We start from the raw sequence: 43,659 nt of genomic DNA, 5'->3' as shown, positions 1-43,659 counted from the left end.
TGTCCACCTCTTTTTAAGTGGACACCACATGCCAAAGCTCAATCAATTGCAGAAGGTGCGGAGAAATTCGCGCTTACCTCGTACCCAACGACTGAGTTCTCAGCGTGGGCATTTGCCAATGCAGCAAACAGCATAGGCAGAGTTGCAGTCCCAATGTTTATTATGATGAGTGGCGCCCTAATCATCGGCAGAGCCATTCCCGACTGGGGAAGCTTTTTCAAGCATCGATCTCTAGTATTTTTGAGACCTTATCTTTTCGGAACCATCTTCTACATAGTGATAGGTCCGACGATAGGGACGTCATGGCCTTCTCCATCACAGGCCGTATACCAGATCATGTCGGGCACGGCGGCGTACCATCTGTATTTTCTGCCAATCCTTTTCATCATGTATGTGATCGCGCCCTTACTGGAAAAGGCTGATCAGATCAAAACGTCGAACCTAGTTGGAGTGACGGCTGCTTTATTTGCTCTCGCTACGATCGAGAGGCACGTCGCGCCGGCAATCCCCGGAATTGGCTATTTCTCACTCGGCCTGGCACCTTCCTACGTTCCGTATTTCATTGCCGGTTACCTTCTACACAAAAGGTGGCGTATGCCGCTCGGCATTGCAGCAGCTGGCCTGTCGATTTCCACGCTACTCACATTCACGCTAGCGTGGAAATACTCAATGCCACAGTCGGCGTACCCCTACAGCCCCGATACGTTTTTGCAGTACACATCCTTCAATGTCATCGCTCAATCGTTGTTCGCCTTCGGTCTTATGAACGCATGGAAAGCGAACTCTCTGGAACGATATAGATCCGAGATAGTATTATTGTCTAATGCTACTCTCGGTATCTACGTGCTTCACTTGGCGTTTGTGGAGTGGATACACGGTGCTTTTCGAAAGCTAGGGGCAACAGTCTCAACCAGTGAGCTAATAATCGCCCCACTTGCCATATTTATCGTCAGTCTTTTTATCACGTTTGGCTTGAGACGTGTGAAACTGATGCGGGGCTTCGTCTAAAGGCAGGGCGCTCCATCAATACGGCCATGCCTCACCTGTCCGAGAAAAATTCAAGAGATCATGTATCCGCTAAACCTCTGATATTCTCGCTCCCCAAACGTGCTTCCAGATTTGGCGTAAACAGCCACCCAGTCGCCCTTTTCAACAGGCACTGTGAATGTCAGTGTAAGGTCTTGGAAAGCCGTACCAACGAACATTGAAGGACCAACTTCGGCGCCGTTTTTCGCAAACCTGATCACTGTGTTCTGAGCCGGGGTGTTGCATCGACCTGTGAAAGTTGCGACCAGATAGCCTTTTCGGTCAGCTGTGAACCTGCCAGTCGTTGCGTCGAAACACCCTAGATCGTTGTATTCTGGAACATCGTAGCCGGAGGCTAAGCTACCTGACGCAATCGAGGTGTTCAACGTCGCCGAAAATCTAGGGGAATGCAATGCGGCAGCGATCGCGCTGGTCAAGGCGCCCTGCCCGCATCTGATGACAAACCCTCCAGAGAGCATTCCCAGGTTCAGATAGTTCGCGATTAGCCTTGCGCCAATCGCACTCGGATGCCCGCCGTCTGGAAAGATCAGAGTGTCGAACGCATCATTCAATACATCTTCCATGTCGTAGACAACGGAAGCGCCGATCGCGTTGCTGCGGATAGCCCGGTTGATAGTCTGTCGGGAAGCATCATAAGTGAACGAGTTGGCAGGCGGTATCGTGCCTACGATCACCGTGAAACCGTCAGAAATAGCAATCGAAACATAACTTGTCAGATCAGCGATGACCTGAGCCGCAGTTCTAGCATTAGCGAGATCATTGATGCCGGCCATCAGAAACAAATAGGACTGACGGCCACCATCGCCGCCAGACAGTGTAGGTCGATGCGGCTTGACGCTGCCTGCGTATCGGGATGAGATGGTTGTATCGATGCGAGCCCCATCGGTCGCAAAGTTGTAGAAGGACCGATACCCATTCGCCCACTCCATCTGGGAAAAGAGCTTTGCGAGGTTTTGGTTGGCTGGGTCGGCCAGACCAAAACCTCGGGTGACACTGTCGCCTTCAAACACGATCGCGCTATCAAACGCCGACCTCTCCTTCGCCATGCCAATACCGCCTGGTGTCACGCCATCGCCAAGAACCACCTGATGCCGATCGTCATCGCTGCCGATCTGCCCTATTTCCGGGGTTGAAGACATCCGTTGTGCAGTCGTTCCATGGATAAGAATGCGAGTGGTGCTCATGCGCCCCATACTCCGTCGTTTGATGTTTCAGTAGCCGCTTCGCCCCAAAGGCCGTCACTAAGGGTGGCAGGGACGCTTGCCGGGAAAAACTGCCAGTCGGAGGGATTGTCGCGCGGCCTAAGGCCGCTGCTTTCCGTGAGCGCGATCCACGTGGCGGCATCTCCTTCCGCGTCATCATCAATGACAATGTCGTTGGGCGAGTAGATATCGCCTGAGAGCCACGCACCTCTCCACGTTATGCCGCGAGCGCCTGTATCGCCGACAGGGCCTCTGTCGCCCTCATCACCTTTGTCACCTTTGTTGCCCTTTTCACCAGCAGGGAGACCAAGGTTGATCGCATAGCTACCATTCGCACCCAAAACGCTCGCGGTTGCTGGCTGTCCGGCGGGACGCGTCGTGACATTTCCTATGCCAAGGGCAGGCGCAGGACCAACCGGCCCGGCGCCGTAGCCATAAGGCCCCGCCCAATCCCCGGAAGCATTGCTTCGCTTCACATACAGCTCGGCTACATCACCATCGAGCGCCAGATAAGCGAACCCCTTCGGTCGCGGATCGAACAGCGACCGATCAGCAAGCGTACCGCTGGCGTCATATTTGAACAGCGTGCCTTTACGCATCTCGTCGAGGAGGTAGGCGACGTTCTCGCTGTTGCGGTCGAGGGTCTTCAGATAGGCCGTGTCGCGTTGGATCCGATATTCATAGGTGCCGGTAGCACCAGGCCACTCAAACTCTGCCGTGATCTGCGTGTTGCTATCGACTGACGCGATCGGCAACGGCATGCCGATCGCCTTCGGAAAGATGTTGCCACCTTCAATCAGCGCCGTCTGCCACGCCGTGCCGGCGCCAGTAACCACAGCAGAGCCGTTCGTCAGGGAGATTGTCCCTGTCGAGTAATAAGAAGTTGCCATTTGGGATGCCTTATTGTGGAGCCATGACCACGTATTTGACGAGGGAGCCGGCGACACCCGATCGAACTGTCAGCGTGAGAGTGCCGGAATTGAGCGCCAGCGTGACGTTGCGAACGGCGTCTGTTCGGTCAGATTCATGCTTGACAATCAGTACCGGCGGGAATGCAAACGATCGACCCAAGTTAACGGTAGCCGTGCCGCCAGACGCGACCACAGCATATCCTTGAGCGACGAACATGAGCGGTCGGTTTTGCTGCTCATGGATCACGCACTGGTCGATGGTCGCGTTTCGAGCGGTAAAGCCCGGCTTTGATAGCCGCATCTTGAACGTGCCATTGTCGTTTCCGATAAAAAGACGTTCCGTCATGCGGGATCTCTGTAAATCACATAGCCCATGCTGGACTGAATAGCGCCCTGCCCGCCGCCGATGTAATAACGAACGAAGAGCTCGCCATCCGATACGCTCTGCTCGTAGTCGTTGGCGTATCGACCATTGACCAGCCGTGCGGGCCACGAGAAGTACGTGATCACATCGCTCGCGTTATCAAGAAGGAAGGTGTCCACCTTCGGGACATAACCCAGCGCAGGGAAGTACACCGTCTGATAATATGTGTACTGGGCGTTGATGGGGCCATCCCTGTTCATGCCGACGATCCCAGATGCATGGATCTCTAGCATCGTGAACCGGCTATCCAGCAGCAGGCTGCGTTGCGGATTATCCAGATCGTCACCCGGCTGACTGACGTACATTCCTGGCGTGCCGAAAAGGTTGCCAATCACGGTTCTCTTCATATCGAAACCGCATAAATTCGAGCCACGATTTCTCCGGAATTCCGTCCATTTGGGTTTTCTACAACCAAAGCCGTGCTGGTCGTATAGCCAGCTCCCGTAAAATCGGTTGCAGGGGCATAATGGAGGGCATGCGGGAACAGCAAGATTTCCGGATTTGCGCCGGTCCATGGCTTCCTGAGCGTTGCAATCAGCAAGCCCGTCGCCATCCAGTTGCTGTCGAACAGCTTGAACTGGTCTGGCAAGGACGGGCTGGCATCATAGCCCGCCTTGCTCATGATGATGCGTCCAGCATTCGCCAGGAATCTAACAGCCATGATTAGCTTGCATCCGAAAATGAGAGAAAGTCGGCAGCGAGGTTGAAGACCGTCCTGCCGCTTGGGCTGATCATGAGAGCCGCGCGAATGGTGCCGATATTCGCAATCTGCAGCTTTAGCTCGCCGTTCTCAAAGACCATGGGCAGCGCTGAACTGACACCGTTGGTGACGATGAACTGATCTGACATCACTGCAAAGCGGCTATTCTGCACACCAAGCTCGGTGTAGAGCTCAAGGAAGAAACCAGTCTCCTTGTAGGCAACACCGGTTGAGCCGCGAATGAGAACAGCGAAGCGCGCATCAACGCCTGATTGATTGGCCGCGACAGCGAATTTGATCAGGCCTTGCGCCGAGATGTCGCCAACCGTCGCGCCGATCTGTGTGATCTGCGCTGCGGCGGCCTCGACCTCATTGGCGACGACAGCAATCTGCTCTTCGAAGAACGCCGACGAGTTGCCGACCGTGACCTCCAGCTTGCGTCGGGCGATTTCCTGCGAAACCGCCTCATGCTGGAAGTTGGTCATCAGCTGCTCGACAAGCGGGCGAACATCGTCCAGACCGGCGAACAGTTTTTCGAAGACATCCAGCACTTCTTTCTGAAGGTTGCCGAGGTAGACTTCGAGATCACCATTCCCGCCATCCAATGAAGTCTGCGTGACGGTAGCCGACAAGGTCGTTGTGCGGATTGGCGCGATCAGCCTGTGTTGGAAAACATACCTGCGTCTTCCGACTATACCTTCCTGAATAAGGGCGAGCGTCACATCTTTTGGCACCGTGCGGTAAAAAACGTTTGTCGGTTCGTTCTCAGGCCACCAGCTGAACTGCACACCCTCTACCGTCACATCGTCGATCGCCGTCCACGACATGCGGAATGCCGGATAGGTGCGCCCGTCCTGCGCTACGGAGAGAACCGGAATAACCGCCCAGTCCTGCAACTCGTTCAGGTATACCGGCTCACCGTTCGGGATTGGAACGGTCGGCGGGATGGTTCCCGCGCCGGCGTAGATGTCTCCCGATCGCTCTTGCAACGCGAGAACAACATTGCGGGGGCCGTCTGTTGTAAGGGCGCGGATAAAACGGCTTTGAACGATGTAGATACGATTGCCGTATCGACCAGAGTTCCAACGAACCCAATCGCCTACACGAATGTCTTGAAAGAATGGGCGAAGCGTGACGTCAGCGGTGGCCTCGTATCGGTTCTCATTGTAATAGATCGACGCGAGCTGGTTTGCCTGCCTCTTGGACGGAACCGTCTCGAAATTCACCTGCATGTCGCGGGTGCGTCGATCGAGAGCCACCTGGCTCACGTTGGTCTGCGTGTCGTAGCCCGCCGGGCTCCACATGTTCGATGGCTCGGGATAGGTGCCGCCTACAGAGTTGACCAACTCGGCCATTGACCGGCGGCGCTGGAAGCGGACATTCTCAGCGATGACCAGATCGTCGTCCGTGAATGTGGCGACGATTGGCTGCTCGGTACCAATAAGAGGCCAAGAGCCATCAACACTGTCGATGACCATGCCCGCACAAGACGCCATCAAGGCGTCGATATTGTCGCCGTGGTCCGCGTCAGCATCGAGCATGATGGAGCAGACATACCGCGGCTCACCGCCTTCGATTTCATCACAAATGCTGGAGGCAATCGCGAACTTGTCGATCGGCAGGTCGGACACATCCATTTCCATGCCGAGAAAAAAGTCAGGCCGGCCGATGCTATCAGCGCCCCACGCGAATCCGCGCCGGTAGTTGTAGTCCATGATGATCGGATTACGGGTGAACTCGTGGGTGCTGTAGTTGCCCCACCGGTGCCCGCCAGATCCACCGACCGTGGAATCCTTTCGAGGATCGTAGAGACGAGCTCCTCGGATCTCGAAGAAGAAGTCGGGAAACTGCGCCAGCTTCTCCTGGTCGTATTCGAGCCGGGCAATCATGTAACACATGCCATGCCCAACGTGCTCGGAGGTCCAGCGGCCTGTTGGATTGGCGTTTGTGATGAGACCCGCATCAGCCTCGGTCTGCGTGCCATTGTAGAAAACGAATGACATACGGCCGGCGAACTCAGCGTGGTTCACAACGTCGTAGGTAGCCGAGAACGCATTTGATGACGTCATGCTGAGCTGCAGCAGCGCGCCGCCTGCCCAGATCCGGCTAAGCCCATCACAGGGATAGTCGGAGAAGGCGAATACCTGCTCAAGACGCTTATTCGACTTGTCATATGTGTTCACGTAGCAGTCGTGACCGGCGATGCCGACTAACCCGCACGCGACCTTCCGGCTCACGTTTTCGCCGTAGTCACGCTCGAACGACGTGCCGGTGACGGACTTCTGGTTCTTTTTCGCCGCGTTCTGTTGGATTTTCTTGGCAATCAGCTGGAAGCCGATACCGATGACGGCTTTGCCGATCGCAACAAACGTGGCGAGGCCGGCGCCAGCAGCCAAGCCGATGGCGGACCCAATGGCGGTAACCGCCGCGGTAATGAAAGGCATTTATCGGACCTGATAGGCTCGCAGGACCGTCGAAACAGGGAAAAACTGAAGGTCGTAGCCAGTCATGACTTCGACGCGTTTTCCGCCATCTTTTTCGACATGACCATAGATTGTCCGGACAGCAAATCCGGCTGAGGTGAACACGCCGCAGGAGACGGCACCGTTGCGGATAATGACGCCGACATCGCCTCGTTGGGCGAGCAGCGGGCTGATAGGCTCACCGAGTGCATCGGCAAGCGCCTCCTCGACCGTCTCCTTGAAACCGGCCTTTCGGAAGACCTTGTAGCCTTCGGCCTCAGTCTTGTAGTTTTGAAGGTGCGGCAGTATGCGCTCGCCCCTCACCGCCTCGATGGCATCCATGGCCATCATCCAACAATCCGAGGTGCCCCACGCACCCGGGCACGCCTGATGGCGCGCCACAACCGCGTTGAGGCGTCTTTCCCAATCTGAATGTCTCATGGATCAACCGCTTTTCAGACTATTGAAGATGTACGATGCGGCCGCGTTGCCGCCGGAAGCGACGGATGCCTTCACGCGGCCCCAGTAGACTTCGACGCGACCAGCTTTGCCGGCGTGCTCGAAAAACTTATCGCCTGGAGCACGGCGCTGCTGATCAGGCGTGGAGCGAACTCGGCCGTTCTTTCGGCTGTAGTCCAGCTGCCGGCCTTCACAGCGCGCAATGATGACGTATCCGTTGTCTGGATCCGCCTCGTGTTCGATGACGTCGAGGTAACCACGAGCTACCGTCTCCACTTGGAGAAGCTCGCATGTATCAGGATGGAAATGCGCATCCATGACGGTAACGCGTCGGTCGCGGTAGTCCTCATCCTCGATGCGCAGCAACACATCGGGCGTCAGACCATATTCGCGTGATTCCGCCAGCGTCAGCGTGAAACTGCCGTCGGCAGTGGTGCCTACTCCTCCGCCGAGGTCAGAGACCTCGATGAGGCCGAACGGCTTGTATTCGACGCCGAGATAGGTGAGCGGATCCGCTCGACCAGCGATGAAACCGTAGGTGCCGGAACCGAATTGAAACCGCAGCATTTGGCGCGTGCTGATGCGGCCCTGATCATACAGGGTCTTGACTGCAGTTGAGAGCATTATGGCATCTCCAGCAAGCTGAATGAAACGATGTAGAGGCCCTCTGTTTCACGCGGCGCCCAGCTGCCCGGAACCGGGCGCATGTGGACCGCTGGTCGCGCAAAGCGGACTACAGTGCCGAAAGCAGAAACAGCGGCAGGCGGAGGAGGCTCAATGGTGATAGATCGTGAAGTGCCTGTGCCGGTGACTTCCGTGATCTTCCCGACATGGTAGCGCCCTGCCCGCTCAAGACCGATGCGGTCGCCGACCACTAGGCTTAGGCCAGCGTCTACGCCATTGACCGACAAAACATTGCCGCCGGTGACGCTGGTCAGGGATCCGGCGACTTCAGCTGGCGCTTGGTTTTGCGAATGGTTCTTCGGGAAGCATACGCGCGGGTGCCGAAATAGCACGCCGCCGCGTATGCCCTCTCGAAGCGACAGCCACCAAGCTTCAAGCTCGGTGAACTGCCAATAATCGAGCGGCGTGGTGACTAGCCGGGCCTCCCAAACAGGATCGCTTATCTGCGTGTAGTTGAACCGCTGTGCGCCGGATGCAGATGTCTTCACCGGATCGCTCAGGATGAAGTCTGCCGTGGCATATCCCACGGCAGGAAGTTCTCGAGGAAAGGTGATTGCCATAGGAATCCTTAGAGGGCGCGGCGACCCTGCGCGTTCTGGACCGTCTTGACGACGGTGGCAGGAAGCTCAGCCTGCAAGCGAGCAAGCTGCCGCTCGACGCGGGCAAGGCCGGCCGAATCTGCGCCGGTGGCATCGATGTTGATCGCGATTGGCGTGGTCACATTTCCGCTGAGGTTGCCGCGTGACAGCGCCGGAGCGGTCGGGACTACCAACGTGGGTGATCCCTTCAAACGCAGCGCCTCGGTGGCCGCCACGCCGCCGTTGCGGGCGACGTCTTGCTTGGAAAAGACCACCTCGTCCTTGTGGACAAGGCCAGCAACGTCATTGGCGCCGCCGGGGCCGGTGTAGCCGCCGGACGAATACCCATTCGCAAGGAAGCTGCCGAATGTCGTATTCGCTTTGAAACCACCGCCGCCGAATAGGCTGCCAAACAGCTGACCGATCAGGCCGCCCGATCCACCTGCTGCGCCATTCACTTTGAATATTGCGTCAAGCACGTCATCAAGCAGAGCGTCACCGATCTTGCTCAGGCCATTGGCGAAGGCCTTCGCTGCCCCCTCACCGTTAATCAGATCGTCGATGAAGCCTCGCGTCGCATTGCGGGCTGTACCGTTCCATTCAACAAGGTTCTGCTGCTGCTCTTGAGCGATCCTAAGAGCCTCGGCTTGCTTGGCATAAGCCGCCGCCTCGGCCTGAATCGTGGCCACCTTCTCTGGCGAAAGCTTGATGCTGTCCAGATCGGTCTGGCCTTTCCTGCGTGCCTCCTCTCGAAGGTCACGTAGCGCCGACTGCTCAAGGTCCAGCGCAGTCCTGCGTTCGACCTGCTGCTGGTTCGACAGCCCAATGAGCTGCATCTCCTGCTGAATGGCGGCTGATCTGTCCCGAAGTGCTTGGATGTCGGCGGTGAAACGATCGGATGCCGTGGCGCGAGTGCTGCCAGTCTTCTTTGCTTTGGGCGGAGCGTCCAGTTCGTAAGTTGGTCGCCGCCCCGGAACAGGGCCAACCTCAGGGGTTATCGTCCCTGTGAAGTTGTCGCCATATTGGATGTTCTCGTCCCACGGCTGCGAGTTTGTCTCGAGTTTACCAGTTTGCGGGTTGTAGCTCCGCCATGTCGTCGTGTCCTGCATTCGCGCAGCGGCGTCGGCCACCTTTAAAACACTATCGGATGCCGACAGCGCCGACATGGACAGACCATCGAAAAACTTTGCGAACTCAGACAAGGCGGGGATGCCAGAGCTGCTAATAGCAGCCGCCAACGCATCCTGAACACGCGTCACTTCCTCAGTCTTGAGCTTTCCTTCATCGGCAGAGGTGGCAAACTGCGCGAACGATGCCTGCAGTCGCTTAATAACCTCATCTTCTTCGCCCGCAGCTCTCAGATCTTGGACAAGTGCAGCGATTGAGACCCTGCTATCGTCAACCTGCTTTTTGACACCCTCAAGCGTCTTTTCGTTTATGAGAGTGACGCCGGCCTTGAGGTCTGCCGCGTCCTGCGCGCGCTTGAGCATGTCAGCATATTCACGCAGGGCAGGAACGGCATCGCCCCACTTATCTGCGACGGACTGGATCAGCTGCGCCTGTTCTTTGAGTTTCTCTGATGCGCTGTTGCTGTCAGACAAAACGCCGGAAAAATATGCTACTGCGGCGGCCGTTGCACCGATCGTGCCGATTGTTATCAACGAAACCGGGTTGAGGATCTGCATAAACGCGCCAGCGACGGCCGGGCCGATTGCCTGGCCACTTGCGCGAATATCATTGAAGACCTGAGCGACCTGCGGACCCTGCTGTAGAGCTACCGTGTACCACGGCATAAACGCCGCAGTCGCAGCGACGTCAAAACCTTGTGCGGCGAGGTTTGAGGTGTTGAAGCCTTGCGAACCATTGCCACGCGCGTTCGGCGTGTCATTGAGAGCAGCGTTGCGACCCTTGATGGCAGCAGTCGCAGAGAGTGCTGCCTGCCGCTCGCGCGAAATAGCTGCGGCCATCTCGTTTGACGAGATCGCGCCAAGCGCGTGAGCCTGCCTGATATCCGCGACCGCTGACTTGTAATTGTTGATGGTGTTGAACAACGGCGAGTAGCGAGCACGTAGGCGCTCAAGCTCTTTGCCTTGTTCTGCCAGCGCACCAGTCCATTCCTTTGCGCCCTGCGTGCCGATGCCAACCATCGCATTAATGCGATTCTGTAGGCTTGACTGGACCGAATTGTCGACCGTACGACCTACATTATCGAACTGCTTTTTTACTGTACCGGCGAGCGTGCCAAGGTCAGACTCGATGCGCTTGATGCTGCGGCGTAGGGTGGCCTGATCAGTCGAAATACTGATAATCAGGTCATCGGTATTGTCATTGGCCATCGCGGCATCCTAAAAAACGGGAAAGCCCGCGTGGTGGCAGGCTGTGGGGAGCAATATGAAGGCTTGGACTTTGATGGTGGTTACCGTGATCGCGGCCGCTCCGGCTAACGCCGCCGAGAGTTACCTGAACCCCTCTCCGAGGATCATCGACAGGTGCGAGAAAGATCTAGCCCGCATTGTCCTCACAGCATCAGAACGTCGTTCAACCGAGATAGCCACGCGGTTCGATGCAATTGCCGTCGTCAATTGCGAGGAGTATGGGCTTGTCAGCACGGCGCAGAAGTCCGCAATCAAAGCCGGCGGCATCCTTCAGCCATATATGGACGCCTACAAAGAGAACCCCGATATTTGGCGGCGGAAGCCCTAGCCATACCGGGCCAGCAATTCCGCCATTTCGTTCTTGCTCGGAGCACCATTGGCTTTCGGCTTTTCTTCGCCGCCCTGCGCGTCATTGTATCCGCGAATTGCCTCAAAGAATTCTGTGAGCGTCGCCGACCAGAAGTCAGCAGGTCGCCAGCCTAACCCGCCAATCCCTAGGCGCATCCATTGGCGCCAAGGGAACGGGTCATCCTTTTCTAAGCCGCCCCCGCCGCGGCTTCCTCGTTTCCCGGCTCTTCCCCATCAAAATGATGAGCAAGGACGGCGAGGAATGCGGTACGGCAAGCGCCGAAGTGCTTCAGCTTGATCTTCTTGATCGCCTCAAGCCACTCGCCTTTGACGGTAAGGATCTCGATGCCGGCGAAAGTTGCCGACGCCTCAACATCCGAAAGCCGGACGAAAAGGTCATTCAGCGACTTACACTGCAGTCGGCTTGAGACGGCCGCAAGTCGGCCTGTCTCAGCAGCCAGAACGAGCGGAACATCGGCCACCCACAGCGGAACTTCGCCACGGGCTTCGTTGACCACAAGCGGGAAAGGCTTCTCCTCTACAGCCATGGATTACGCCTCCGCCGTGTATTCGAGCGGCGCAGCTGCTTCGAACGTCGCAGTGAACTGCAGATCGTTTTCCATGTCGCCGCTGGCCTGGAAGTTGGTCACGAAATACGGGCCTTCGAATGTGCCGAGACCCGGTACAATGACTTGTCCGTTGAAGACCGTCGCGTTGATGACGTGGACCATGAAGGCCTTCATCGCGGCGCTGGATACGAAGGCGCCGGAGCCCTGAAAAGTTCGGCTCACGATGCCCGGTCGGCCGGTCTTCTGAACCGGGCCGCCCGGGTTAGTGCAGCTGGGCTTCGTGGTGTCGACCGAGTTGGCCGAAAGATCGAAACTGCGATCCTTGAGGCCGCAGAGTGGATTGAAGACTTCAGGATCGAGGCCGTTGCTGATCTTGATGAGCAGCAACCTGCCCAGCTGTTCGCCGTCTGCCATAGGTAAACTCCGAAATTGAGGGGGGTGCCGCTACAGCGGCTTGTGGACGGACGCGACCAGTTCAATGACCGAGTGGCTCGTCGCATTGTCGGCGTCGCGAAACGTGCGCGCCTGACGGTGAAGGATGGATACCAGCCGATAGGACGGCAGGATCAGCGGCGCGAGATGAAGACTGTCCTTCACCGCAGCCGCTATGCGTTTGACTTCTGGGAAGCCAACGGCCTGCGACCATGCGTGCAAGGTCAGATAGACCTTCTCGCCGGTGACGCACGAGGCGTCATCCTGAATGGTTTGGGACTCGCCGATCGTAACATATGGGAAGATCGGATTCGCTGGTGGCTGATCATAGACGCGTTTGTTGACCAAGGCAGTAAGCGGCACATCTGCTCGGAGGCGCGTATTGATGGCGCCCTGTAGTTCAAGTTCTGCGGACATCGCTAACCCCTGCGGGCTTCGCGCACCGCCTTATTGACCGCAGCTAGGATCATGCGCCGGATCTTCGGCTTCATGGCCCTGTAGGTCGGGAAAATGTGAGGCTGCGCAACCGAGCCGGGGTGCATGCCTGTCTTGTTGGCCTGCGCCTGCTTCTTGCCCAGCACCGTTCCGCCGCCCTTGGCTGTGCTGTGAGGTGCAGTGCCAAATTCCAAGAAACGCCAGATGAAACGGGCAAAGATGCCTGTTGCCTGTGGATCCTTGGTGGCTGCGATGTTCACGCGCTCCTGCGCCGGACGGCTGGTCAGCAGATCGCCGTCAAGGCTCTCCATATATTCCAATGTCGCGCCAGTCGGTGCTCGCGTGCGGATCTCGTCGGCGAGCATGTCAGCTGCCTTAAGCTTGGCCTCCGCCGTATACTTCTCGACGTTCGGCGCCAGCTGATTGAGCCGACGCATCAGGCTTTCTCGGCCCTTTAGCTGCGCGGACATCATGCGGCTTCGCCTTGCGTGGCCATGATGTCGAGCATCCGGTTCTTTTGATCCATGTCGGCAATCGACGTGATATTGAAGATGCGGCGAGGATCTCGCTTGTCGACTATCCGCCATGCTGTCGTGACCTCGCGAGCAGCAGAGCAACTTGGGATACGAACGACATATGGCTGCACACCTGTCAGCCGCGACGCGATGACTGGCTCACTGCCTTTCAACGGAATAAGCTCGGCTGTGGATTCGAAGACGGTGGCGAAGTCGCCGGCCTGTTCATTGCCATAGCCGTCATCGACCATGGCGCGGCGCTGCAAAAGCACGACCTGCCGGCGGTTGCCAGCGCTCATGTCTGCCATCCCCACATTGACCGAGCGAACTTCACCGCCGATGGCCAGCTGTAGCCGAGGTCGTACCCGATTTTCACATCGAGCAGGAATTGGCCGGCCGCGCCGAGGTGGCGCATCACAAACTTGATCATCTTGGCCTCTTGGGAGTTGGAACAGGCTTGGCAACCGCCCCCGCCGAGGCGGCGCATGCGCGCGTCACCGAATACCGGCCATCCTTGAATGGGCCGCCGGTTGGTCGGTAGACGATCGAGGTGGATGAGGTGGCATGCCAGGTGAACCGCTCGGTAAAGCGGACCCACATTAGGTCGCGTCTTCCTTGAAGGGGCGCCAGATCCGCCACGGTGCGAGCAACATGCGCACTGTCCGCGGCAGAACGGCATCGCCGGTCAACTTCGGGTCAGGTTCCCGAACCTCATACAGGTCGCCAGCGACGAGGAGGATTGCCGCCACGATAGTCGGCGTGACGTTCATGGCGTCAGGCTCGTAACCGTCCTCACCCTCGGCCGGCAGCACGGAATCGGCGCCTACGACAATACGATCGAGGTGCTCGATGACCACTGCCTCGGCGGCAGCGCCGTAAAGCTCGATCTCGGCATCCTCATCATCGTGCAGCACACGCAAGTGCTTCTTGAGTGTCGCGAGATCGATGATGGCCATCAGGCCACCACTGCGGCTGTAGCGGCACTCGTCACGGTGACCTTACCTGACAGGCTTCGCGCCCGCGTCTTCACGACGATAGTCTTGCCGATGTCCTGAGTTCGCGGAACGAACGTGAGCGCAAATGCTCCCGGCACCTCGGCACCGCCGACGATCCACTGGCGGGTAACGTCTGGCGCTGGCGTGCCGGTAAAAGTACCCGCGCCAACAGTCAGCGTCGAACCAACCTTTGCCGTGCCGGTAATGGCCGGCGCGACGGTGTTGGCCGGTGCGACTGGGGTGGCCACTCCGCCGATGTAGCTGGCGAAACGCCGCTTACGTAGCTTCGTTGTCAGCACTGGCCTTTTCCTTCTTCTTCGCCACGCGGGGCAGAGGAGATCGGCTCGGCTGGTTCGGCAGATTCGGGAACGGCTACCGGCTCGGCATCATCTTCGAACTGCACAAGGCCAAGTGCCTTGAGCGCGTTGGCCTCGCCGCGTTCAACCGGAAACGGATCGCTGTCGACGGTCTTCAGGCCGGAGCCGTTGTCGAAAGTGCGCAGCGGCTTTACTTCGATATAGTCAGTCATTATCGCCTCCTAGCGAATGAGGGGCGCCCGAAGACGCCCCAGATCAATTAGGCAGCAGCGACTGCGCCGGTGACGAAGGCTTCGGGGCGATACACGGCCAGAGCCAGACGCTCTTCAGCGCGGATCGTGAACATGTTCTTCTCGAAGTCGTCGACGTTCTCGCTGGACAGCAGAACTTCGATATCCATACGGTCGAAGATCTGGGCAGCGTAGGAGAACGCGCCGGTCAGGAACTGGCCGGAAGCCATAGCCTGCGTGGAGACGACCGGCAGGTTCCAGAGGGTCGGCGTAAGCGAGCCCTGCGGATTGCCGATGATGTAGTTCTCGCCGGCATCCTTGGTCAGCTCGATCTTCGCCCAGTCGATCGGGTTCAGTACGAACGCGGTCGCCGGATATTCTGCGAGAACGACCTGCAAGACGGCGAGACGCAGGCGGTCGATGCCAGTCACGGCCTCTGGAGTGAAGGCCGGCGCAAACGCGGTCGCCTGCGGCACAAGGCCGGCGATGTTCTGGCCGGTACCGGAACCGTTCAGCAGCTGGTTCTCTTCTACGAAGCGCAGGCCGTAGCGAGCGCGGCCGTCGATGTAGCTGCGGAGAGCCGGAGCGTCATCGAGGATCTGGCGGCTGGCCTTGAACAGGTGAGCCAGCGTACGGACAGGTGCCGACGCCATGTCGAACGTGATATCCGAGTAAGGCTTGGCAGTCGTCTCCGCAACCGGCGCCGCAGAATTCGTGTAACCGGTCTCCTTGACGTACTCGACGTTGTTGGAGGCGGTCTGGCCGGGCAGAATGAGATCACGGATCGTCATCTGGCGTTCAGGCAGACCAAAGATGCCGGGTACGCGAGCACCAGGCACCAGCGAGGTGCCGGGCGAACGACCAGCGCCGACGGTGGTATTTGCCGTGGTAATCGCAGCGCGATCGGCCGACACCTTGATCGAAGCGCGACTGGAACCGGTCAGATTGCCAGCCTTGTAGGCATCGGAATCGATAACCAGCTGGCCGAGCGACTTCTGCTCGTCCTCGCCCTGTTCCTTCTCGCGCGCGGCGCGCTTTTCCAGATCGCCAAGGCGCGTGGTGACGTCGCCGAGTTCAGAAAGCGCCTTGTCGGTCTTTTCCTTGAGTTCGGCAGAAACCTCGCCGTTGGCGGAAAGCTTCGAGGTGAAGTCGGTGGCAAGATTGCCGACCTGCTCCTTGATGGAGGCAAGCGAAGTACCGAGCTCGCCGATCTTATCGGCAAGTTGATTGTCAGCCATTGTGGCTCCTTATCGGTTCAAAAGAGGTGTGTTTGCTTCGGCTAGAAGCCGGGTAATGGCTGCCAAAGCAGCAGCATCCGTCTCGACGTCAGGAGCCCCCTGACCATCCTTGAGGTAGAGCCGAGCGGCCCGCTCTGCCTCAGAGCCCGTCAACCCCATCAGTCCCCTGATGCCGTTCTCGAACTCGCGTTTTGTGATTGGCTCGCCGGCTGCCATCTTGGCTGCCAGGATGCTCGCTGATTCAGCGCGCGATGTGTTCGCAGCTTTGATGCGCTTTACTGTCGGCGCGTCGGTTTCCGCACCGAACCTGGCGAGTGTTTCATCCAGTGTGGCAATGCGATCTGCCATTCCTCGATCAATGAGGGCCTCTGCATAGAACACTCTCCCCTGCCCGTAGCCGTCTTCGACCTTGCCGACCGTGGTACCTCGACCTTCTGCGACTGCCGCAACAAACCGATTATACGAACGGTTCACGCCATCCTGCACATGCGCGAGCGTCTCTTTGCTCAGCGGCTCGGTCTCGTTGCCTTCGACTTTGTGCTTGCCGGCGGAGATATATGTCCGCTTGATGCCACGCTGTTCGAGGGCAGCTGAAACGTCGTCGTGCGCAGTGTAGACACCGATCGAGCCAGCGCGGCCGGATGGGGTCACGACAATCTCGTCGGTCGATGCTGCAATCCAATACGCAGCGCTCGCAGCAAGGCTATTCACCTGCGCGATAATTGGCTTCTCGCCGCCGCGGAGTTTTCGGATCTCGGTCGCAAGCTCGTCCGTGCCGGGCACGGTGCCACCCGGACTATCCATGTCGAGGACAACCGCTTTGATGTCGGCATTGGACAGCGCAGAATGCAGCGCCTTCTTGATCCCGGCATACGAAGTGCCGCCGCTCATCGCCGAAAACGTGTCCATTCTGTTTGCGAGCACCCCATAAACCGGGATAATCGCGACATTTCCGCTGGATTCGGCAATTTCCTTGGCTCGAGCGTCATCAATCGACGCAGCAAATTCGGACGAAAACAGCTTCTCACCCTCGGCGCGTGCGACCAATACGTCGGCCAGAACGCCAAGTTTTTCGCGCTGAATCGCCCATGGTTCGGCCAGAAATGCCGAAATCAGGTGTTCAAATTTCATGATATGTCCCTAGGCGGCGCGAGTTTCCGGCTGAGCCGGCGCGTTGTCATTGGCTTCGCCAAGCTTATCGAGCGGAGTCATGGTGCCATTGACGATCGACTGGTTACCACCCGCGACAGGCGCCTTGTTTTCGTAGGCGCGGGCCTCATTCACGGTGTACGTGCCCGACTGGACCATCTTCGACAGGAATTCAGCCCTTGCAGAGCTGTCGCCGCGCAGAATGCCTTCCATGCTGAACTTCACGAACACGGATTTGCGTGTCTTGCTGTCCAACAGGTCTCGATAGATGGCGGACTCGATGCTTTTCACCATCGGCCCAAGGCACGTCTTGGTGAACTGCAGGATCAGCTGCTCGATGCCGCTGCCCCATGTCGTCGTACCATTGGCGGCGTGGCCGATCATGACCGGTGGCACGCCAAAGATGCGGCAAATCTGCTCCACGCTATATTGGCGCGTTTCCAGCATCTGTGCATCTTTTGGGTCGATGGTCAGCTGTTGGTATTTGAGGCCAGCCTCAAGAACGGCGATCTTTCCTGCCCGGTCTGAACCGGCGAACTGCCCGAGAACGTCACCAAGCTGCTTGCGCTGCTCCGGCTTGAGGATCTGGTCAGAAGAGAGAACGCCCGCGACCTGGAAGCCGTTGGCAAACATTTTTCCGGCGACACGCTCGCCTGCCAAAGCATTGCCGATCGCATTGCGAACGACACCGATCGGAGACATTCCGCGGTCGCAGCCAGGCAGCGTTGCTCCACGAACGTGGAACATCCTGTTTTCTGGGATGCGGCGCTTCTTGCCGTCCTCGGTCAACTCGTAATAACGATTGTTGCTTCGATCACGGCACACACTCACGGCCAACGGCGGCAGCGGATTGAGCGCAATCAGCTTATCGCCGTTAAACTTCTTCTCAGCAAAGAAATTGCCGTCGAGGCAGAGGCAAAGTGCCGCCATCGCCCAGAAGTCCGACGCAGTGTCGTCCATGTTGGGCATGTCGTGCAGAAGCTCGTATAGGACCGAGTCCTTGTCGACGGTCACGCCGTCAGCCTTGTAGACAAGACATGGCAGCATAACGACGGCGTTACGGATCAGATTCACGCACGCCCAAACAGCATCTAGCTGAAGCGAGGTCTCGATCGTCACGCACTCGCCTGATGTCGTACCCAGCCCAAAGAAACCGCGCCAAAACTCACCGTCGGTGAGCTTGATGGGCACTCCGCGCCATCTGTCGAAGATGCCCATTAGATCACCATAACCATATTGTTGATGAAGTCGCCGATATCGCCGCCTTCAGCACCCTCGTAGGTGCCGGCCATTGCCGTCGCCATCGTCAGCGATACGGCGCCGTCGATACGTCCTCTGGACTTCTGCTTGTCGAGTTTGCGATTGCCAGCCGGATCCTGTCGGACGGTGGCATTCATCATGCACATCGTCAGTACCGGGTGACCGCCATGGGCTAGCTTCTTGTTGAGCAGAATGCTCTCAAGCTCGCGCAGCGCCGGCGACATGGATGCAAATCCCTGCCCGAACTGCGAGAATATGGCGTCGTCGCCCTCTAGCTGCTCTTCCGCAAAGCCGACCTTTAGCAGCCAAGGCTTGAGGAAGCGCCAGTTGTATCGGTCGAACGCGATCTTGCGGATGTCGAGCGTTTGGGCGAGTTCGTACAGGTGGTAGGCGACAAACTCGTAGTCGACCGTCGGCCCAGGTGGCGCCTCAAGGAAACCCTGCTTGTTCCAGACATCGTACGGCACGCGGTCGGCCTTCGCCTTGTCGCGGAGCGCATCTCCCGGCAGCCAGAATGTCGGTTTGACCTGCCAGACGGTGCCGGCATCGGTCTCCTTCGGTGCCATTAGCACCAGAGCCGTCAAGTCGGACACCTCGGAAAGGTCGAGACCGCCAAACACCGGCAGCCCATCGAAATTATCGACCTCGCCATCGCATGCCCGCCATACGGCGGGAGCAACGAACGGAGCAGATGCATCAATGCGCTGATTAAGGAACAGCCAGCGGAAGCTGGCTTCCTTCGTCGGCATGCGCATCGCTAGCTGAGAGAAGTCCTCGACATCCTTGATCGAACGGAAGACGCCCAGCGCCGGATTGGCAGCGGCCCACCCTGCCCGGTCGTTGAGTTCACTCTCAACCGGAGCGGTGTAAATGTGCGAAACAATGCGCGGATCCTTTGACGTCTCCGCGTCGTCGATCCAGCGGCTGAAAAGGTCGTTGTCGGTCGCGGCTTGCGTCGAAATGGCGAACAGCATCGCCCGGCCCTCGTAGGCGCCCTGCGACGTCTCGATTGCCTCAACGAAATCATCAGTCGGGCCTTTGATCTGGCCGACCTCATCAAGAATGGCGAGGACCGGCGATCCGCCGTGAGCGCTTTTCGCCTCGGCCGAACTGGCCTGATACTCGACGTTTTTGGCAAGGCCGACGATCATCTTCGCGGATGGCACCACGCGGACCAATTTAGACAGCGCCGGGTTCATCAAAGCCATTTTCGAGGCGTAATTGAAGACTTCGGCCGCCTGCTTGCGAGAACGGGCGCCGGAAACGATGCGGCCGTTTTGATAGGCCTCCGGCCCAACGATGTGAGCCAGCAGGAGGCATGCAATCAGGCCGGTCTTGCCGTTCTTACGAGCTATCGAGAGGTAGGCGCGAGAAGTGCCGACGGGGTTGTCGTAGACGGCGAGGATAAACTTCTTCTGGAAGTCGAGCAGCTGAATCGGCTTGCCGAGCAACGTCCCTTCGGGCACGAGGCAGTAGCGTTGAATAAACGCTATCACGCGCTCGCCACGCGTCATCGGCTTCTTTGCCATTCACGGTCAGCCCGGTCGCGCCAGCAGATCGTCCTCTAGGGGATTGTCACCCTCGATATCCTTCGCGGCATCTCGCCGCTTAGCGGCATCCCTCGCCTCGCCCTGAACGGCGCGGGCATGCAGGGCGAGCGAGCGCCGGAAAGAAAGGATTGAGCTGGCGTGCATCTGCACGATTGTTTTTCGAGGATTGGCGACTGGAGTGCCTTTCTCGGTCTTGGCGATGCCGCCCTCGTCGCGGAGCAGCTTTTGTTCGCGCACCAGGTCGGCCATCGTTCTTGCGAGCATGGCGGCAAGTTCAAGCTGGTGGTCGGACCATTCCGACCGAGCGAACTCTGCGACCACGTTTCGGAAGAATGGCTCGTCAGCTTCATCGAGAGGAACATTTGCCGGCGGCAAGATCTCGGTAGTGGCTTTAGCCATGACGCGCACGGCTTCAGCTGCGCTGTCTATGCGCGCCTTCCTCTTTGCCATGTCGGTGATCCTTGCCGGCCAAGCCGATCGAAATCGGCCTAATACTTAACCGTTCGTCAAAGAACGGACACATTAATCACGGACTATTTCACTCTGTAACCAAGAGAGGAATTCCGATGTCAAACGAATGGTCCCAGCCGGTTCGTCTTAATGACGACGGGCTCGTCATCACGATCGCTACGACTGCTCAGGCGCGCACGTTCCTGCAGCACACCAAGCGCAGTCCTAAATGGAATGAAGCGTGGGCAAAGTGCTCTGAGGCAGCTGAAGGTCGGATCGCAAACGACGAGGCGCGCAAAGCACTTCTGAGAGCGGCGCACTGATCTTTGTCGGTTAGATAACGTCAGCCCCTCGCGCGCTTGCGCACGCGGGAGGGAAAAACTGTGTTAGCACTATCGCTGTTGGAGGCCGCCGGTAGTCCAAGCGGCGGGTCCGGACTTCCGACCCACCCCCTCCCCGGCCAAACCCTCCATCTTATCACCAATGCTCGATGCAGTCAAGCATAAAATGCAATAAATCCGAATATATTTTCGATTATTTCTTCGTCATCCAAGCTCAATTGGGTATCCACTCAAGTCATAAGTGACAACTTGTTTGCCTCGCTCCATCATCTGCTTCGCACTGTCGTGGTGATGCTTGCACAATGATTGAAGGTTGTTTGGATCGTGGAATAATTCGAGGTCGCCCTTATGCGGCGTGCGATGGTCAACCACATCTGCAGCCGTGACATCCTCAGTAATCAAACAGAACTCGCAGAGCGGCTGCGTGGCAAGCTGGGCTTGCCGTAAGCGTTTCCATGCGGCTGTATCGTAGAGGTGGCGCCAGGTTGACTTGCCTGTTGACTTGGTTGCGGGGGCCGGATTTGAACCGGCGACCTCCAGCTTATGAGGCTGGCGAGCTACCATGCTGCTCTACCCCGCATTGAAGATGGCTATTCGCCGAACGAATAGGTGATGTCGTCCTCATGGACCAGAGAGCCTACAGGCATGCGAGCCGAATTCAGGCGTGGTCCGTCAAACTACTGCACGAAGGCTGTTTCGCCGGTGATGGTCGATACTGTCATTCGTGGGCCGCCGCTCTTGGCCTCAACCACAGATCCCGGGACGATTTCAGTTGGGGTCTTCGACATGCGATATCCTTTAATTGGCGCGACGCCGCTGGATTTGAACCAACACTGCAAGGTTTTGGAGACCTGCATGCTACCGTTACATCCAGGCGTGCATTGAAGATGGTCTGCGTGGCTGGATTCGAACCAGCGGCTCCCGCAGTCCAAGTGCGGTACTCTGACCAGACTGAGCTACACACAGATGAAATGGAGCCGGCAGCAGGTTTCGAACCCACGACATCCTCGTTACAAAAGAGGCGCTCTACCAACTGAGCTATGCTGGCCAAATGGTGGAGCGTGTCGGAATCGAACCGACCGGCAGCAATCTTGCAAGGATTACCCGCTTACCCAGAGCACGTCCCGAAAACAAAAGCGCCGAGCTCAACCAATCACGGGAGCCCGGCGCAGGATCGCCACGTCGCCGAGAGGAGGCGGCGCCATGGCAATGGGAAGGCCAACCGAATGCCGTGTCCAAGCCGCAAGCATCTCTCGGTAGATGGCCGATTGACTACCAACGAAGCGCGTCCGCAGCGTCGCCCTGTCATTTCAGGGGCCAGACATATCCGCCGCCTCTGCCACGGTACGAAACCCGGTGCAGACGAAGGGATAGAGGATCAAGGGTAGGCTGTAGGTGCCGCCATGGTCCGCAGTGCGGCTCGACATGGCAGGCTGATTTCGATGACAACGCATGGAACTCACGGGGCCGTGAGGCATTGTGATCCGTCACAAGCTCACATTCAAAAAGGACACCGAAATGAACAGCATCGTTTGGCTCGTAGGCGCCGTCGTCATCATTCTCGCCGTTCTCAGCTTCTTCGGTTTGCGCTGATCGGCTGATAGTTACCCAAAGCTCAGAGGCTGCAACGAATGCAGCATGGCGATGGGGCGGCTATGCCGCGTTGCTTTTGGGATGTCTCTCAATCCCTCTCATAAGAGTACGCAGCAACGCGGCACGAAAAGGCACATGGTCATGCAGCTTTTTTGATTTTTTCCGTGTCAGCGAGAAACTGGGCCAATTCCACAAGCGCGGCCTTACCTGCTCTGTCCGCATACCCATCGCTGTATCCGAGACGCATACCGATAGACTTGAGCGTTCCGGATGAAGCTACTTCCTCGATAACCGATGCGGCGCTGCTCTTGCGGTCCTCAGGGGCTTCCCACATCACGGCACCTTCGGAAGAATTGCCAGATGGGCTGGATATTCCACCAAGGAAGCCTGCACCGTCTGCTGGAACCAAAGGGCAGAATGTCACGGCGTTCGGCAATTGGCTGGCCGATACGGATCCGTCCACTCCGAGTGACGCCAATAGAGCGCGGGCATCTTCAACACCAGGCAACGGGTCATACATCGATGCGATAGCCGGTTCGCCAGACATTGGCCGGTGGTAATGGTCTGCCTCCATTGGGGATCGTCTGGTTGGTTTGGTTGCAAGGTAGAAGGCGGGAGAGCGAACCTTCATCGTCTTGTCCTCGGTGCTGCGAGGTCGGTCTGTTGGCTTGAGCTTTTTGCCCTTCTTTGTTTCTCCCCATTCGGTCAGCAGGCCATCTCGAAATTTCAACCTGCCGAGCGTCGAGTGGCAGGATTTTCCGTGGCGCTGATATGTGGTTGGCAGGTCATTGCCTTCAACGTCCTGACTGGCCGAAATCAACTCTCCTACCGTCGGACGAATTTCTTGGCGGGTAGGCTCGACATCGACGAACCAATTGGCCGATTGGCGAGGCAGTGCGCTTGCAAGGGCTGGCGCCAGATCCGGCCGGTTATCCCAGAGCCAACGGAGCGCTGGAAGCGTTCCCCGGTATCTGGCTGGCCTTTCCTTCTTCGGCTTGTTGTCGTTCGCTGCCTTGGGTGGCGTTTCTCCGTATGACGCCAACTGCTCGGCAAGTGATCCGTGTCGTGCCATGTGTTCTCCTCTCGTGGTGGTTAACTGTGCGCAAACGCGATCAGTTAACTTGTCGTTAAATGCCTGCGGGCATTTGTGGCTTCGTCGCCGATATCTGTTTGGAGTTTGCCGTGCGTGTGCCTGGATCTATCGTTCTCTTCGCCGTACCGATCATCGCCATCCTGATGTTCGGAGCATCTCTCGCAATGAGCCGATTAGACGGCGTTGATCAGGTGATGACCGGCTCAATTCACCACATCCCCTGATGGAACCTCTTGGATTGTGATCAGTTGTTATAGACTGACATGTTCAGGAGGATGTTATGGTTGCTTCGTTTCTGATGAGCGGCTTTGTGGTCGTTGTCCTTGCCGGCTTGGGAATCTGGTTCGCCAAAGGCTGGAACGACGACGAACATCCAATTTGCCGAGACCGTGAAGCCAAACGTGAGCAGTGGCGCAACCGGCAGGCTGAGCGCGCCGAATGGCGCGATGCGTCAGGCAACAGCTAGCCAACCTTGCACCAGATCAACTGCTTGGCTGGCGGCCTCCGCTGGCGTGATCGACGAAACCACCACAACGTTGTGGCCGAGCTTGGCGAGAGCCGCATGTCGATCCTTCTGCTGAGTGGACAGCCTGCCTTTGCCGACCTTGTTCTCGATCATGCGGATTTGGCCACCGGCGAGATAGATGCGAAGGTCAGCTTCGCCTGGCGTCATCCCGGCTGCGACTGCCTCCTGCTGGGAGCGAGGTCCACGCTTGGCAGCGTTCTGGTCACTAGCCAACAGGAATTCTTTGCCGTATTCTGGCATGCGACGGAGCGCACGTACCTGAGCCGCCTGTAGCTCCCACTCCCTCGGTGGGGCTGGCTTGGTTGCAATCTTGCCAGTTGCAGAGGTACGGATGATCGTGCGGGCACCGTTGATGCGAACTGTCTGCTGAGAGCGCGACATGTGGACCTCCTGTCTTGATGGAGGATTTATCCGGAGAGCGCGGCCGCCATTCAAGGCGCAGGTTGTATTTTCAAAGGCGCGCCCTGCCCGCCCAGTTCATCTAAAAGTATGTACTGGGCACCGTGCGCGCAGCACACCGCCCTGCACGGTTGCACGTGTAGTGGTATATATAAATATATACCCTACTAAACGTGCACTAACCGGGCAGCGCTGTGCAGGTGTTTCCGCCCACTCGTGCACGGATAATGCACGTTTATGAAAACGTGCTACTGGGCGGTATCAGGGGTTGTGTTGCGTGGGGGATATGGCTGTGAGTCAGCATATGGCGAGCTGGTTCGCGGGGAGCGAGCTGGTTCGCGGGGAGCGAGCTTCAACCCGTACCATGCCGAGATTTAACATTTTATATAGCCGCTTGAATCGGGCGTGTTAAAGAGGGCCATGAAAGAACAAAACAAGACCGCGCTCGTTCTCGACGACGAAATGCTGATCGCACTCGACGTAGAAGCTATGCTTTTAGACTTAGGTTTCGCTCGCGTCGCGGTCGTTTCGAGCGTTAGTCAGGCCTTGGATTATCTGAGTATGGATAAGCCGGACGCTGCTGTCATTGACTTTCACGTGCGCGGCAGAAACTGTGAGCCAGTTGCGGGTGCGCTTCGAAGCTTAGGCGTACCAACTGTCATTCACTCAGGAACGAGTTTCGATCCCGACTATCATGGCACGTTCTTCGCCGACTTCCCATGGTTGGGAAAGCCGTCGTCACGCGAACATCTGGCCAGTGCGCTTGCCGCAGCAATCGATCAGTCGAAATTGACCACTGACTGAAACGGTACGGCTTCGATTATCTCGCCGTTTTCGGAGACAATTTCGAATGTCTCGTTGGCGAGAGGTTGTCCGTGCCAAAGCCCGTCGGACACCATCTCCCGAGCGGCTCGCACTGCTTCTGATCTCGCCTCCGCAGATGATTCAAAATCCGCTTCGAAGACTTCTCCCAACGATCCGTCTGAATTCCGTACCTGAAAGTGGAATTTTGTCATTTGGCACCAGTGACATTCGAGCCGTCTAACGAAATCATGTGGCAAAAGGGCCGAGACGTTTCCGCGCTTGGCCCTCGATGTCGCCTCTATCCGCTCCAGTACATCCGTGGTAGCGGACAAAAGCGACACATAAGAATCTTACTTCTTCATCTTGTCGTAATCGAACTTCGGCGCCGCGGTCAGGGCCTCCTTGTTCGTGTCGACATAGGCTTTCCAGGTGCCGTTGTCGTCAGCGATAGCCATGGACGCCGGATCGATAACGACGTAGCTGCTGCCGAGACCGAGGAAACCGCCAACGCTCGCGATCACGCCGATGACCGACTTGCCATTGCCGATCACAACGTCGGAAATTTCACCGACTTCCTCATTTTCCTTGTTGTAAATGTTCATGCCGACCAGCTTGGAGGTCACGAGATCCGTGTCCTTGATCTCAACATACTTGAGCGGCATGGTTGCTGCCTTACCCATAGTGAGGCCGGGACCAACCATAGTTGCGTCGGCACCAGATGCGGCCGGCTGCTCAGCAGCGGGGGCTGCCGGTGCAGCTGGCTGCTGCGCATAGGCAGCCGTGCCCATCATCGCTACGGTCATGGCGGCGGCAATCATGTTCTTCATGAGTATTTCCTCGTATGCATCTGTTATCACGACGTTTCGTGTCGGCCAGATAACGAGGTCGAGCGATATTGGTTCCCCACAAAATGGCAAAGAAAAATCCCGCCGAAGCGGGGTTCATCTTTACCAAGTCTGTCGGCCATACCAGTCGTCAACGTCTTTCTTGGTCCGGTCTTTTTCATAACCGTAACGCCTTTGGATCTTGCCCTCGAGCTGGTCACGCTGGCCGGCGATGACATCGAGGTCGTCGTCGAAAAGCGCCGCGTTGAGACCGAGGTAGATTGCCAGGTCATGCGTATGGAGCAGTTCTACACGCCATAAAAAAGGCCGGCACGATCGCTCGCCCGGCCTCGTATAGAAATGGTTTCGCTTCTGGCTTAGTAGCTTGCTGCGCGGTCGACGCGCCTGCCAGCACTCTGAGTAGCGTCAACGGTATTTGCAGTGTCCTGCCCCATGCCGCGAATTGTGTTGCCGCACGACGCCAAGGCTGCTGCGACGAAAGTCATCGCGAGCAAAGTGGTCAAAGTTTTCTTCATGGAAATGTCCTCTCTCCGGATGTTCACTATCACCACATAGTGCTCGTTTCCGCGACGGCCATCCCTCTAAGCCGCCCGCACAAACACTGCCGTCTCCCGCCTGATCGGGTCACGCTCCTCCTTCTCGACTAAAGCGCCTTCCTTGATGAGCGCGCGCACAAGACCGCTGACACGCTTCTTCGAGGGCTCGTCCTCCAGGTCCAACCCAAGCGAGAACGCCACGGCTACCCCTACCCAGTTCTTCGCCTTAGGCGACTTCTTGTAGTCGGCGTTGGCGACGGCCGTGACGATCGCCGCCCGCTGCTCGTCGCTGATGCCGCCAGCGACCTCTTCTGCACTGGGCCACCTCCATTCCGTCACCACCGGCGCAAAGTCCTGCGGCTTGGTCATCCCTCGCCCGTTACCCAAAGGCACGCTCGCCAGGTGCCGCCACTCGGCACGATGCGACAGCGGCGTCAGGTTGGACTTGCCATAGGTCGTGTAGAAATAGCCGAACCGCTCAGCAGAAGGCACGCCAGCCTCTGCAGCCTGCTCTTCCGACATCCGATTGAGCACGCGCACCGAGCGAGCCGCGCCGATCAGCGATACAGCGCCTCGTGCGTCTTCGACCGTAGCCTCACGGTCCGCCACCTTTCGCAGGTGATGGACGATGTCGATGCTGCAGTTCGTGTAATCGGCAATCTGCGCCCAGAGTTTAGCGACCTTGTCGATGGCGCCGTTGTCGTTTTCGTTGACGCCGTGGGTCGAGACGAACGGGTCCACGATCATGACATCGATGCCATACCGCTCAATCTGCTCAACCACCGCTTCTACGATCGGCTGCTGGATGCGAACGCCGGCCTTCTTGTCTTCGATGGCGACGACAAGCTCCTGCTCACGGCCGCTGTCGAGAAACAGATGCCCCTCAAGGTCTTCCGGCTTGAGATTGTAATGGATGCAAGCCGCCATGATGCGCCGCTCCAACTCGTCGCGCGGATCTTCGGCGTTGAATATCCACGTCCGCAGGCGCTGTGGCGGCTTAACGCCAAGCAATGCCCTGCCCGAGACCATGGCCAATGATTCTGCGATGCTGGCTGACGTCTTGCCAAGGCCGCCCGGGCTGACAGTGACCGAGACGTACTTCCGGATGAAGTGCGTGCCATAGGCAAACTCGCGCCGGGGCAGCGTGGATGGGTCGATCCACTTGAACGCTGTCGCGACGATGCCGCCAGCGGGCTGCTGAGGCTGGTTGTCGTTAGCCGGCGCTTCGGGCTCGTCCGGGTCCGTGATAGGCTCGCTGATCACGTCCAGCTCGGCCTTGGCTTCAAGTGCCCTCGCCTTCTCCAGCCCGCGCTGAATCATGCGCGTCATGTCGACTAGGCGTGTGTTGTCCTGCTGCGGCTCTGGAATGTGCCGCGGCTGCATGATGCCAGCTTTTAGGCCGTTCTCGATCGTCTTGCAGCAACGCGACCAGTCCCTGCCCCATCCGCGCGCCACGTCCTGCAACAAGGCGCGTGCCTCGGACTCGGACAAAGCACCAGCGCCGACGAACGTGCCAAGCGCGAAAGCGGTGTCGTTGAGCATGTTGTTACGGTTGCCCATTGGCGCGCTTGCAAGGTCAGCAAGCTCTTGGTCGACCGCCGCATCAACATAAGCGTTATTCGTTGAGGACGATGCCGAATAATGGCTGTGCGTCGGGGCGGACTTTGGCAACAGCAGATCCAGCAGCCAGCCAGGCGCGTCCGCAATCTCCCGCGTGTCTCCGACCCAGCTGTACTGCCTACCATTGGACATTGTGCTGCCAGCTGCGAGGACGTAGCCGCCCTCGGACCGGATGTCGACGCCAGCACCGAGAGCGCCGCGGTTGCGAGTGCCCGCGACGTACTTGAAATAGATGTGCAGCCCGCCGTTGGGGCTGGTCACGCGCGCGGTGTCTGGCAACGGGCCGTGCTCCGCTTCCATGTCGTCTAGCCAGTCGAATCCATTGGCGCCGCCTGGTTTGTTGTCGATGTCGAGAACGAAGAAACCTGTTCTCGTACCAGTCGGCAGGCCGACCGCAGCATCCGGCCAGTCTTCCCACCATCTCGCGATGTTACGCGCAAACTGCGTTGCTCCCTTGAAGCCGTTCGTCGTGAAAGGCGTTTTTTCCCCAAGCGTGATGATTTCGCCGGTGGTGCTTTCGGCGTGCTCTTCCGCATGAGAACGGCAAGGGAACACGGGAAGGCCCTGGGCTGCGTATTGTTGCGCTAGTGCAAGCGGAAGCACTTTGTTTCCTTCCATATCTGTGGCATGTGATTTTGCCAGTAAAACCGGGGGCAAAAGTGTCTGAGCAGCCATCGAACAGAACCATTGCTGTAATTGCTGCGCTAGGCACGATAGCCACCGCAGCATTCACTTACAGGTCTTCGGTCTACACAGCTGACGTTGCGGATCAGACGCAAGGCATTGTGACGCAGGTCCAAACTGAGTCTTCAGAAAGGATCGCGCTGATGACAAAGCACAAGGAGGACCGACAAGCAGATATCGAGCTTGTAAAATTGGCCCTCAATATGCTCAGCGGCGGATCCGGTAAGAACACCACGGCGAGCAGGCTTTTTGCTATCGAGATGCTGCAAAAGTATTCGGGTGTGACGATCGACAAGGCTGTCGCTGATAAGTGGGCAGAGGATGGGGACATCAAGTTCGGCTCCATGGCGCAGGCTTTGAGCAACATCGGAACGGACGATATATTCAACCCTCCCAGCGTGGCCGAGATACTCCGTCGACAAGGCACATCTCCCGAAGAATTCAGAAAAATGATGGGCTCTTCCCCACTGCCTGATCCGGATAAAAACTAAAACGGCGCCTCCCCTTTCCGGATTACTTCCCGCAGCTTGTCAGCGCAGCCCTTCCAGATCGCGCCGCAGAACATGAGCACCTGCTCCTCGCTCCATTCAGCAAGGTCACTGCCAAACTCGTCGACCAGCGGCCCAGCGGCTTCCATCCCACCAAGGCGCGCCTCAAGCTCGTAGGGATCGAACCGGCGAACACGCTTGATCTGTTCGAGGATAAGCACGCACTCCTGACAAAGGAACCGTGGCTCCTTCGCATCGCCGATGCCGACGCCCGTGGCAGCGCGGCCGCAGCAGTTGCAGACCGCAGGCGCGCCGCCGACCATTGTTGGTTGGAAGGTCATGCTGCCGCCGCCTTCCTTATCCATGCCAGCACACGCAGCGCCGGATAGCTCTTGATGCGTCGACCGTCTTCCTTCACCTGCAGCAGATACCCACGCGGGAAACCCTGCGGCGGCTTGAAACCGCGCGGCGTGACGAGGTTCACGCAAGCCCTGTTCTCAGGCAGGCCAAACTCAACAGCACCCGCAAGGCTGTCTTTGCAAGCGGCCTCCATCTCGGCCGGGCTCATGCTGCCACCCCGAACAGATCACCTTCCCGATTGTCATTGGCGACGCGTATCACTGGGGCTTGCTCCGATTTGTCCGCTGCGCCGATTGCCCACGCGATACGAGATGACGCAATCGGCATGTATTCTTCCTCGCGCTCGCATCCCACGAACCGAAAACCTTCAAGGACAGCCGCTTTACCCGTCGATCCGGAGCCCATGAAAGGGTCGAGAACTACACCATTGGGCGGCGTGATGAGGCGGCAGAGCCACTGCATAAGGGTGATCGGTTTGACGGTCGGATGTGTATTTGCTCGAGGCTCCGGCTTATATTCGGCATCACGTCGGGTGATGTGTTGGCCCGAGGTGTTTGAAACCATGCCGCCTGTTTTCTTCGGCAGGTGCTCAAGGCCGGCGTCCCGATCGGCCCGACTTGCCTTTGCGCAGTAGAAGAACCGCGCGGCTGAGGTGTCGGCCTCCACGCGAGCCAACGCCTGCCGAGCGGCAGGCATATCGCCAAAGATACCTTTGCTCTTGCGGTCTTTCGACTGACCGTTCAGGTCTCCCTGCTGACCCTTCGCATCTGGGAAAGCAGAGCGTACCTCGTCGCTGCCGTCGTGCAGGATGTTTGCTGGCCAGCGGCCGGCAGGATTACCGCCTCTGGTACCAGGCTTCAATGAGAAGCTAGTGCCACCCACGTCATTGTATCTGCGGTCTGCACTTGCCTCGCCTTCACGGTAGTACGACCACAACTTTCCGGCACCGGCGCTCAACGCTTCTTCCGTCGCAACGCGGCACTTATCAACATTGATCGCACCGACGCCCCACTCCTCAAGGTTTGCCGCCACGGTACCGGCCAGAGGCTTGCGCGCGAGGCAGATTGGTTCCCATGCTGGCTTGAGCGCAGTGCCCCAACCCTCCCAATCACCGGTCTGATTATGTGATTTTGGGAAACCCGATCCATAAACCCAGCCAAGCTGGTCACGTATCTCGAAGCCCGCATCTTCGATGGCTACGGCCATCCGATGATAGGTACGTGTGCCCCCAAAGGCTGCCACATGGCCGCCCGGTTTAAGAACGCGCAACACTTCCACCCAGAACTCATCGCTAAACGCGACTTCACCTGTGTCCCACTGCTTGCCCATGAACCCAGCCGCGCCGCGACCATAAACGTCCTTGGCCGGCGCCGCGCCCGGTTTTCCGAAGCGTTTCTGGATCGACACCAACGCATACGGCGGGTCTGTGACCACACTGTCGATCGAGTTGTCGCCCAAACTGCGCAAGGCGTCGCGGCAGTCGGCCTGATGCAGCACGACTCTTCCGTCGTGCATCGTCGTGCTCGTCATATTCTCTCCTCTGTGGTGAAACCAGCGCGTTGGTTGCGCGCGTCAACTTGTTATGTTATAACTTCGATCTCGATGGAGGAATCGATGAAGAAACCCACCAAGACTGTAGAAGAACTCAAGGCGATGATCCGCCGAGAGGCCGGGCGAGATATGACCGTGACGATCAAAAGCCGGCCTGACGGCGGATGGGTATTTGCGACCGGCCACTGGATGCCTGACGGTGGTTCCGCTGCCCTAGCTCACGCGGCTGGCCACGCCTTAATGGCGAGATACGACATCAAGCCGAATTAGACCGCAGCAGGTTGGAGGCTGCGAGACGAAGGCCTGCTGCACTTGCGCCATGGTGAGAGGCTGCCGTCGCAGCCTTGGCCCTGATGTCCGCACCAACGCGCGGATCATCCTTTGCGACCTCGCTGCACGAAGCTGCTTGCTTGTCGTGCTACTCGGCGGCGAGATAGTAGGCCTCCGCCTTCTTCTGTTTCTCAGCTGCCACCATTGCGATGATGCGGGCAGCTTGAACCGCTGCGCTGCCATGGGCGATCATGATGGTCTTGGTCATACAGCAACCAACTCGCGCAACTTCATCATAGCCGCGGTTTGATTGTCGACGCCGAGCAATTTCCAAACCTGATTGAGGGATCCGGCGCTGACCTGAGCCGCGATGCTGTCGGAGGAGTAACCTTTCGCCCAATGAGGCCGCATAGCCTCCAAGGCTTCGATTTTCGCCTCCGCCTCGCGCAGACGGTCAACCAACAGTGGCTCTCCTGAAAGTTCTTCGACGGCCTTAGCTGCATCCTCCTCGTCGAAGGTAAAAACGTCAGGCATACCTGCAAAAAGCCGCAGGCGCTCGACGCCTGTCAGCGGTCGGGTCCTGTAGTCCATCACCGCGCCACCTTGTCTTCGACGATAGAGAACCCCTCGATCGAACGCACGCCCTTGCGAACCTGCTCCTCTGCCAGAGACAGCGCCATCGCCATGAACTCGCCCGGCGCATGCTCGAACGCCCAGTCCAGCGCCTTGGCATCGTCGGCGATGTTCACGTTCCACACCGACCGCAAACCCAATCCGGTGGTCGCGGCTTTATCCGCACGCTTCGCACCGCGCTCCAGCTTCTTCGCGTCGGCCAGCAGCTCCTCGGCCTCCTCGCGGGCGGAAAGGTTGCCGGACGACGAGCGGATGGCATCCTCGGCAGCCTTTGTAGCCGCCGCTGCCTCGGCAGCTTTCTTTGCTGCCTCGGCGGCCTTTTCATCGGCAACCTTCTTGCGCCATGGAGTCAGCAGCGACTGGCAGGCGTCCTTGCCGAGCACGACCTTGCCCTTGCCTGCCTTGGTGTTGCCAATCAGCGGGTGGAACTTCGCCTGGATCGCAGCGACCTTGTCGTCGAGAGGTTTCTTTTCGGCAACACGCAGCGCCTCAGCGCGTGTACCGCACTCGTGGATGCGGTCGTGCAACTCGGTGATGGCTGTGGCCATCTCATCCGAGTCGATCGGCTCACCGTCGCAAAAGTTTTTGGCCTCATCGAATAGGTCGTCGAGCTCCGTCTTGAGCGCGTCGAACGGGGTTTGGTTGTCATTGGCCGGCTCGTCGTCAAGCGGCGGGCCACCGTTATGGCCGGTGGCAATTGCGAATGGATCGAAGGCTGCGGATTCCGCCTGTCTTCTGTTCATCTGTGTCTCCTCTTGTGGTGATTTGGTTCGCGCTGGTGAGGCGCTTTCATGATGGCGATAACGGCGGTCGCAAATTCCGCCGTCAACCGTCAGAACGGAATATTTCATCTCGCTGGTGGCCGGGGCGCGGTTCATGCACGTCCCCATTGCGCGGCCGCCGCGCGGCGGCTTATCTGGGTAGAGGGCAAGAACCTGGAGCAAGAGTATGAATTTTCGAAAGCATTTCGACGACTGGGGTTGGGCAGTCGCGCTGGGCATCATCGCATTGATTTTTCTCCGCCTGCTTTTCGGCAGAGAACCGTTTTGCGGTCCGGAAGAACACTGCTTTCGGGAGTGGGTGTCTGCAACAGGTAGCTGGGCCGCGATACCTGCGGCCATCATAACGGTGTGGTATCTGTCCAAGCAGGTTTCGACCGCGGAACGACATCACCGCAATCTTATCTTGCTGCAGTCGTCTCACAATTTGCAGGTTGCCATCGCTGTCCGCAACGGGTCCAGAAACATAAGTAAGGCGATATCCCAACTCACAGAGAACGCTTCGACCCTTGGACCGACTTCCTTCCCGAATGTCGCCAAATCTCTGATCACGCAGATTGCCCTGGCCTACCGCGCGGATAGTTGGGATCACTTCGCGAGCTTGACGATAATCCGCAGTCGCCTCAACCTCACCGAAATACGGGCTATAGTTTCGGAGTTGGTCAAAGATGACTTCAGTTCGATCGACCCGCGCACTTTCGATAGCTCACCGCTCGGTGACGCTCTTATGCAAATTGTGGACTTCAATCGATCCATGACGGAAGCCGCTGATAACTTTATCAACCTCGTCAACGACGTGCTTGGGACGAATGCAAGCTCTCATCACTGAAACCCCTCCTAGATCACGCTAAGGATTGCGCTGATTTCCGACTGCACGATCTACCATTTCAAAACGGAATATCCTCCTCATCCATCCACGCCGGGCGCGGTCGGTTGTCATTCGCCGGCGGCTCGTCGTTGTCGTTCGCCGCATAGTTCTCGCCGGCGGCGTGTTCGACCACATCCCAATATTTGCCGCGCGGCTGGACGGTGATCACCGCTGTCTCCTTCAGTTCGCTCTGCCGTTCCAGCCACTCCATCACTTCGCGGGGGAAAGGGCGGTTGCCACCGTGCGCCAGCCAAAAACGATCCGCCTTCGTCTTTGCAAAGCCGGAGTGCTGAGGGCAAACCCACTCGTTGATGGCTGTCATGCCAGACATGAATGTTATCTTTACCGACGGCGGCTTGTCGCCCTTCCCTTCATGGAAGCGGAACGTCCGGCTGGTGACGGTTCGCGATTCCGGTTCGGCCATGGTCATGATCGGCACGTCGGCGGCCGTCGCGGCGATCTTCGGGCTATCATCGATGTCGAACTCAAAACCGCAACAGGAGCAGATGCGAGCCGAGGCGTGCAGCTTCTCACCGCAACCTGGCGAGCCGTTCTTGTCGAAACCGTCCTGCGGGCAAATCTTCATAGGAGCTTCGCCGTCGCCGCTGCCTGGCTCCTTTGGTTCAACCATGTCGACGGGACCGTGCTTGTCGACGAGACCGGCGAAGTCCAGCACAAGGCAGGACGGCTTCGGCCCGGCGGCAATTGCAGCCCGGCGCTCGTCAGGCGTGTCCAACGCCATGCCAGGCGCGTAGAGCACTCGCGTCCCTCGCCCCATCATCTGCAGGTATAGCGATGCGGACAACGTCGGCCGCAGGGCCGCGATGAGATCCACGCCCTTGTGATTAAAGCCGGTGGTCAGCACGCTGTTGTTTGTGAGGGCGCGGATCCGGTAGGCCTTGAAGTCTTCGATGATCCGGCGACGCTCTTCCTTCGGCGTGTCGCCAGTGATCATTTCGCAACTGATGCCGCGTGACCGGATCTCGTCGCGAACGTGCTCAGCATGCTCGACGCCAGAGCAGAAGCAAAGCCAAGACCGTTTGTCCGCGCCCTTCGCGACGATCTCATCAACGGCGGCCTGCGTGACATCCGGCTTGTCGACGGCAGCCTGCATGGCCGACTGCTTATAGTCCGCGCCTAAGCGGCCCACGCCCTTCATGCTGAGCTCAGTGGCAGTATGCTTTGACGATAGCGGCGCGAGATAGCCGTCGCGCACCCCATCGGCGATGCCGTAGGTGTAGACGACCCGGTCGAACATCCGGTCCTCGCCTTCATCTAGTCGGCCGCTATCCAGTCGAAACGGCGTCGCTGTGAGGCCAACGATCTTGAGGTCGGGATTGACTTCCCGCATCATCCGGAAGAACTGGCCGTACTGGGTGTCGCTATTTTTCGGGATCAGATGGCACTCATCGACGAGCACGACATCGATCGGGCGGTCATAAACCTTCTCGCCGTCCACAAGGCGCGCCCCACAAATCAGGTCAGCCTTATTCCAGACTGTCTGGATGCCGGCAAAGATGATCTGGCTTCGCGCGTCGCGACGATTTAGCCCCGCCGAGAATATCCCAGCCGGGGCCTGCTTCCAGACGCCGAGCAGCTCGAGGAAATTCTGCTCGATAAGCTCTGCGACATGTGTCACGACCATGATGCGCATATCCGGCCAGCCTTCTACGAGCTGGCGGATGACTGTCGCCATAACCATGCTTTTGCCGGTACCGGTCGCGAGGTCGATTAGCGGATTGCCGGCCTCCTCGCCCCAGTAGTCGAATAGCGCCTCGACGGCCTCTTCCTGATAATATCGCAGCCCCATCAAGCGGCACTCCGCTGCATCGCTGCACAGAATGCCATCCTGGCCGCTTCCTCGCGCTGGCGGACGCGCTCCTTGCTCACGCCGAGATCGCCGCCGATTACCTTCAGCTCAATGCCCATGGCGCGCCGAAGTAGCAGGTCGCCGTCTTTAATCATGCTGAGCACGCGGATTGCGTCAGAGAAGTCTGCCTCGGCTTCCTGCGTCGCTGGCGTCCGCATCTGCGACACTGTGCGAGCGAATGCATCCGGGTCATTGTCGTTGGCAGGCGTGAGAGATGTTGTCGGCGCCGATCGGCATTGACTGCGGGCGGCGGCTCTCATGCCGCTGTGGGTGTTGAGTAGCTTGTACTGTGCCCAGGTTCTGAACGTTTCAACACGGCAATTGCCGGCACAGCGCAGCATGCGCAGCACCGTCTCGTGTAGAAGCACTTCGCCATCCTCCCGAGTGCCGGCCATATAGTTGGCCTGCTTGCGAAGCTGAGGCAGGTACGCTTCAAGCGCGGCATCGAAGCCGGCCGGCCGTTTCAATGAAGGGCGGTTATCGTTCGCCGGGGTCATGATGGTCTCCTCTGTGGTGGTGTCAGGCTGCGACGTTGGTAGCGCCGTCAGTCCAAAGATCGCCGTTGGTAAGGCGGTAGGTGATGGTCTCAGCCTCTTCATCGACGTCGATCTGTTCGCCGGGCACCAAGGCTGGAATGGTCAGGTGCGTCGGGCATCCCTCTTTTTGTTCATCGAATGAGATCGGCTTCGCCCACCGGGCGCATGACCAGTGGCCATCGCCGCCCATCTCAGGCGTCGAGTGGATACATGACCGGCAGGTCACGCGGGGCCACGCCGACTGTTTGCAGACAGGCTTGTGTTTGCAGAACAAGCATTCGAACCACTCTGGATCCTCGCTGATACGAGACGGCGGCTCTGGCGCGTTGATGATCCGCTCAAGGCGTGCCAGCAGCTGCATGCAAAACTCTGGATCGTAAATGAGCCGCTCGGCGTAAAGCGTATCGTCATCCTTGCAGCTGACGAGATACAGGCATCGTGACAGGCCGAAAGCGTGCATGCCCAGCTGACACTGGCCGTAGTGGAGCGGTTTCGCCTTCTCGCAGCCATCCTTAACGATCAGCTTCATGCCCTTCGTGTTGCTCGACTTGAACTCCAGCAAGTGCTCGGTCTTCGGCGCTTCGACTATGCCTATGGCCTTGCCGTCGCACTTGCCACGGACATGGCTTCCAACCAGGCGAATCCGATCCTGCTGGCCATAGACGTCAACGCCGATCGCTTCGAGGTCGGCCACGAGGCGGTCTTCCTCAATGTTACCAGTGGCGAAAAGGCGCAGCTGCCGGCCGTGATGCTTTTCCAACGGCGATGCCCAGCGAAACGCATACCAAAGCTGTCGATCGCAAGGTGCGTTTGCCTCGCCGACCGAGATGCCGAGGCTGTCCCAAGAGTTCGCGGCAGCCTCATAGGCGGCGTATATGGCGCGAACTGTTGATGATTCAGATTTGGGTAGTGGGGCCATTATGCCCCACCCCCACTTGAGAACAACGGCGTTGAAGCAAGTGCCGATTGAAAGCCGCGCTGATCTGTAGTGCGGACGTATGTCGTCCACACTTCCTCGCCATCGCGCGTGACCGGATGCATCTCCGCCACACTGAAATCGACGTCGTCCATCTCGTCGGCGTCGAGCGAGAAATCATCCCGATCAACTTTTGCCTCGAAAATGGCTTCTGCCTCAGCAAGCGATTCTGCGTCAATGACTTCCGTTGTGCGGCCTTGGAACCGGTAATCGACCATGAACCTCGCCATCGGCTAAACCCGCATGGGCATCAAGACGCCGTCCCAGCCATCAAGCCCACCGGTGATGATCGCGGGTGAGCCGCCGTCTGCAGCGTTGATTGTGACCGGTCCGGCGGGCAGCACATTGAACAGGTCACGGACGTACTGGCTGTTGAAGCCGATGACGAAAGGCTCGCCGCTGTACTCGGCCGCCACCTCATCCTCTGCGGCGCCCGCGTCAGAGCGTGCGGCAAGAGCGATCGAACCTGGCGCAACGCTCAGCTTTACAGCTCGGCCACGCTCGCTGCTGACAGTGACGACGCGGTCAGATGCCCGCATCATTTCGTCACGATCAACCACGATGGTCTTGTCGTTGTTCTGAGGGATGACGCGACGATAGTCCGGGAACGTGCCGTCGATCAGCTTCGAAACCATCACGAATCCTGCCGATTCGATGCGAATCTTCGTGTCCGAGACCGATACCTTCGCCGAACCCTTCGGCAGCAAGCCGACTGTTTTTCGCGGAACGATGATGCCGGCAAAGGCGGGCAGTTCAGGGCCGCGGTTGCGGGCAAGGCGGTGCCCGTCGGTTGCGACGGCTACTGAACGCTCGCCCTCCTCACTGTGGAAGAAAACGCCGTTCAGGTAATAGCGGGTCTCCTCCGTCGAAATGGCGAACGACACAGGTGCGAACAGCGCAGCGAGGTCGATCTCGAATTCGGCAGAATAAGTGCCGAAGGCGAGATCTGGATAGTCGGATGCCGGCAAAGTTTCGAGCGTAAAGCGCGAACGGCCCGACTTGACGCTCAGGCGACCATCTTTCAGATCGAGCGAGATGTCATCTGCGCCGGCTTTGCGGACGATATCGCCAAGAAGCTTAGCGCTCACGGTGACGCGGCCCGTCTCAGTGATCGCCGCCTCGGCGCTGGCAGTAGCTTGGATGTCGAGATCCGTGCCGGTCAGGCGAAGGCGGTCACCCTCAGCTTCCAGCAGGATGTTGGACAGGATCGGGATGGTTGTTCTGGATTCGATGACCTTGCCAACGGCGCCAACGACGCGCGCGAGCTCGGTGCGGCTGGTTTTCAGCTGCATGGTTGTCTCCTCTGATGTGGTGATTGCCGCACGGTGGTGAGCCGTGCGGCGGGTTGGTTAGGCGGCAAACGAGAATGGAGATTTGCGCGACGGAGGCTCATAGCCAACGGGATAACCGTCATCATCGAAACGGGCTTCGTCGAGATCCCCCCAATCCTTGCCGTTGAGGGCGGAGATCTTCATGTGGAGACCGCGCGCCGAGCCAGGCTGCTCCTCGTTGTCGTTCGCGATGAACTTTTCCTTCCCGTCCTCATCGACGGAAAGAGCCTCAATCGCAGCATCAAGAGAGAACTCTTGATGTTCACCGGCCAGCACCACCTTTTCGCCGTAAGCGCCGCCGATCTGATCCTTCAACTCCTCCCACGTATCGATCTTCACCTTTCTGCTGGCGAGGGCGATCTTGAGGATGTCGCCCTTGCCGATGGTATAGCCGCGCGTCTGGTACTTCAGGACGCGCGTGGCCGACGCAAGCGGGAAACGTGTGCCGGGATGGAAGCGCAGGAAGCGCTGCGAGTTGTGCTTCAGGAAATCATCGTGAAAGACGAACTCGCCAGTGTCGAAATCCAGCGCGCCCATGACGACGGTAAAGTCGAAGGCCGAAAAGATGTCCTGCGCCGTCGGGAAGAAGTCGAAGTGCATGAACTGGATCGGCGCGCCGCCGTGATCGCTGAACGTCACTGCTCGCTTGGTTGCCGCAACACACCACCAGCCCTCGTCATACGCCTGCGCTACCGCGTACTCGAAAGCCTCGCGGCTCTTGAAGTAGACGTCAATGTCGTTGATATCCTTGCCGGTAAAGACGCTGGTAACCGCGCCACCTGCCACGAATGCGCCGTCGATACGATCGCACTTCTCTCTGATTTTCGCGGCTTCCGCCGTGTAGTTGGTCATCGTCTCTCCTCTGTGGTGGCAGCGGGCCGTTGGTCGCGGCCCGCTATTCGGTGGTTACTTATTGCCCCAAGGACGGCGAGCGGCCGGCTTGGCATCGGCTTGTGCCGCCTGACGGTTGTCGTTCGAAGCCGCAGGCTGACGACGATTGTCGTTCGCAGCCACCGGGGCGGCGTCAACCTTCGGCTCGGGCAGGTTGCCCTCGTCGGGGTAGAAGTATTTCTTCAGCTCGTTGCGCGCCGCGTACTTCGGCGAGCCGTCAGCGTTCTTGTCCTTGCTGTCCTTGCCCATGCCGATGCGGGCAAAGAAGGAGATGAAGTGCAGCTCGTCGGAATCCTCCGGCGCGTCCTGCATGCCGAGGGAGCGGAGAAGGCAGGCAAACTGGCGCTGGCCGATTTCCTGCACCTGCGAATTGGGATGCTGCAGGTTGTAGTTCGAGAAGATCTTGCGGCCCTTGAGCTCTTCCGGCGCGAGGACGTCGATCGTCACGCTGAGGTTGATGCTGTGGTCGCGGCTCCCCTCGTTCTTCTCCTTGATCTCGGAGGCGCTGATTTCCAGCTGGTAGTCGCCGTTCGGCAAGTTCGAGAAATCGCGCTGCTGCGTGTTCTCTTCGGTGGCTTCAACTCTTACGCCAATCTTGGCCATGCTTAGTCTCCTTCTGTGGTGTGGTGTCAGGCGAAGTAGCGGTAAGGGCCGCTACCGTAGGGGCTGGTGACGTGCTCGCGATGCACCGTCTCAAGCCAAGCGATGCGCTTGCCGCTGGACGTGCGGACAAGAACCGGGAACCAGGCAAACCAATTGCCGCCGAGAAACATCAGGACCTCCTTAGATAAGCCGCCCTTGTTCTCGGGCGAAGTCGATTGGGTGCTTTGCTGCCTTCCTCAGATTGCATGGCGGACAAAGCACTTGGAGGTTCTGTTTTCCGTTCGAACCTCCGCGCGATAGCGGCATGACGTGGTCGACATGCCGCTCTGTTTTGTTTCGCACCGACGAGCCGCATTCTGCGCAGCGGTACTTCTGACGCCGCAGAATGTCTGCGACGTCTTTTGCTGTGTGAGTGTCAGGAGATCCCCGACGCAGTGCCCGGCGATTCCGATCCGACACGAGCCTGATCTCATGTGCCCGTTCCGGATTTGCCTCTATCCATCTGCGGGCTCGCCTTACGTTGTTGGCAGATACCTCTGGTTTGGCATTTGACCTACGGGCATACTCTCGCTTGAGTTCCGGATTCTTGGCTGTCCACTTCCTAAGGCTTGCCAACCTGCTTTCGCGCTCCCTATCGGGATTTGACGCTGCCCATTCCCTTCGATGCTGACGCTGGCAGTCTGTACACTGTCCGGTGCTGGCGTATCGGCGAGCGACGTGACCCCGTTTGCACGGAAGTCCGGTGAAGTAGTGTCGAATACCAGCCTCCCTAGCCGCTTCCTTCGTGCTAGGAAGGTTGTCGCCCGCCGAGTCCACTAATGGACGCCACTCGGTGCAGGGAAGTGCTTCGACAGCTCCGTGAAGCCCTGACCTTTTTTGTAAGGAAGGACATCAGGCATATTGAACCTGTTCTTCGCCACGAATCCCGCACCCTCAACCAGATGGATCTGGCGTTCTTTGCCGCCCTCGGCGTGCGAGACCTTTACCTGCCGCGCGACTTCCTTCTCCTTGATGGAGACACGATAGTTGGCGAAAGCGACGATGTCGGATTTCTCGCGGACGAGCGCATTGGCGCGCTTGTGGAGCTTGATGGTGTAGCGGCTGTATGGGTCCGTCACCGGGCTGTCGAAGCGAACAATCTCCGGGTGTGCCAGCATCACGACACAAATTCCTCGCTTTGCCAGAGCCGAGACGGCCGACATAAGCTCGTTCCATTCGGTATCGGTCTCGGTATAGCCGCGTCCGTATCCAGGCTCCTCAATGGTTGCGACGCCGATGCGCTGGCAGGTGGCGCGCCAGACGAGCGGCTCGAGGCCGTCGAGGCTGTCTAGGATGACGGTCTTGCGGTCATGCTCCTCGGTGAGAAGCTCACCAAAGATGTCGAGCAGCTCGTCGAAACTCTCGATCGTGCCGGGCGTGACGAGGTCGACGTCCGACGGCGGGCGCTCGCCTTCGGTCGCTAGATAGATCGGGTCGGGGAATTCAGCGGCAAGGCTGGTTTTGCCGATGCCATCGACGCCGTAGAGCAGGATCACCGGAGGATCGTCTCTTTTCGTCGATTTCAGGGATGAAAGGCTGATAGCCATGGTTTCTCCGATGTGGTGGGTGCTGTGCGGCTGGTGGTGGCCAGCCGCATTGGGTTAGGCGATGATCCAGCAGATCAGGACGAAAGCGGCTGCCACGCAGAGCGTCGGCATCCAGCTAAATGGCGAGCCCATCAGACCAGCACCACGCCGAGCAGGACGCCGATGATCAGCGCTCCGAAGACGAGGGAGTAGCCGACGAGGCGAGAAGGTCGGTCAGGGATATCGATGCCGGCGCCGAGCGGCGCGCTGATCGGCACGTAATCGAGCGGCGTGCCGGTGACGGGCGGACCGCCCCATGGTGACTTGGTCATGCTGCCACCCGAAGATGAGCAAAGGTGCGCTCACGCAGTGCACGCTTGCGTTCGCCTCGCGTGGTGCCGTCAGCGCGACGGACCGGCTCCTTGGACGGGACGCGCCAGCCTTTGCCGGAGGCAAGGATCGACATCAGGTGCTTGCGGCGGTCGAAGTGCGCGCGGTCGGTCGATGGCAGACCGAGCTTGGCGTCGTTGACGTATTCGCGCGCGGCGAGCTTGTTGAAAACGTTGCTCATGCTGCCACCTGCTTCTTCGGCGAGCGGTGGTAGCTGACCGGTGCATTCGACACGAAAGTGCCATTCACCTTGACGGCTGTGGCGCGCGCATCAGCCTGCTGGGCAGCCGTGCGATACGGCTTGCGGTTGGTCATATCCAGCTTGCCGGTTCGGGTCAGGCTGGTAGCGTAGGGATTGGTCGTTGAGCGATGTCTGGACATAGGTCTCCTCTCGCCGTGCGGTGGTGAGCCGCACGGCCTTGCTGTGGTGATGGTGGTGGGTTGGTTTAGGCGGCCGTCGTGAGCCAGTGCTCGACGGCATCCTTGGCGCCCTTGAGCGTCAGGTCATTGGCGGCCCGCAGCTCTTTGATCGCACTGATCTTGTTGCCGGCGACGGCCTGGCGCTGCCATTCGTGCTTATAGACCGGTGCGGCCTGCTGGGCACTCGAGGTCAGGACGAAGACGCCGAACTCCTTGCCCTTGTAGACACCGGCAAGACGGGCCGCTTCCTTGCCAGCCTTGGCTTCGTCGGCATGGACGTGCGGGGTGGACGACGGCTTAGGCTGGCCGTTTTCGATGAGGGCGACGATGGCGGGGGTGGTGGCAGGCTTCGTTGTAACTAACCAGAATTCCTCATCCGGCAGTTTGTAGCTGACCGGCGCCATCCCATTGCCGGGATCCAGCCAAAGCCTGTCCGACGTGATTTGTGTCACGAGATATCCCTTCGGGCTGTAACTCTGCCAGTCCGTTTTATTCACGCGATCGCCGACTTCGAACTTCGGCTTCGTGATCTGAACCGTGACGGACTTGCCAATCAGACTGGCGATGCCGCCGTTGTCATTGCTGGCCGGCTCGTCGACCCATTCGGCAACGAGGTCAGCCTCATCCGAGCGGCCAGCTACTGTCGAGAAGGTGCCATCTGCGCGCCACGCCTTGCCGCAGGAGGCGACGAACGGATGCTCAACCGACCACAGCCAATCTGGTCCGTAGCAACATTGCGCCTTCACAATCGGCCCGACCTTCCGGCCATCGCGCGTCTTGTAGAACTTGCCGGCTTCGATGGTGAGGGCGGCGGGAGCCGGATCGGCAGGTCGCAGTGTCGATTCGGGCATGAAGAAGAAGCTGCGGCCTTCCTTGTTGCTAAGGCCGATATTGCTGCCGGTGTTTTTTTCCGAAACACTGGTCACAACAAGTGCACCATTGATGATATCGCCTTCGGAACGTCGGAAATGATGGTTCCAATGCCGCTCGATATTGACGCGTGTGGTCATATTGGTGGTCACCCGATCACCGACCTTTGGCACCCACGGCTCATACTTGTCGGCGATGCCGCGCTGGCCGTTCGTGAAGAGCAGCTCTGCGCCGCAGGTCGAAATCTCGACTGCAGAAACCTGACCGACAAAACCGGCCTCATGGATCCCAGCAGCAGTGTGCAGCGAACTGCCCTTGGTTCTGCGGACGTACTGACCTTTTTCAAACTTCCCCATGTTACGCAGCTCCTTCTGTGGTGGTGTTGGCATCCAGCGCACGCGGCTTGGTGAAGTCCACGTGGATGACGTTGTCGCTTGTCTCCGGCTGTTCGGCGGCCGCCGGCGGATTGAACTCCGGATCATGTTCG

The 43,659-nt window shown here is 58.6% G+C and carries 61 protein-coding genes, 5 tRNA genes and 2 pseudogenes (1 of these 68 running past the window's edge); 9 read left to right on the top strand and 59 right to left on the bottom strand.

What is annotated here, in order from left to right; genetic code table 11:
• The coding region (locus AAIH70_RS11805; RefSeq protein WP_430034198.1) for an acyltransferase at positions 1–1,008 on the top strand (1,008 nt) is incomplete at its 5' end.
• A 50-nt stretch (positions 1,009–1,058) separates the two neighbouring features.
• Here the strand turns inward: AAIH70_RS11805 and AAIH70_RS11800 are convergent.
• The 10 genes from AAIH70_RS11800 to AAIH70_RS11755 are packed head-to-tail and all read right to left on the bottom strand — an operon-like array spanning position 1,059 to position 10,803.
• On the bottom strand, positions 1,059–2,231 hold the full coding sequence (locus tag AAIH70_RS11800) for a GDSL-type esterase/lipase family protein (RefSeq protein ID WP_430034196.1): 1,173 nt from the start codon (positions 2,229–2,231) through the stop codon (positions 1,059–1,061).
• Positions 2,228–3,139: a hypothetical protein gene (locus AAIH70_RS11795; protein ID WP_430034194.1), complete on the bottom strand. Its 912-nt coding sequence runs from the start codon at positions 3,137–3,139 to the stop codon at positions 2,228–2,230. The genes AAIH70_RS11800 and AAIH70_RS11795 overlap by 4 nt, the downstream gene beginning before the upstream one ends.
• Positions 3,140–3,149: 10 nt before the next feature.
• Entirely contained in the window at positions 3,150–3,506 is a 357-nt protein-coding gene (locus tag AAIH70_RS11790) for a hypothetical protein (RefSeq protein WP_430034192.1), read from the bottom strand.
• Positions 3,503–3,931 (bottom strand): hypothetical protein, encoded by a 429-nt coding sequence (locus tag AAIH70_RS11785; protein ID WP_430034190.1) that lies wholly within the window; start codon positions 3,929–3,931, stop codon positions 3,503–3,505. The genes AAIH70_RS11790 and AAIH70_RS11785 overlap by 4 nt, the downstream gene beginning before the upstream one ends.
• Positions 3,928–4,245 carry a hypothetical protein gene (locus AAIH70_RS11780; protein WP_430034188.1) on the bottom strand — a complete coding sequence of 106 codons (318 nt, stop codon included), beginning with the start codon at positions 4,243–4,245 and terminating at the stop codon, positions 3,928–3,930. The genes AAIH70_RS11785 and AAIH70_RS11780 overlap by 4 nt, the downstream gene beginning before the upstream one ends.
• Positions 4,246–4,247: 2 nt before the next feature.
• Positions 4,248–6,728 carry a phage tail protein gene (locus AAIH70_RS11775; protein WP_430034186.1) on the bottom strand — a complete coding sequence of 827 codons (2,481 nt, stop codon included), beginning with the start codon at positions 6,726–6,728 and terminating at the stop codon, positions 4,248–4,250.
• Positions 6,729–7,187 carry a DUF6950 family protein gene (locus AAIH70_RS11770; protein ID WP_430034184.1) on the bottom strand — a complete coding sequence of 153 codons (459 nt, stop codon included), beginning with the start codon at positions 7,185–7,187 and terminating at the stop codon, positions 6,729–6,731. It lies immediately after the preceding gene.
• 3 nt (positions 7,188–7,190) lie between these two features.
• Entirely contained in the window at positions 7,191–7,829 is a 639-nt protein-coding gene (locus AAIH70_RS11765) for a DUF2163 domain-containing protein (RefSeq protein WP_430034182.1), read from the bottom strand.
• Positions 7,829–8,449: a hypothetical protein gene (locus AAIH70_RS11760; protein WP_430034180.1), complete on the bottom strand. Its 621-nt coding sequence runs from the start codon at positions 8,447–8,449 to the stop codon at positions 7,829–7,831. The genes AAIH70_RS11765 and AAIH70_RS11760 overlap by 1 nt, the downstream gene beginning before the upstream one ends.
• An 8-nt stretch (positions 8,450–8,457) precedes the next feature.
• A complete protein-coding gene (locus AAIH70_RS11755; RefSeq protein ID WP_430034178.1) occupies positions 8,458–10,803 on the bottom strand; it encodes a phage tail length tape measure family protein in 2,346 nt (781 codons plus the stop codon).
• A 55-nt stretch (positions 10,804–10,858) separates the two neighbouring features.
• On the opposite strand from AAIH70_RS11755, the gene AAIH70_RS11750 reads away from it, so the two are divergent.
• On the top strand, positions 10,859–11,170 hold the full coding sequence (locus tag AAIH70_RS11750) for a hypothetical protein (protein ID WP_430034176.1): 312 nt from the start codon (positions 10,859–10,861) through the stop codon (positions 11,168–11,170).
• On the opposite strand, the pseudogene AAIH70_RS11745 reads toward AAIH70_RS11750, so the two are convergent.
• The 15 genes and pseudogenes from AAIH70_RS11745 to AAIH70_RS11675 form a co-directional block, all read right to left on the bottom strand.
• Positions 11,167–11,352: pseudogene (locus tag AAIH70_RS11745) on the bottom strand (phage tail assembly chaperone); the annotation flags it as partial. The gene AAIH70_RS11750 and the pseudogene AAIH70_RS11745 sit on opposite strands and share 4 nt — an antisense overlap.
• Before the next feature lie 26 nt (positions 11,353–11,378).
• On the bottom strand, positions 11,379–11,738 hold the full coding sequence (locus tag AAIH70_RS11740; RefSeq protein ID WP_430034174.1) for a hypothetical protein: 360 nt from the start codon (positions 11,736–11,738) through the stop codon (positions 11,379–11,381).
• Between the two features lie 3 nt (positions 11,739–11,741).
• Complete coding sequence (locus AAIH70_RS11735; RefSeq protein WP_430034172.1) at positions 11,742–12,173, bottom strand: phage tail tube protein; 432 nt, start codon at positions 12,171–12,173, stop codon at positions 11,742–11,744.
• 30 nt (positions 12,174–12,203) lie between these two features.
• Positions 12,204–12,608 carry a DUF3168 domain-containing protein gene (locus AAIH70_RS11730; RefSeq protein ID WP_430034170.1) on the bottom strand — a complete coding sequence of 135 codons (405 nt, stop codon included), beginning with the start codon at positions 12,606–12,608 and terminating at the stop codon, positions 12,204–12,206.
• A 2-nt stretch (positions 12,609–12,610) separates the two neighbouring features.
• Positions 12,611–13,099: an HK97 gp10 family phage protein gene (locus tag AAIH70_RS11725; RefSeq protein ID WP_430034168.1), complete on the bottom strand. Its 489-nt coding sequence runs from the start codon at positions 13,097–13,099 to the stop codon at positions 12,611–12,613.
• Entirely contained in the window at positions 13,096–13,440 is a 345-nt protein-coding gene (locus tag AAIH70_RS11720) for a head-tail adaptor protein (RefSeq protein ID WP_430034166.1), read from the bottom strand. The genes AAIH70_RS11725 and AAIH70_RS11720 overlap by 4 nt, the downstream gene beginning before the upstream one ends.
• Positions 13,437–13,571, bottom strand: coding sequence for a hypothetical protein (locus AAIH70_RS11715; RefSeq protein ID WP_430034164.1), 135 nt, complete (start codon positions 13,569–13,571; stop codon positions 13,437–13,439). The genes AAIH70_RS11720 and AAIH70_RS11715 overlap by 4 nt, the downstream gene beginning before the upstream one ends.
• 169 nt (positions 13,572–13,740) lie before the next feature.
• The gene (locus AAIH70_RS11710) at positions 13,741–14,097 is read right to left on the bottom strand and encodes a head-tail connector protein (RefSeq protein ID WP_430034162.1); all 357 of its coding nucleotides are present in this window, start codon (positions 14,095–14,097) and stop codon (positions 13,741–13,743) included.
• Complete coding sequence (locus AAIH70_RS11705; protein ID WP_430034160.1) at positions 14,097–14,435, bottom strand: hypothetical protein; 339 nt, start codon at positions 14,433–14,435, stop codon at positions 14,097–14,099. The genes AAIH70_RS11710 and AAIH70_RS11705 overlap by 1 nt, the downstream gene beginning before the upstream one ends.
• On the bottom strand, positions 14,429–14,665 hold the full coding sequence (locus AAIH70_RS11700) for a hypothetical protein (RefSeq protein ID WP_430034158.1): 237 nt from the start codon (positions 14,663–14,665) through the stop codon (positions 14,429–14,431). Before AAIH70_RS11700 ends, AAIH70_RS11705 begins: the two co-directional genes overlap by 7 nt.
• A gap of 47 nt (positions 14,666–14,712) precedes the next feature.
• A complete protein-coding gene (locus AAIH70_RS11695; RefSeq protein WP_430034156.1) occupies positions 14,713–15,921 on the bottom strand; it encodes a phage major capsid protein in 1,209 nt (402 codons plus the stop codon).
• A 9-nt stretch (positions 15,922–15,930) separates the two neighbouring features.
• Entirely contained in the window at positions 15,931–17,052 is a 1,122-nt protein-coding gene (locus AAIH70_RS11690) for a S49 family peptidase (protein ID WP_430034154.1), read from the bottom strand.
• Between the two features lie 9 nt (positions 17,053–17,061).
• Positions 17,062–18,288 carry a phage portal protein gene (locus AAIH70_RS11685; RefSeq protein ID WP_430034152.1) on the bottom strand — a complete coding sequence of 409 codons (1,227 nt, stop codon included), beginning with the start codon at positions 18,286–18,288 and terminating at the stop codon, positions 17,062–17,064.
• Complete coding sequence (locus tag AAIH70_RS11680) at positions 18,288–19,859, bottom strand: terminase large subunit (protein WP_430034150.1); 1,572 nt, start codon at positions 19,857–19,859, stop codon at positions 18,288–18,290. The genes AAIH70_RS11685 and AAIH70_RS11680 overlap by 1 nt, the downstream gene beginning before the upstream one ends.
• A 6-nt stretch (positions 19,860–19,865) precedes the next feature.
• Positions 19,866–20,330 carry a terminase small subunit gene (locus tag AAIH70_RS11675; protein ID WP_430034148.1) on the bottom strand — a complete coding sequence of 155 codons (465 nt, stop codon included), beginning with the start codon at positions 20,328–20,330 and terminating at the stop codon, positions 19,866–19,868.
• A 116-nt stretch (positions 20,331–20,446) separates the two neighbouring features.
• Between AAIH70_RS11675 and AAIH70_RS11670 the strand changes: the two genes are divergently transcribed.
• Positions 20,447–20,653, top strand: a complete 207-nt coding sequence (locus AAIH70_RS11670) for a DUF982 domain-containing protein (protein ID WP_430034146.1) — start codon at positions 20,447–20,449, stop codon at positions 20,651–20,653.
• Positions 20,654–20,875: 222 nt separating this feature from the next.
• Here the strand turns inward: AAIH70_RS11670 and AAIH70_RS11665 are convergent, their stop codons facing one another.
• The 8 genes from AAIH70_RS11665 to AAIH70_RS11630 all read right to left on the bottom strand — a co-directional run bounded on the left by AAIH70_RS11665 (position 20,876) and on the right by AAIH70_RS11630 (position 23,336).
• Positions 20,876–21,073: a hypothetical protein gene (locus tag AAIH70_RS11665; protein ID WP_430034145.1), complete on the bottom strand. Its 198-nt coding sequence runs from the start codon at positions 21,071–21,073 to the stop codon at positions 20,876–20,878.
• A 101-nt stretch (positions 21,074–21,174) separates the two neighbouring features.
• Positions 21,175–21,251, bottom strand: a tRNA-Met gene (locus AAIH70_RS11660).
• Positions 21,252–21,348: 97 nt separating this feature from the next.
• Positions 21,349–21,459, bottom strand: a complete 111-nt coding sequence (locus AAIH70_RS11655) for a DUF2158 domain-containing protein (protein WP_430034143.1) — start codon at positions 21,457–21,459, stop codon at positions 21,349–21,351.
• Between the two features lie 15 nt (positions 21,460–21,474).
• Positions 21,475–21,551 (bottom strand) — tRNA-Trp (locus tag AAIH70_RS11650).
• 8 nt (positions 21,552–21,559) lie between these two features.
• Positions 21,560–21,637: transfer RNA gene (locus AAIH70_RS11645), tRNA-Pro, on the bottom strand.
• 6 nt (positions 21,638–21,643) lie between these two features.
• Positions 21,644–21,719 (bottom strand) — tRNA-Thr (locus AAIH70_RS11640).
• A 4-nt stretch (positions 21,720–21,723) separates the two neighbouring features.
• Positions 21,724–21,797 (bottom strand) — tRNA-Ala (locus AAIH70_RS11635).
• A 606-nt stretch (positions 21,798–22,403) separates the two neighbouring features.
• The gene (locus AAIH70_RS11630) at positions 22,404–23,336 is read right to left on the bottom strand and encodes a hypothetical protein (RefSeq protein ID WP_430034141.1); all 933 of its coding nucleotides are present in this window, start codon (positions 23,334–23,336) and stop codon (positions 22,404–22,406) included.
• A 301-nt stretch (positions 23,337–23,637) separates the two neighbouring features.
• On the opposite strand from AAIH70_RS11630, the gene AAIH70_RS11625 reads away from it, so the two are divergent.
• On the top strand, positions 23,638–23,823 hold the full coding sequence (locus AAIH70_RS11625; protein ID WP_430034139.1) for a hypothetical protein: 186 nt from the start codon (positions 23,638–23,640) through the stop codon (positions 23,821–23,823).
• On the opposite strand, the gene AAIH70_RS11620 is transcribed toward AAIH70_RS11625, so the two are convergent.
• Positions 23,809–24,264: a VRR-NUC domain-containing protein gene (locus AAIH70_RS11620; protein ID WP_430034137.1), complete on the bottom strand. Its 456-nt coding sequence runs from the start codon at positions 24,262–24,264 to the stop codon at positions 23,809–23,811. The two genes, AAIH70_RS11625 and AAIH70_RS11620, sit on opposite strands and share 15 nt — an antisense overlap.
• 438 nt (positions 24,265–24,702) lie before the next feature.
• On the opposite strand from AAIH70_RS11620, the gene AAIH70_RS11615 reads away from it, so the two are divergent.
• Entirely contained in the window at positions 24,703–25,086 is a 384-nt protein-coding gene (locus tag AAIH70_RS11615) for a hypothetical protein (RefSeq protein WP_430034135.1), read from the top strand.
• Here AAIH70_RS11615 and AAIH70_RS11610 read toward each other — a convergent pair.
• The 3 genes and pseudogenes from AAIH70_RS11610 to AAIH70_RS11600 all read right to left on the bottom strand — a co-directional run.
• Positions 25,062–25,298: a DUF6894 family protein gene (locus AAIH70_RS11610; RefSeq protein WP_430034133.1), complete on the bottom strand. Its 237-nt coding sequence runs from the start codon at positions 25,296–25,298 to the stop codon at positions 25,062–25,064. The two genes, AAIH70_RS11615 and AAIH70_RS11610, sit on opposite strands and share 25 nt — an antisense overlap.
• 138 nt (positions 25,299–25,436) lie before the next feature.
• Positions 25,437–25,913 (bottom strand): PRC-barrel domain-containing protein, encoded by a 477-nt coding sequence (locus AAIH70_RS11605; RefSeq protein ID WP_132272382.1) that lies wholly within the window; start codon positions 25,911–25,913, stop codon positions 25,437–25,439.
• Positions 25,914–26,033: 120 nt separating this feature from the next.
• Positions 26,034–26,168, bottom strand: a pseudogene (locus tag AAIH70_RS11600) (CsbD family protein); the annotation flags it as partial.
• Between AAIH70_RS11600 and AAIH70_RS11595 the strand changes: the two are divergent.
• A complete protein-coding gene (locus AAIH70_RS11595; RefSeq protein ID WP_430034131.1) occupies positions 26,106–26,231 on the top strand; it encodes a hypothetical protein in 126 nt (41 codons plus the stop codon). The pseudogene AAIH70_RS11600 and the gene AAIH70_RS11595 overlap by 63 nt on opposite strands.
• Positions 26,232–26,287: 56 nt before the next feature.
• Here AAIH70_RS11595 and AAIH70_RS11590 read toward each other — a convergent pair whose 3' ends face one another.
• Together AAIH70_RS11590 and AAIH70_RS11585 are read right to left on the bottom strand one after the other, a co-directional pair.
• On the bottom strand, positions 26,288–26,416 hold the full coding sequence (locus AAIH70_RS11590; protein ID WP_235937895.1) for an entericidin: 129 nt from the start codon (positions 26,414–26,416) through the stop codon (positions 26,288–26,290).
• A 96-nt stretch (positions 26,417–26,512) separates the two neighbouring features.
• Positions 26,513–28,762, bottom strand: coding sequence for a bifunctional DNA primase/polymerase (locus AAIH70_RS11585; protein ID WP_430034129.1), 2,250 nt, complete (start codon positions 28,760–28,762; stop codon positions 26,513–26,515).
• Positions 28,763–28,914: 152 nt separating this feature from the next.
• On the opposite strand from AAIH70_RS11585, the gene AAIH70_RS11580 reads away from it, so the two are divergent.
• Positions 28,915–29,262, top strand: a complete 348-nt coding sequence (locus tag AAIH70_RS11580; RefSeq protein WP_430034128.1) for a hypothetical protein — start codon at positions 28,915–28,917, stop codon at positions 29,260–29,262.
• On the opposite strand, the gene AAIH70_RS11575 is transcribed toward AAIH70_RS11580, so the two are convergent.
• The 3 genes from AAIH70_RS11575 to AAIH70_RS11565 are packed head-to-tail and all read right to left on the bottom strand — an operon-like array spanning position 29,259 to position 31,149.
• A complete protein-coding gene (locus AAIH70_RS11575) occupies positions 29,259–29,624 on the bottom strand; it encodes a DUF6511 domain-containing protein (protein ID WP_430034126.1) in 366 nt (121 codons plus the stop codon). The two genes, AAIH70_RS11580 and AAIH70_RS11575, sit on opposite strands and share 4 nt — an antisense overlap.
• The gene (locus tag AAIH70_RS11570; RefSeq protein WP_430034124.1) at positions 29,597–29,827 is read right to left on the bottom strand and encodes a hypothetical protein; all 231 of its coding nucleotides are present in this window, start codon (positions 29,825–29,827) and stop codon (positions 29,597–29,599) included. Before AAIH70_RS11570 ends, AAIH70_RS11575 begins: the two co-directional genes overlap by 28 nt.
• Complete coding sequence (locus AAIH70_RS11565) at positions 29,824–31,149, bottom strand: DNA-methyltransferase (RefSeq protein WP_430034122.1); 1,326 nt, start codon at positions 31,147–31,149, stop codon at positions 29,824–29,826. Before AAIH70_RS11565 ends, AAIH70_RS11570 begins: the two co-directional genes overlap by 4 nt.
• A gap of 84 nt (positions 31,150–31,233) precedes the next feature.
• Between AAIH70_RS11565 and AAIH70_RS11560 the strand changes: the two genes are divergently transcribed.
• Positions 31,234–31,440 (top strand): hypothetical protein, encoded by a 207-nt coding sequence (locus tag AAIH70_RS11560; RefSeq protein WP_430034120.1) that lies wholly within the window; start codon positions 31,234–31,236, stop codon positions 31,438–31,440.
• A gap of 264 nt (positions 31,441–31,704) precedes the next feature.
• Here AAIH70_RS11560 and AAIH70_RS11555 read toward each other — a convergent pair whose 3' ends face one another.
• Both AAIH70_RS11555 and AAIH70_RS11550 read right to left on the bottom strand, forming a co-directional pair.
• Positions 31,705–32,031 carry a hypothetical protein gene (locus tag AAIH70_RS11555; protein WP_430034118.1) on the bottom strand — a complete coding sequence of 109 codons (327 nt, stop codon included), beginning with the start codon at positions 32,029–32,031 and terminating at the stop codon, positions 31,705–31,707.
• Positions 32,031–33,017 (bottom strand): hypothetical protein, encoded by a 987-nt coding sequence (locus AAIH70_RS11550; RefSeq protein ID WP_430034117.1) that lies wholly within the window; start codon positions 33,015–33,017, stop codon positions 32,031–32,033. Before AAIH70_RS11550 ends, AAIH70_RS11555 begins: the two co-directional genes overlap by 1 nt.
• A 4-nt stretch (positions 33,018–33,021) precedes the next feature.
• On the opposite strand from AAIH70_RS11550, the gene AAIH70_RS11545 reads away from it, so the two are divergent.
• Positions 33,022–33,681 (top strand): hypothetical protein, encoded by a 660-nt coding sequence (locus AAIH70_RS11545; RefSeq protein WP_430034115.1) that lies wholly within the window; start codon positions 33,022–33,024, stop codon positions 33,679–33,681.
• A gap of 58 nt (positions 33,682–33,739) precedes the next feature.
• On the opposite strand, the gene AAIH70_RS11540 is transcribed toward AAIH70_RS11545, so the two are convergent.
• The 15 genes from AAIH70_RS11540 to AAIH70_RS11470 all read right to left on the bottom strand — a co-directional run.
• Positions 33,740–35,530, bottom strand: coding sequence for a DEAD/DEAH box helicase family protein (locus AAIH70_RS11540; RefSeq protein WP_430034218.1), 1,791 nt, complete (start codon positions 35,528–35,530; stop codon positions 33,740–33,742).
• Complete coding sequence (locus tag AAIH70_RS11535) at positions 35,530–36,087, bottom strand: sigma-70 family RNA polymerase sigma factor (protein ID WP_430034113.1); 558 nt, start codon at positions 36,085–36,087, stop codon at positions 35,530–35,532. The genes AAIH70_RS11540 and AAIH70_RS11535 overlap by 1 nt, the downstream gene beginning before the upstream one ends.
• Positions 36,088–36,109: 22 nt before the next feature.
• Positions 36,110–37,045, bottom strand: coding sequence for an oxidoreductase (locus tag AAIH70_RS11530; protein ID WP_430034111.1), 936 nt, complete (start codon positions 37,043–37,045; stop codon positions 36,110–36,112).
• Positions 37,045–37,320 carry a hypothetical protein gene (locus AAIH70_RS11525; RefSeq protein WP_430034109.1) on the bottom strand — a complete coding sequence of 92 codons (276 nt, stop codon included), beginning with the start codon at positions 37,318–37,320 and terminating at the stop codon, positions 37,045–37,047. Before AAIH70_RS11525 ends, AAIH70_RS11530 begins: the two co-directional genes overlap by 1 nt.
• A gap of 15 nt (positions 37,321–37,335) precedes the next feature.
• Complete coding sequence (gene dnaN, locus AAIH70_RS11520; RefSeq protein ID WP_430034107.1) at positions 37,336–38,394, bottom strand: DNA polymerase III subunit beta; 1,059 nt, start codon at positions 38,392–38,394, stop codon at positions 37,336–37,338.
• 57 nt (positions 38,395–38,451) lie between these two features.
• Positions 38,452–39,285: a hypothetical protein gene (locus AAIH70_RS11515; protein WP_430034105.1), complete on the bottom strand. Its 834-nt coding sequence runs from the start codon at positions 39,283–39,285 to the stop codon at positions 38,452–38,454.
• A 54-nt stretch (positions 39,286–39,339) separates the two neighbouring features.
• Positions 39,340–39,927: a DUF669 domain-containing protein gene (locus tag AAIH70_RS11510; RefSeq protein WP_430034103.1), complete on the bottom strand. Its 588-nt coding sequence runs from the start codon at positions 39,925–39,927 to the stop codon at positions 39,340–39,342.
• Positions 39,928–39,953: 26 nt separating this feature from the next.
• Positions 39,954–40,097: a hypothetical protein gene (locus tag AAIH70_RS11505; RefSeq protein WP_430034101.1), complete on the bottom strand. Its 144-nt coding sequence runs from the start codon at positions 40,095–40,097 to the stop codon at positions 39,954–39,956.
• 10 nt (positions 40,098–40,107) lie between these two features.
• Positions 40,108–40,386, bottom strand: a complete 279-nt coding sequence (locus AAIH70_RS11500) for an HNH endonuclease (RefSeq protein ID WP_430034099.1) — start codon at positions 40,384–40,386, stop codon at positions 40,108–40,110.
• 356 nt (positions 40,387–40,742) lie between these two features.
• Positions 40,743–41,513, bottom strand: coding sequence for an ATP-binding protein (locus AAIH70_RS11495; protein WP_430034097.1), 771 nt, complete (start codon positions 41,511–41,513; stop codon positions 40,743–40,745).
• Between the two features lie 131 nt (positions 41,514–41,644).
• Positions 41,645–41,824: a hypothetical protein gene (locus AAIH70_RS11490; protein WP_430034095.1), complete on the bottom strand. Its 180-nt coding sequence runs from the start codon at positions 41,822–41,824 to the stop codon at positions 41,645–41,647.
• Entirely contained in the window at positions 41,821–42,063 is a 243-nt protein-coding gene (locus AAIH70_RS11485) for a hypothetical protein (RefSeq protein WP_430034093.1), read from the bottom strand. The genes AAIH70_RS11490 and AAIH70_RS11485 overlap by 4 nt, the downstream gene beginning before the upstream one ends.
• A complete protein-coding gene (locus AAIH70_RS11480; RefSeq protein ID WP_430034091.1) occupies positions 42,060–42,263 on the bottom strand; it encodes a hypothetical protein in 204 nt (67 codons plus the stop codon). Before AAIH70_RS11480 ends, AAIH70_RS11485 begins: the two co-directional genes overlap by 4 nt.
• 65 nt (positions 42,264–42,328) lie before the next feature.
• The gene (locus tag AAIH70_RS11475) at positions 42,329–43,570 is read right to left on the bottom strand and encodes a hypothetical protein (RefSeq protein ID WP_430034089.1); all 1,242 of its coding nucleotides are present in this window, start codon (positions 43,568–43,570) and stop codon (positions 42,329–42,331) included.
• Positions 43,530–43,659, bottom strand: the end of a protein-coding gene (locus AAIH70_RS11470; RefSeq protein ID WP_430034087.1) for a hypothetical protein. 167 nt of this gene lie beyond the right edge of the window; 130 of the gene's 297 nt are visible here — the last part of the coding sequence; the start codon falls outside the window, past its right edge; it ends in the stop codon at positions 43,530–43,532. Before AAIH70_RS11470 ends, AAIH70_RS11475 begins: the two co-directional genes overlap by 41 nt.

The sequence above is a fragment of the Neorhizobium sp. BT27B genome (assembly GCF_050455485.1).
Lineage (GTDB): Bacteria > Pseudomonadota > Alphaproteobacteria > Rhizobiales > Rhizobiaceae > Neorhizobium.
The sequence above is the reverse complement of the archived record's forward strand: the minus strand, read 5'-3'. Positions and strand labels throughout refer to the sequence as shown.

Bases quoted from the DNA above. Each gene is read 5' to 3' on its own strand.
- AAIH70_RS11800 (WP_430034196.1), bottom strand. From the start codon at position 2,231: ATGAGCACCACTCGCATTCTTATCCATGGAACGACTGCACAACGGATG.
- AAIH70_RS11795 (WP_430034194.1), bottom strand. From the start codon at position 3,139: ATGGCAACTTCTTATTACTCGACAGGGACAATCTCCCTGACGAACGGC.
- AAIH70_RS11790 (WP_430034192.1), bottom strand. From the start codon at position 3,506: ATGACGGAACGTCTTTTTATCGGAAACGACAATGGCACGTTCAAGATG.
- AAIH70_RS11785 (WP_430034190.1), bottom strand. From the start codon at position 3,931: ATGAAGAGAACCGTGATTGGCAACCTTTTCGGCACGCCAGGAATGTAC.
- AAIH70_RS11780 (WP_430034188.1), bottom strand. From the start codon at position 4,245: ATGGCTGTTAGATTCCTGGCGAATGCTGGACGCATCATCATGAGCAAG.
- AAIH70_RS11775 (WP_430034186.1), bottom strand. From the start codon at position 6,728: ATGCCTTTCATTACCGCGGCGGTTACCGCCATTGGGTCCGCCATCGGC.
- AAIH70_RS11770 (WP_430034184.1), bottom strand. From the start codon at position 7,187: ATGAGACATTCAGATTGGGAAAGACGCCTCAACGCGGTTGTGGCGCGC.
- AAIH70_RS11765 (WP_430034182.1), bottom strand. From the start codon at position 7,829: ATGCTCTCAACTGCAGTCAAGACCCTGTATGATCAGGGCCGCATCAGC.
- AAIH70_RS11760 (WP_430034180.1), bottom strand. From the start codon at position 8,449: ATGGCAATCACCTTTCCTCGAGAACTTCCTGCCGTGGGATATGCCACG.
- AAIH70_RS11755 (WP_430034178.1), bottom strand. From the start codon at position 10,803: ATGGCCAATGACAATACCGATGACCTGATTATCAGTATTTCGACTGAT.
- AAIH70_RS11750 (WP_430034176.1), top strand. From the start codon at position 10,859: ATGAAGGCTTGGACTTTGATGGTGGTTACCGTGATCGCGGCCGCTCCG.
- AAIH70_RS11740 (WP_430034174.1), bottom strand. From the start codon at position 11,738: ATGGCTGTAGAGGAGAAGCCTTTCCCGCTTGTGGTCAACGAAGCCCGT.
- AAIH70_RS11735 (WP_430034172.1), bottom strand. From the start codon at position 12,173: ATGGCAGACGGCGAACAGCTGGGCAGGTTGCTGCTCATCAAGATCAGC.
- AAIH70_RS11730 (WP_430034170.1), bottom strand. From the start codon at position 12,608: ATGTCCGCAGAACTTGAACTACAGGGCGCCATCAATACGCGCCTCCGA.
- AAIH70_RS11725 (WP_430034168.1), bottom strand. From the start codon at position 13,099: ATGATGTCCGCGCAGCTAAAGGGCCGAGAAAGCCTGATGCGTCGGCTC.
- AAIH70_RS11720 (WP_430034166.1), bottom strand. From the start codon at position 13,440: ATGAGCGCTGGCAACCGCCGGCAGGTCGTGCTTTTGCAGCGCCGCGCC.
- AAIH70_RS11715 (WP_430034164.1), bottom strand. From the start codon at position 13,571: ATGATCAAGTTTGTGATGCGCCACCTCGGCGCGGCCGGCCAATTCCTG.
- AAIH70_RS11710 (WP_430034162.1), bottom strand. From the start codon at position 14,097: ATGGCCATCATCGATCTCGCGACACTCAAGAAGCACTTGCGTGTGCTG.
- AAIH70_RS11700 (WP_430034158.1), bottom strand. From the start codon at position 14,665: ATGACTGACTATATCGAAGTAAAGCCGCTGCGCACTTTCGACAACGGC.
- AAIH70_RS11695 (WP_430034156.1), bottom strand. From the start codon at position 15,921: ATGGCTGACAATCAACTTGCCGATAAGATCGGCGAGCTCGGTACTTCG.
- AAIH70_RS11690 (WP_430034154.1), bottom strand. From the start codon at position 17,052: ATGAAATTTGAACACCTGATTTCGGCATTTCTGGCCGAACCATGGGCG.
- AAIH70_RS11685 (WP_430034152.1), bottom strand. From the start codon at position 18,288: ATGGGCATCTTCGACAGATGGCGCGGAGTGCCCATCAAGCTCACCGAC.
- AAIH70_RS11680 (WP_430034150.1), bottom strand. From the start codon at position 19,859: ATGGCAAAGAAGCCGATGACGCGTGGCGAGCGCGTGATAGCGTTTATT.
- AAIH70_RS11675 (WP_430034148.1), bottom strand. From the start codon at position 20,330: ATGGCAAAGAGGAAGGCGCGCATAGACAGCGCAGCTGAAGCCGTGCGC.
- AAIH70_RS11670 (WP_430034146.1), top strand. From the start codon at position 20,447: ATGTCAAACGAATGGTCCCAGCCGGTTCGTCTTAATGACGACGGGCTC.
- AAIH70_RS11655 (WP_430034143.1), bottom strand. From the start codon at position 21,459: ATGTCGAAGACCCCAACTGAAATCGTCCCGGGATCTGTGGTTGAGGCC.
- AAIH70_RS11630 (WP_430034141.1), bottom strand. From the start codon at position 23,336: ATGGCACGACACGGATCACTTGCCGAGCAGTTGGCGTCATACGGAGAA.
- AAIH70_RS11625 (WP_430034139.1), top strand. From the start codon at position 23,638: ATGGTTGCTTCGTTTCTGATGAGCGGCTTTGTGGTCGTTGTCCTTGCC.
- AAIH70_RS11620 (WP_430034137.1), bottom strand. From the start codon at position 24,264: ATGTCGCGCTCTCAGCAGACAGTTCGCATCAACGGTGCCCGCACGATC.
- AAIH70_RS11615 (WP_430034135.1), top strand. From the start codon at position 24,703: ATGAAAGAACAAAACAAGACCGCGCTCGTTCTCGACGACGAAATGCTG.
- AAIH70_RS11610 (WP_430034133.1), bottom strand. From the start codon at position 25,298: ATGACAAAATTCCACTTTCAGGTACGGAATTCAGACGGATCGTTGGGA.
- AAIH70_RS11605 (WP_132272382.1), bottom strand. From the start codon at position 25,913: ATGAAGAACATGATTGCCGCCGCCATGACCGTAGCGATGATGGGCACG.
- AAIH70_RS11590 (WP_235937895.1), bottom strand. From the start codon at position 26,416: ATGACTTTCGTCGCAGCAGCCTTGGCGTCGTGCGGCAACACAATTCGC.
- AAIH70_RS11585 (WP_430034129.1), bottom strand. From the start codon at position 28,762: ATGGCTGCTCAGACACTTTTGCCCCCGGTTTTACTGGCAAAATCACAT.
- AAIH70_RS11580 (WP_430034128.1), top strand. From the start codon at position 28,915: ATGACAAAGCACAAGGAGGACCGACAAGCAGATATCGAGCTTGTAAAA.
- AAIH70_RS11575 (WP_430034126.1), bottom strand. From the start codon at position 29,624: ATGGATAAGGAAGGCGGCGGCAGCATGACCTTCCAACCAACAATGGTC.
- AAIH70_RS11570 (WP_430034124.1), bottom strand. From the start codon at position 29,827: ATGAGCCCGGCCGAGATGGAGGCCGCTTGCAAAGACAGCCTTGCGGGT.
- AAIH70_RS11565 (WP_430034122.1), bottom strand. From the start codon at position 31,149: ATGACGAGCACGACGATGCACGACGGAAGAGTCGTGCTGCATCAGGCC.
- AAIH70_RS11560 (WP_430034120.1), top strand. From the start codon at position 31,234: ATGAAGAAACCCACCAAGACTGTAGAAGAACTCAAGGCGATGATCCGC.
- AAIH70_RS11555 (WP_430034118.1), bottom strand. From the start codon at position 32,031: ATGGACTACAGGACCCGACCGCTGACAGGCGTCGAGCGCCTGCGGCTT.
- AAIH70_RS11545 (WP_430034115.1), top strand. From the start codon at position 33,022: ATGAATTTTCGAAAGCATTTCGACGACTGGGGTTGGGCAGTCGCGCTG.
- AAIH70_RS11540 (WP_430034218.1), bottom strand. From the start codon at position 35,530: ATGGGGCTGCGATATTATCAGGAAGAGGCCGTCGAGGCGCTATTCGAC.
- AAIH70_RS11535 (WP_430034113.1), bottom strand. From the start codon at position 36,087: ATGACCCCGGCGAACGATAACCGCCCTTCATTGAAACGGCCGGCCGGC.
- AAIH70_RS11530 (WP_430034111.1), bottom strand. From the start codon at position 37,045: ATGGCCCCACTACCCAAATCTGAATCATCAACAGTTCGCGCCATATAC.
- AAIH70_RS11525 (WP_430034109.1), bottom strand. From the start codon at position 37,320: ATGGTCGATTACCGGTTCCAAGGCCGCACAACGGAAGTCATTGACGCA.
- dnaN (WP_430034107.1), bottom strand. From the start codon at position 38,394: ATGCAGCTGAAAACCAGCCGCACCGAGCTCGCGCGCGTCGTTGGCGCC.
- AAIH70_RS11515 (WP_430034105.1), bottom strand. From the start codon at position 39,285: ATGACCAACTACACGGCGGAAGCCGCGAAAATCAGAGAGAAGTGCGAT.
- AAIH70_RS11510 (WP_430034103.1), bottom strand. From the start codon at position 39,927: ATGGCCAAGATTGGCGTAAGAGTTGAAGCCACCGAAGAGAACACGCAG.
- AAIH70_RS11505 (WP_430034101.1), bottom strand. From the start codon at position 40,097: ATGTTTCTCGGCGGCAATTGGTTTGCCTGGTTCCCGGTTCTTGTCCGC.
- AAIH70_RS11495 (WP_430034097.1), bottom strand. From the start codon at position 41,513: ATGGCTATCAGCCTTTCATCCCTGAAATCGACGAAAAGAGACGATCCT.
- AAIH70_RS11490 (WP_430034095.1), bottom strand. From the start codon at position 41,824: ATGACCAAGTCACCATGGGGCGGTCCGCCCGTCACCGGCACGCCGCTC.
- AAIH70_RS11485 (WP_430034093.1), bottom strand. From the start codon at position 42,063: ATGAGCAACGTTTTCAACAAGCTCGCCGCGCGCGAATACGTCAACGAC.
- AAIH70_RS11480 (WP_430034091.1), bottom strand. From the start codon at position 42,263: ATGTCCAGACATCGCTCAACGACCAATCCCTACGCTACCAGCCTGACC.